The sequence below is a fragment of the Kitasatospora sp. NPDC058243 genome (assembly GCF_042882025.1).
GTDB lineage: Bacteria > Actinomycetota > Actinomycetes > Streptomycetales > Streptomycetaceae > Kitasatospora.
Genome location: NZ_JBHVWW010000009.1, coordinates 110,455 through 167,236, shown reverse-complemented (window position 1 = coordinate 167,236; position 56,782 = coordinate 110,455). Strand labels below are relative to the sequence as shown.

At 72.9% G+C, this 56,782-nt stretch carries 49 protein-coding genes; 20 read left to right on the top strand and 29 right to left on the bottom strand.

Annotation, left to right across the window (positions count from 1 at the left end):
• Positions 1-140: 140 nt before the first annotated feature.
• Entirely contained in the window at positions 141-1,673 is a 1,533-nt protein-coding gene (locus ACFVX9_RS09605; protein ID WP_387981136.1) for an AMP-binding protein, read from the top strand.
• Between the two features lie 23 nt (positions 1,674-1,696).
• Here ACFVX9_RS09605 and ACFVX9_RS09600 read toward each other — a convergent pair whose 3' ends face one another.
• Positions 1,697-2,440 carry an SDR family oxidoreductase gene (locus ACFVX9_RS09600; protein ID WP_380337596.1) on the bottom strand — a complete coding sequence of 248 codons (744 nt, stop codon included), beginning with the start codon at positions 2,438-2,440 and terminating at the stop codon, positions 1,697-1,699.
• Between the two features lie 426 nt (positions 2,441-2,866).
• Here ACFVX9_RS09600 and ACFVX9_RS09595 point away from each other — a divergent pair, with 426 nt between their 5' ends.
• The 3 genes from ACFVX9_RS09595 to ACFVX9_RS09585 all read left to right on the top strand — a co-directional run bounded on the left by ACFVX9_RS09595 (position 2,867) and on the right by ACFVX9_RS09585 (position 5,757).
• Entirely contained in the window at positions 2,867-3,934 is a 1,068-nt protein-coding gene (locus tag ACFVX9_RS09595; RefSeq protein ID WP_380380859.1) for an alpha/beta hydrolase, read from the top strand.
• Between the two features lie 394 nt (positions 3,935-4,328).
• Positions 4,329-5,120 carry a hemerythrin domain-containing protein gene (locus tag ACFVX9_RS09590; RefSeq protein WP_159398408.1) on the top strand — a complete coding sequence of 264 codons (792 nt, stop codon included), beginning with the start codon at positions 4,329-4,331 and terminating at the stop codon, positions 5,118-5,120.
• 229 nt (positions 5,121-5,349) lie between these two features.
• Positions 5,350-5,757: a hypothetical protein gene (locus ACFVX9_RS09585; RefSeq protein ID WP_063347334.1), complete on the top strand. Its 408-nt coding sequence runs from the start codon at positions 5,350-5,352 to the stop codon at positions 5,755-5,757.
• An 87-nt stretch (positions 5,758-5,844) separates the two neighbouring features.
• Here the strand turns inward: ACFVX9_RS09585 and ACFVX9_RS09580 are convergent, their stop codons facing one another.
• Both ACFVX9_RS09580 and ACFVX9_RS09575 read right to left on the bottom strand, forming a co-directional pair.
• Complete coding sequence (locus tag ACFVX9_RS09580) at positions 5,845-6,408, bottom strand: FHA domain-containing protein (RefSeq protein ID WP_387981135.1); 564 nt, start codon at positions 6,406-6,408, stop codon at positions 5,845-5,847.
• 166 nt (positions 6,409-6,574) lie between these two features.
• Complete coding sequence (locus ACFVX9_RS09575; protein ID WP_380374631.1) at positions 6,575-7,123, bottom strand: DUF1697 domain-containing protein; 549 nt, start codon at positions 7,121-7,123, stop codon at positions 6,575-6,577.
• 85 nt (positions 7,124-7,208) lie between these two features.
• Between ACFVX9_RS09575 and ACFVX9_RS09570 the strand changes: the two genes are divergently transcribed.
• Positions 7,209-7,679, top strand: a complete 471-nt coding sequence (locus tag ACFVX9_RS09570; RefSeq protein WP_380336642.1) for a pyridoxamine 5'-phosphate oxidase family protein — start codon at positions 7,209-7,211, stop codon at positions 7,677-7,679.
• Positions 7,680-7,736: 57 nt separating this feature from the next.
• Here ACFVX9_RS09570 and ACFVX9_RS09565 read toward each other — a convergent pair whose 3' ends face one another.
• Complete coding sequence (locus ACFVX9_RS09565; protein WP_363372145.1) at positions 7,737-8,093, bottom strand: arsenate reductase family protein; 357 nt, start codon at positions 8,091-8,093, stop codon at positions 7,737-7,739.
• A gap of 192 nt (positions 8,094-8,285) precedes the next feature.
• On the opposite strand from ACFVX9_RS09565, the gene ACFVX9_RS09560 reads away from it, so the two are divergent.
• Complete coding sequence (locus ACFVX9_RS09560) at positions 8,286-9,503, top strand: cytochrome P450 (RefSeq protein WP_387981134.1); 1,218 nt, start codon at positions 8,286-8,288, stop codon at positions 9,501-9,503.
• Between the two features lie 217 nt (positions 9,504-9,720).
• A complete protein-coding gene (locus tag ACFVX9_RS09555) occupies positions 9,721-10,818 on the top strand; it encodes a PP2C family protein-serine/threonine phosphatase (RefSeq protein ID WP_380374636.1) in 1,098 nt (365 codons plus the stop codon).
• Between the two features lie 156 nt (positions 10,819-10,974).
• On the opposite strand, the gene ACFVX9_RS09550 is transcribed toward ACFVX9_RS09555, so the two are convergent.
• The 3 genes from ACFVX9_RS09550 to ACFVX9_RS09540 form a co-directional block, all read right to left on the bottom strand.
• Entirely contained in the window at positions 10,975-14,268 is a 3,294-nt protein-coding gene (locus tag ACFVX9_RS09550) for an SdrD B-like domain-containing protein (RefSeq protein WP_387981133.1), read from the bottom strand.
• Positions 14,269-14,808: 540 nt separating this feature from the next.
• A complete protein-coding gene (locus ACFVX9_RS09545; protein ID WP_387981132.1) occupies positions 14,809-17,217 on the bottom strand; it encodes an ABC transporter permease in 2,409 nt (802 codons plus the stop codon).
• On the bottom strand, positions 17,214-17,927 hold the full coding sequence (locus ACFVX9_RS09540; protein WP_380336604.1) for an ABC transporter ATP-binding protein: 714 nt from the start codon (positions 17,925-17,927) through the stop codon (positions 17,214-17,216). Before ACFVX9_RS09540 ends, ACFVX9_RS09545 begins: the two co-directional genes overlap by 4 nt.
• A 157-nt stretch (positions 17,928-18,084) precedes the next feature.
• Here ACFVX9_RS09540 and ACFVX9_RS09535 point away from each other — a divergent pair, with 157 nt between their 5' ends.
• Both ACFVX9_RS09535 and ACFVX9_RS09530 read left to right on the top strand, forming a co-directional pair.
• Positions 18,085-19,284 carry a sensor histidine kinase gene (locus ACFVX9_RS09535; protein WP_380374657.1) on the top strand — a complete coding sequence of 400 codons (1,200 nt, stop codon included), beginning with the start codon at positions 18,085-18,087 and terminating at the stop codon, positions 19,282-19,284.
• Entirely contained in the window at positions 19,281-19,964 is a 684-nt protein-coding gene (locus ACFVX9_RS09530) for a response regulator (protein WP_380423223.1), read from the top strand. Before ACFVX9_RS09535 ends, ACFVX9_RS09530 begins: the two co-directional genes overlap by 4 nt.
• A 214-nt stretch (positions 19,965-20,178) precedes the next feature.
• Here ACFVX9_RS09530 and glnA read toward each other — a convergent pair whose 3' ends face one another.
• Positions 20,179-21,591, bottom strand: a complete 1,413-nt coding sequence (gene glnA / locus ACFVX9_RS09525) for a type I glutamate--ammonia ligase (protein ID WP_063347323.1) — start codon at positions 21,589-21,591, stop codon at positions 20,179-20,181.
• A gap of 263 nt (positions 21,592-21,854) precedes the next feature.
• On the opposite strand from glnA, the gene ACFVX9_RS09520 reads away from it, so the two are divergent.
• Positions 21,855-22,322 (top strand): RDD family protein, encoded by a 468-nt coding sequence (locus ACFVX9_RS09520; RefSeq protein ID WP_350885262.1) that lies wholly within the window; start codon positions 21,855-21,857, stop codon positions 22,320-22,322.
• A 137-nt stretch (positions 22,323-22,459) separates the two neighbouring features.
• On the opposite strand, the gene ACFVX9_RS09515 is transcribed toward ACFVX9_RS09520, so the two are convergent.
• The 7 genes from ACFVX9_RS09515 to ACFVX9_RS09485 all read right to left on the bottom strand — a co-directional run bounded on the left by ACFVX9_RS09515 (position 22,460) and on the right by ACFVX9_RS09485 (position 30,128).
• Positions 22,460-23,149, bottom strand: coding sequence for a DUF4191 domain-containing protein (locus ACFVX9_RS09515; protein ID WP_063347321.1), 690 nt, complete (start codon positions 23,147-23,149; stop codon positions 22,460-22,462).
• A gap of 210 nt (positions 23,150-23,359) precedes the next feature.
• On the bottom strand, positions 23,360-23,539 hold the full coding sequence (locus ACFVX9_RS09510; RefSeq protein WP_063351061.1) for a hypothetical protein: 180 nt from the start codon (positions 23,537-23,539) through the stop codon (positions 23,360-23,362).
• Between the two features lie 233 nt (positions 23,540-23,772).
• Positions 23,773-24,726 carry a lipoyl synthase gene (lipA, locus tag ACFVX9_RS09505; RefSeq protein ID WP_363372114.1) on the bottom strand — a complete coding sequence of 318 codons (954 nt, stop codon included), beginning with the start codon at positions 24,724-24,726 and terminating at the stop codon, positions 23,773-23,775.
• A gap of 174 nt (positions 24,727-24,900) precedes the next feature.
• Positions 24,901-25,671 carry a lipoyl(octanoyl) transferase LipB gene (gene lipB / locus ACFVX9_RS09500; protein WP_387981143.1) on the bottom strand — a complete coding sequence of 257 codons (771 nt, stop codon included), beginning with the start codon at positions 25,669-25,671 and terminating at the stop codon, positions 24,901-24,903.
• 175 nt (positions 25,672-25,846) lie between these two features.
• On the bottom strand, positions 25,847-27,754 hold the full coding sequence (locus tag ACFVX9_RS09495; RefSeq protein WP_387981131.1) for a helix-turn-helix domain-containing protein: 1,908 nt from the start codon (positions 27,752-27,754) through the stop codon (positions 25,847-25,849).
• A 59-nt stretch (positions 27,755-27,813) separates the two neighbouring features.
• A complete protein-coding gene (locus ACFVX9_RS09490) occupies positions 27,814-29,181 on the bottom strand; it encodes an MFS transporter (protein WP_380336589.1) in 1,368 nt (455 codons plus the stop codon).
• A 185-nt stretch (positions 29,182-29,366) separates the two neighbouring features.
• Positions 29,367-30,128 (bottom strand): 3-hydroxybutyrate dehydrogenase, encoded by a 762-nt coding sequence (locus ACFVX9_RS09485; RefSeq protein WP_063347316.1) that lies wholly within the window; start codon positions 30,126-30,128, stop codon positions 29,367-29,369.
• A 310-nt stretch (positions 30,129-30,438) separates the two neighbouring features.
• On the opposite strand from ACFVX9_RS09485, the gene ACFVX9_RS09480 reads away from it, so the two are divergent.
• The gene (locus ACFVX9_RS09480) at positions 30,439-32,331 is read left to right on the top strand and encodes a regulator (protein ID WP_387981130.1); all 1,893 of its coding nucleotides are present in this window, start codon (positions 30,439-30,441) and stop codon (positions 32,329-32,331) included.
• 202 nt (positions 32,332-32,533) lie between these two features.
• Here the strand turns inward: ACFVX9_RS09480 and ACFVX9_RS09475 are convergent, their stop codons facing one another.
• From ACFVX9_RS09475 to ACFVX9_RS09465, 3 genes are all read right to left on the bottom strand, one after another.
• A complete protein-coding gene (locus ACFVX9_RS09475) occupies positions 32,534-33,757 on the bottom strand; it encodes a cation:proton antiporter (RefSeq protein ID WP_063347315.1) in 1,224 nt (407 codons plus the stop codon).
• A gap of 183 nt (positions 33,758-33,940) precedes the next feature.
• Positions 33,941-35,272 carry an NAD(P)/FAD-dependent oxidoreductase gene (locus ACFVX9_RS09470; protein ID WP_387981129.1) on the bottom strand — a complete coding sequence of 444 codons (1,332 nt, stop codon included), beginning with the start codon at positions 35,270-35,272 and terminating at the stop codon, positions 33,941-33,943.
• Between the two features lie 449 nt (positions 35,273-35,721).
• On the bottom strand, positions 35,722-36,627 hold the full coding sequence (locus tag ACFVX9_RS09465) for a TIGR01777 family oxidoreductase (RefSeq protein WP_363372099.1): 906 nt from the start codon (positions 36,625-36,627) through the stop codon (positions 35,722-35,724).
• 55 nt (positions 36,628-36,682) lie between these two features.
• Here ACFVX9_RS09465 and ACFVX9_RS09460 point away from each other — a divergent pair, with 55 nt between their 5' ends.
• Together ACFVX9_RS09460 and ACFVX9_RS09455 are read left to right on the top strand one after the other, a co-directional pair.
• On the top strand, positions 36,683-37,189 hold the full coding sequence (locus ACFVX9_RS09460; protein WP_380374666.1) for a GNAT family N-acetyltransferase: 507 nt from the start codon (positions 36,683-36,685) through the stop codon (positions 37,187-37,189).
• A 118-nt stretch (positions 37,190-37,307) separates the two neighbouring features.
• Positions 37,308-38,381, top strand: a complete 1,074-nt coding sequence (locus ACFVX9_RS09455) for a DUF2510 domain-containing protein (RefSeq protein WP_387981128.1) — start codon at positions 37,308-37,310, stop codon at positions 38,379-38,381.
• A 42-nt stretch (positions 38,382-38,423) separates the two neighbouring features.
• Here the strand turns inward: ACFVX9_RS09455 and ACFVX9_RS09450 are convergent, their stop codons facing one another.
• From ACFVX9_RS09450 to cobU, 7 genes are all read right to left on the bottom strand, one after another.
• Positions 38,424-38,939, bottom strand: coding sequence for a DUF4240 domain-containing protein (locus ACFVX9_RS09450; protein WP_350885237.1), 516 nt, complete (start codon positions 38,937-38,939; stop codon positions 38,424-38,426).
• A gap of 217 nt (positions 38,940-39,156) precedes the next feature.
• The gene (gene sucB, locus ACFVX9_RS09445; RefSeq protein WP_387981127.1) at positions 39,157-40,920 is read right to left on the bottom strand and encodes a 2-oxoglutarate dehydrogenase, E2 component, dihydrolipoamide succinyltransferase; all 1,764 of its coding nucleotides are present in this window, start codon (positions 40,918-40,920) and stop codon (positions 39,157-39,159) included.
• Positions 40,921-40,976: 56 nt separating this feature from the next.
• Positions 40,977-42,365, bottom strand: coding sequence for a dihydrolipoyl dehydrogenase (gene lpdA, locus ACFVX9_RS09440; RefSeq protein WP_363372086.1), 1,389 nt, complete (start codon positions 42,363-42,365; stop codon positions 40,977-40,979).
• Positions 42,366-42,831: 466 nt separating this feature from the next.
• Complete coding sequence (locus tag ACFVX9_RS09435) at positions 42,832-44,337, bottom strand: leucyl aminopeptidase (RefSeq protein WP_380482035.1); 1,506 nt, start codon at positions 44,335-44,337, stop codon at positions 42,832-42,834.
• Between the two features lie 260 nt (positions 44,338-44,597).
• A complete protein-coding gene (locus tag ACFVX9_RS09430; RefSeq protein WP_380374673.1) occupies positions 44,598-45,377 on the bottom strand; it encodes an adenosylcobinamide-GDP ribazoletransferase in 780 nt (259 codons plus the stop codon).
• Positions 45,378-45,463: 86 nt separating this feature from the next.
• Positions 45,464-46,579: a nicotinate-nucleotide--dimethylbenzimidazole phosphoribosyltransferase gene (locus ACFVX9_RS09425; RefSeq protein WP_380374675.1), complete on the bottom strand. Its 1,116-nt coding sequence runs from the start codon at positions 46,577-46,579 to the stop codon at positions 45,464-45,466.
• A 28-nt stretch (positions 46,580-46,607) separates the two neighbouring features.
• A complete protein-coding gene (cobU, locus tag ACFVX9_RS09420) occupies positions 46,608-47,180 on the bottom strand; it encodes a bifunctional adenosylcobinamide kinase/adenosylcobinamide-phosphate guanylyltransferase (protein WP_380374677.1) in 573 nt (190 codons plus the stop codon).
• Between the two features lie 117 nt (positions 47,181-47,297).
• Between cobU and ACFVX9_RS09415 the strand changes: the two genes are divergently transcribed.
• Positions 47,298-47,498 carry a hypothetical protein gene (locus ACFVX9_RS09415; RefSeq protein WP_350886321.1) on the top strand — a complete coding sequence of 67 codons (201 nt, stop codon included), beginning with the start codon at positions 47,298-47,300 and terminating at the stop codon, positions 47,496-47,498.
• A gap of 17 nt (positions 47,499-47,515) precedes the next feature.
• Here ACFVX9_RS09415 and ACFVX9_RS09410 read toward each other — a convergent pair whose 3' ends face one another.
• Both ACFVX9_RS09410 and ACFVX9_RS09405 read right to left on the bottom strand, forming a co-directional pair.
• Positions 47,516-48,256, bottom strand: a complete 741-nt coding sequence (locus tag ACFVX9_RS09410) for a class I SAM-dependent methyltransferase (protein ID WP_107453016.1) — start codon at positions 48,254-48,256, stop codon at positions 47,516-47,518.
• A gap of 158 nt (positions 48,257-48,414) precedes the next feature.
• On the bottom strand, positions 48,415-49,005 hold the full coding sequence (locus ACFVX9_RS09405) for a DUF3043 domain-containing protein (protein WP_363372077.1): 591 nt from the start codon (positions 49,003-49,005) through the stop codon (positions 48,415-48,417).
• A gap of 299 nt (positions 49,006-49,304) precedes the next feature.
• Here ACFVX9_RS09405 and ACFVX9_RS09400 point away from each other — a divergent pair, with 299 nt between their 5' ends.
• The gene (locus ACFVX9_RS09400; protein WP_079135541.1) at positions 49,305-50,108 is read left to right on the top strand and encodes a PspA/IM30 family protein; all 804 of its coding nucleotides are present in this window, start codon (positions 49,305-49,307) and stop codon (positions 50,106-50,108) included.
• Between the two features lie 37 nt (positions 50,109-50,145).
• Positions 50,146-50,439 carry a hypothetical protein gene (locus tag ACFVX9_RS09395; RefSeq protein ID WP_380374679.1) on the top strand — a complete coding sequence of 98 codons (294 nt, stop codon included), beginning with the start codon at positions 50,146-50,148 and terminating at the stop codon, positions 50,437-50,439.
• A gap of 104 nt (positions 50,440-50,543) precedes the next feature.
• Here ACFVX9_RS09395 and nadA read toward each other — a convergent pair whose 3' ends face one another.
• Positions 50,544-51,716, bottom strand: a complete 1,173-nt coding sequence (gene nadA / locus ACFVX9_RS09390; RefSeq protein ID WP_063351058.1) for a quinolinate synthase NadA — start codon at positions 51,714-51,716, stop codon at positions 50,544-50,546.
• Positions 51,717-51,948: 232 nt separating this feature from the next.
• Between nadA and ACFVX9_RS09385 the strand changes: the two genes are divergently transcribed.
• From ACFVX9_RS09385 to ACFVX9_RS09375, 3 genes are all read left to right on the top strand, one after another.
• Positions 51,949-52,872, top strand: a complete 924-nt coding sequence (locus tag ACFVX9_RS09385) for an NADP-dependent oxidoreductase (protein WP_063347299.1) — start codon at positions 51,949-51,951, stop codon at positions 52,870-52,872.
• Between the two features lie 181 nt (positions 52,873-53,053).
• On the top strand, positions 53,054-53,518 hold the full coding sequence (locus ACFVX9_RS09380) for an Lrp/AsnC family transcriptional regulator (RefSeq protein WP_063347298.1): 465 nt from the start codon (positions 53,054-53,056) through the stop codon (positions 53,516-53,518).
• 203 nt (positions 53,519-53,721) lie between these two features.
• Complete coding sequence (locus ACFVX9_RS09375) at positions 53,722-55,089, top strand: pyridoxal-dependent decarboxylase (RefSeq protein ID WP_244293334.1); 1,368 nt, start codon at positions 53,722-53,724, stop codon at positions 55,087-55,089.
• A 78-nt stretch (positions 55,090-55,167) separates the two neighbouring features.
• Here ACFVX9_RS09375 and ACFVX9_RS09370 read toward each other — a convergent pair whose 3' ends face one another.
• The gene (locus ACFVX9_RS09370; protein ID WP_380482029.1) at positions 55,168-56,028 is read right to left on the bottom strand and encodes a GNAT family N-acetyltransferase; all 861 of its coding nucleotides are present in this window, start codon (positions 56,026-56,028) and stop codon (positions 55,168-55,170) included.
• Between the two features lie 246 nt (positions 56,029-56,274).
• On the opposite strand from ACFVX9_RS09370, the gene erpA reads away from it, so the two are divergent.
• Positions 56,275-56,628: an iron-sulfur cluster insertion protein ErpA gene (erpA, locus tag ACFVX9_RS09365; RefSeq protein ID WP_030391519.1), complete on the top strand. Its 354-nt coding sequence runs from the start codon at positions 56,275-56,277 to the stop codon at positions 56,626-56,628.
• The last annotated feature ends 154 nt before the right edge of the window (positions 56,629-56,782 follow it).

Genomic DNA, 56,782 nt, shown 5'->3' with positions numbered 1-56,782 from the left:
GGATGAGAACCACTCCCCTCGTCCTCTCCGCTACCGCCACTCGCACGACGAGTGATCACCACGGGATCTAACTCCCGTCCCTGGACGTGGGGTTGGGTTAGGGTGGGGACATGGTTGCGAACTGCAAGGAAGAAGTGGCCGTGAACGAACCGGAGTTCGTCAGCGCTCCCGCCCTGATTCTTCAGTCCCTCGCCGCCGACCCCGACCGGCGGGCCATCGCCACCGCCGACGGCATCGAACTCACCGCGGGTGACTTCGCCGCCGCCACCTACCGCCTCGCCCACGAGCTCATCGCCCGGGGCGTGGTGCGCGGCGACACCGTGACCCTGCTCGCGGGCAACACCGCCGAGGCGCTGAGCGGCCGTTACGCGGCAGGCCTCGCGGGTGCGCGGGTGGTGAACCTCTACGACGGCATGAGCGCCTCGACCCTGGCCGAGATCGCGACGAGCGTCGACACCGCAGTCCTGCTCGTCGACGCCGAACGGTACCCGGTGGCCGCCGAGTTGCTGCCCCTGATCGACGTGCCGACCGTCCTCCGTCTCGGCCCCGGACCGGCGGCCATCGGCGAGGACGTGATCGCTGCTGCGGCCCACCGGCCCGCCGAGCCGCCGGCCGTCCGGGTCGGCCCGGACGACGACTGGGGCATCCGGCACACCGGCGGGACCACCGGAATCCCGAAGGGCATCCGCAGCCTGCACGGCGCCTACCGGAAGGTCTTCGACACTCCCGGCCGCATGGAGAGCGACGCACCCCGTTTCCTCGCCGCCACCTCGCTCGCCCACCTCGCCGGGCTCTTCTCCGACCTGACGCTCCACCACGGCGGCACGGTGGTCCTCCAGCGGTCCTTCGACCCCGGCGCGGTGCTGGCCGCGATCGAGCGCGAGCGCATCACCGACCTGTGGGTGCTGCCGCCGCTGCTCTACCAGCTGCTCGACCACCCGGCGATCGGCCGCACCGACCTGTCCAGCCTGCGCCGGGTCTCGTACGGCGGCTGCGCGGCCTCGCCCACCCGGGTGCGCGAGGCGCTCAAGGTGTTCGGGCCGGTCCTGTGGAGCGGCTACGGGCAGTCGGAGGCGCAGAACATCTGCATGCTCGCCCCGCACGAGCACGACCGGGTCGGGCACGGCGGCCAGATCGCGGTCGGCCGCCCCCTCCCGGGCATCGAGGTGGCGATCCGGTCCGCCGACGGCACCGAGTTGTCGACGGGGGAGCAGGGCGAGATCCACGTCCGCTCGGACACCGTCATGGCCGGGTACTGGAAGCGGCCCGACCTGACCGCCGAGGTGCTGCGCGACGGCTGGCTGAACACCGGCGACATCGGCTACTTCGACGCGGACGGCTACCTCTACCTGGCCGACCGGCTCAAGGACAAGATCATCGTGGTCGGCGGGCACGTCTACCCGTCCGAGGTCGAGGACCTGCTGCTCACCCACCCGGCGATCGCGCAGTGCGCGGTCTTCGGGGTGCGCGACGCGCAGGAGGCGGAGCACGTCCACGTCGCCGTCGTTCCCGCTCCGGGGCAGCAGCCCGAGTTGGCGGACGTCCAGGCGTTCGTCACGGCCCGCAAGGGGCGGATCTACGCGCCGGAGGCCCTGCACGTCGTGGCCGCGATCCCGCTGACGGCGGTGGGCAAGCCGGACAAGAAGCGGCTGCGCGAGTCCGTGGCGGGCTAACGGCGGGGGCCCGACGGCAGGCTCTAACCTCGTCCGACGTACGGCATGGCGGTCGCCATCACGGTGGCGAACTGCACGTTGGCCTCCAGCGGCAGTTCGGCCATGTGCCGGACGGTGCGGGCCACGTCGGCCACGTCCATGGTCGGCTCGACCGCGAGCCGCCCGTCCGCCTGCCGCACCCCGGTGCTCATCGCGGCTGTCATGTCGGTCGCCGCGTTGCCGATGTCGATCTGCCCGCAGGCGATCCGGTACGGGCGGCCGTCCAGCGACAGCGACTTGGTCAGCCCGGTGACGGCGTGCTTGGTCGCGGTGTAGGCGATCGAGTGCGGGCGCGGGACGTGCGCCGAGATCGAGCCGTTGTTGACGATCCGGCCGCCCTGCGGGTCCTGCGCCTTCATCTGCCGGAACGCGGCCCGGGCGCAGAGGAACGCCCCGGTCAGGTTGAGGTCGACCACCGCCCGCCAGGCCTCGACCTCCAGGTCCTCCACCGGCACGGCCGCGCCGAAGGTGCCGGCGTTGTTGAACAGCAGGTCCACCCGGCCGAAGCGCTCGACGGCTGCGGCGAACAGCGCGTCCACCGCCGCCGGGTCGGTGACGTCGGTCGGCACCACCGCGGTCGGCGTGCCGCCCAGGCGGGCGGTCTCCCGCAGCGGCTCGGCCCGCCGGCCGGCCAGCACCAGCCGCCAGCCGGCCGCGGCCAGTTCGACCGCCACGGCCCGGCCCACTCCGCTCCCGGCTCCGGTGACGACGGCGATCTGCTGGGGCATGGCGTTCTCCTGGGTCTGCTCGGTTTCGGCTGGGCTCGGGTTCCCCGGGGTGGGGTCCGCTCGCTCCGGGCGTGAGCCGATCGTTGCGGATGCGGGGGCCGCCGTCACTGGTCGAAGGCCCCAAAATTCGCACCCCCGGACAGGCCGCGGACCGTGCTCCCCGCCGTCCGGCCCCCGCCGTTCGGGGGGAGTGGTGAAGGCCTTTACCTGATCGCGAACAAACATTGGATTTCCGGTGGCCACCGCGCAACCGGGCCACCCCGGTCCACGTCATAAGATCGCAGGAAGGCGCGCCACCGCGAGGGAGGACGCGCCGCCACCCCGGGGACCGCACCAGCGCCGCGCCCCCGGGTCTGTCCGGCCCCACCGGGGGGCCACAGCCCGGTCAGACGGACCGGGCGTGTCATCGGTCGGAGAGTCCTCACCGTGCTTAGGCAGTCGTCCCGTTCCCGCGCCGTCCTGACCGGCGCCGCCGTGCTCGCCCTGGCCGCCTCGCTCGCGGCCTGCGGGAGTTCCGGCGGCGGGAAGGGGGACGGCGGCAAGGCGGCCGGCACCCCGGGTGCGACCGGTACCGCTGCCACGGGCGGCTCGCCCGGCGCGGGTGGCGGCGGTACGCCCGCGCCCACCACCGCGGAGCCCGCGGCCGCCACCGGGAAGGTGCTGATGCCCACCGGTCCGGCCGCAAACCTGAGCAAGGCCCGGGACACGTCCGCCGGTCCGATCATGATGACCACGGTGACCGGCGCGAAGTCCGGCGTCTCCGGCAAGGTCTGGGTCTGGCTGCCGCCCGAGTACAACGACCCCAAGTTCGCCAAGACCGGCTTCCCGGTGCTCACCCTCTTCGCGGGCGGCCAGAGCAACGGCTACAACACCTGGACCGACAACCAGCTGCCGATCCAGGAGGAGAACGAGCAGCTGGTCAAGGCGGGCAAGTCCCACCCGTTCATCATGATCATGCCGGTGCAGAACTTCAACAGCGACGAGCACAACGCGCTGGACTGCTCCGACATCCCGGGCCAGCCCAAGATGGGCACCTGGATGTCCCAGGACCTCCCGGACTTCGTCCGCGCCAACTTCCGCACCGTGAAGGGCCGCGACGGCTGGGGCGTGATGGGCGCCTCCACCGGCGGCTTCTGCAGCGCCAAGCTCGCCCTCCAGCACCCGGACGTCTACAAGGCCGCCGTCCCGATCGACGGCTACTACGTTCCCGACTCGGGGCTGTGGAAGGGCCACGACGCCGAGCGGCAGGCCAACAACCCCGACGTGCTGGTCGCCCAGGGCAAGGCCGACGTGAAGATGCTGGTCACCGCGGGCGGCGCCAACCCGTACGAGACCAAGCTGGTCAAGGGCTGGGTCGCCAAGGCCGCCCCGCCGGTGTCGCTGGAGTACTACGAGCAGCCCGGCGGCAAGCACCTGACCTCGGACTTCAAGAAGATGATCCCGGACACGCTGCAGTGGCTCACCAAGAACCTGGCGGGCCCGGAGGCCGACTGATCCCAGCGGCGCGACAAGCCGTACGGCCGTCTGTACAGCCACCCGCACGACGACCCGCACGCCGTGGGGGAGGGGGAAGAAGAGGGGCCCCGGGCCCAGGGCGTCTGCCGACGGTCCAAGACGGAGGGGGGGGACGAAGGGGGGGCTCCTTCCAGCTCCTCTTTGCGCTCTCCACCCCCCGCACCCCCCCTCCCCCACGGCGTTCCGGCAGCGTCCGGAGGCCGGGCGGGCGAGCGCGGGGCGGCTCCCGCGCAGCGCCGTTTCCCCCGCGCGCATGCCTGTGACCTGCGCGTCAATCGGACATTGATTCACTTTTGATCGACTGTGAGCACCTTGGATGGGGCCGCTCCACCGGCTGGCCCCGCCCGCCCCACGACGTCGTGAAGAGAGTGCCATGCCGATCCATCTACTGCCTCAGCCGTCCCCCTCCGTGCCCGAGCAGGCGGGGTCCGGGGTCGACACCCGGGGCGCGGCCGTGCCCGTGCGGGCCGTCGGCGAGGAGCCGGTGACGGCCCGCTTCGCCGGACTGCGGCTGGTGCACGCCGCGCTGCGCCGGGACCTCGCCCGGCTGCCCAACGCCCTGCGGCTGCTCCAGCCCGGCGAGGACGACGCCGGCGAGGCGCTGCTGCGGCACTGGAGCTTCGTGACCGCGATGCTGACCTGCCACCACGAGCAGCAGGACAGCCGGATCTGGCCGATCGTGCGCCGCTTCGCCCCCGAGCTGCGGCTGCTGCTCAACTGGCTGGAGGCGGACCACCACAACCTCGACCACTCGTTCACCCGGGTCACCACGCTGGTGCGGATCGCCAGCCGGGACACCGGCAGCGCCTGGCCGGTGGCGTACGCGATGGAGGACCTGGCGGCCCGGCTGGAGACGCACCTGCGGATCGAGGAGCGCCAGTTGCTGCCCCGGATGGAGCGGGTGGTCCCGGAGGGCTCCCGGCTCGGCGGCCTGGGCGAGCTGATGGACCTGCTGCGCTCGGCGGACGGCCCGGGGACGGCGGACGCGCTGGCCTGGCTGCTGGAGGGCGTGGAACCGGCGCTGGTGGAGCGGCTGTTGGCCGAGTGCGACGACGACGTGGCCCGCAACTGGCCGCACTGGCAGGCCACCTACCAGCGCTGCATGGCGCCGCTGTGGGGCCCGGCCGGTGCGCTGGGCAGCGACCTGGGCGGTGTCGCCGACTGACCGCCGGTCCTTTTCGCGGCCCGTCGATCTACGCGCGTGGCATACCCCTGAGGCATATGCCGAGCCTCTCCGGAATCCGACACCCGCAGTTCCAACTCCCCTCGTCCCCTAGGGGATTCGACCCATCGCCCTCGGGGTCGCGGCTGTTCGGGCGCTCCGGGGCCGGCCAGGGGGTGCGTACCGCCGACGGCCGATGGCGGGGCGCGTCCGGGCGCCTACCGTCGACGCCATGACCACAGCGAGCACCCCGAACTCCCACCGAACCCCTGCCCGGCGCCGTTTCGGGCCCGCCGTCCACCGCCGGGCGCTCCTCGCCGCCGGCGCCGTCCTGGCCCTCGGCGCCGGACTGACCGCCTGCGACGGCGGTGTTGCGCTCTGCCTCGACGACGACAGCTGCGACGTCGTCGTCCGCACCGACGGCGCCGACGCCTTCAAGACCCTCCAGGTCTTCGGCGGCGACCGCACCGTGAAGATGACGGTCGGCCACATCACCGACAGCACGGTCGAGGTGGCGGTCGGCGACGAACGGAAGACCGTCGGCAAGGGCGCCGAGACCGCCGTCGGCACGGCGAAGGTCACCCTGCGCAAGGCGGACAAGGGTGACCGCTACGCCGAACTGCACGTCACCCACGGCTGACACTGCCCGCCCGCCCGCCTGCACGCCCGCCCGCCCGACGCCTCCCCGGCGCCCGCTCAGGCCGTACCGACCGGCCGGGGGTGCGGCTCAGTCGGAGGCGAGCCGGAACTCCAGGTTCCCGAACCGGACCTGGTCGCCCGGCCGGACCCGCACCCCGCCCGCGATCCGGCGCCCGTTCACGTGCGTGCCGTTGGTCGAGCCCAGGTCGTACAGCATCCAGCCGCCGCCCTCGCGCCGCAGCTCGGCGTGCCGTCGCGACACCGAGGCGTCGTGCAGCCGCAGCCCCGAGCCGGGGAACCGACCGATCGTCAACTGCCCTGCCCCGGTCTCCGGCAGGCTCAGCCCGGGCAGCCGTTCGGTGCGCCAGGCCCGGCGCAGCCGGTCCCCGAACGCGGAGACCCGGCCGACCGTCCGCAGCAGGAAGCGCTCGACCGGGCTCCCGGTCGGCAGCCCGGTCATCGCCTCGTCCAACTCGCCCCGGCTGGTGGCGTGCAGGACGATCTCCATCCGGCCGAGGAAGGTGTCGTGCGACAGCCGTCCGCTGCCCGCTCCGTCCTTGAGCACCCCGAGCGCCTGGTCCCGTTCGGCATCCGAGGGGCGGACCGCGCCGGAGGGCCGGACGGCGCCGGTGCGGAACTCAGGAGACGTCATGGCCCGATTGTCGGCTCGGCCGGCTCGGACTGTCCAGATCACGCCGGGTGCCGGCGCACGGTGAGTACGTCACTGCACTCCAGACGCCCGGTGCGCCACCGCGGTTCCGGGCGGCCGGGTGCCTGGGTGCCGGGGTGGGCAGAGCGAGGGGCAGGGGGTCAGGGGGTCAGCCCTTCCGGGCGGCCGCCAGGATCTTCTCGGTGGTGTGCAGGAACCGGGAGGTGACCGTACCCCGGTAGGCCTTGCCGAACAGTTCCCCGGTGACCCACTTGCCGTCCCGCAGGTGGACCACCACGTACGCGGCGCCCGGGTCGGCGCCGACCACCTCGTGGTCGCCCTTCGGCGAGAGGCGGGGGACGGCGAGGTCGGCGGGCAGCGGCTCGGAGAGGAAGGCCACGACCAGCCGGACGTCGGGCGTCACCTCGACGCCCTTGAACGGCTCGGCGGCCAGCAGCGCGGCCACCTCGTCGACCGTCCGCAGCAGCGCGGGCACCGGGTAGCCGAGGGACCGCTCCAGGTGCTCCTCGATGCGCCGGGTGAGGGCGGCGCGGTCCGGCTCGTCGGTGGTGAAGAAGACGTTGCCGCTCTGGATGTAGGAGCGCACGCCCCCGAGCCCCAACTCGGCGAAGAGCGCCCGCAGCCGCTCCATCCGCACCGTCCGGCCGCCGACGTTGATCGCCCGCAGGAACGCGATGTACGTGGTCGTGGTGGTCACCCCGCCAGTCTGGCACCGGCCCCTGACACCCGGAGGTCGCCCCTGGCGCCCGGCGGTTGTCGGTGCCCGGTGCCAGACTGGCGCCATGGTCACCTGGCAGGATTTCGAGCAGCAGGCACCCGAGCTGGCCCCCCTCGTGCGGGCCCGGTTCGAAGCCGAGAAGCACCACGTCCTGGCGACGCTGCGCAAGGACGGTTCGCCCCGGGTGAGCGGTACGGAGGTCGGCTTCGTCGGCGCCGACCTGATGCTCGGGTCGATGTACGGCTCGGCCAAGGCGCGCGACCTCCAGCGGGACGCCCGCTTCGCGCTGCACGCCCACCCGGGGGACGAGACGATGGCCGGCGGGGACTCCAAGGTCTCCGGCCGCGCGGTCGAGATCACCGACGAGGCCGAACTGTCCGCCTACGCGGCCGATCTGCCCGAGCCGCCGCCGACCGCCTTCCACGCCTTCCGGCTGGACCTGGAGCAGGTGGTGCACACCGCCGTGGGGGAGGGCCACCTGTGGATCCTCAACTGGCACCCGGGCCGGCCGGTGCAGCGGATCCAACTGCACTGACCGGCCCCGGACGCCTCGGACGCCTCGGACACGTCGGAGGCTCCGGACGCGGCGCTGCTACGGCAGGACGGACTTGACCGCCTCGGGGGTCCGGGCCACGACGGCGTGGCCGTCGTCCGCGGTGATGATCGGGCGCTGGATCAGGATCGGGTGCTCGGCCATCGCCGCGATCCAGCGATCCCGGTCCGCCGGCTCCCGGGTCCACTTCCGCATCCCCAGGTCCTTGGCGACCTGCTCGTCGATGCGGGTGATGTCCCACGGCTCCAGGCCCAGCCGCTCCAGCACCTGCTCCAGCTCTGCCGCGGTCGGCGGATCCTCCAGGTAGCGCCGCACGGTGTACTCGGCCCCGACGGCCTCCAGCGCGCCGAGCGCCGACCGACACTTGCCGCAGCGCGGGTTGATCCAGATCTCCATACCGGCAACCCTACCGAGCCGCCCGACGGCCGGGCGCCAACCCGCCCGGCCCGGCGCCCCCGCCGGACGCGCACCCGGGCCGACGCCGGGCGAGCCCCCGGCCCGGCCCGGTACCCCCGCCGGACGGGAACTCCGCTGCACCCTCCGGTGGTTCACGCAGCAGGAACGTGGCCTCTGGGAGGGGAGCACCGGATGGACGGCGCGGCGATCATCGAGGAACTGCTGACCAGCGAGGGCCGGGCCGACCCGTACCCGCTGTACGCGCGGGCACACACGCTGGGCGCGGCGGTGCCCGCCGGGCCGGACACCTTCCTGGTGGCCGGCCACACCGCGGCCGACAAGGTGCTGCGCACCCCCGCCTTCGCCGTCGCGACCGCCGACATGATGGCGGAGCTGACCCCGGAATTCGCCGAGCACCCGTCGATGGCGCTGTTCGGCCGCTCGATCCTGCAGCGCAACGCGCCCGACCACCCCCGGGTCCGCTCGCTGATCGCCTCGGTCTTCACCGCCCGCCGGGTGGCCGCGTTGCGCCCGGCGGTGGAGGCGGCGGTCGCCGGGCTGCTGGACGAGATGGCCGAGCAGGGCGCCGACGGCTCGCCGGTGGACTTCATGGACGCCTTCGCCTTCCGGCTGCCGGTCGGGGTGATCTGCGAACTGCTCGGCGTCCCCGAGCAGGACCGCTACCGCTTCCGCGACCTCGCCTCCGACCTCACCGTCGCCCTGGAGTTCATCGACGACCGCTCCGAGCTCACCAAGGCTGACCAGGCCGCCGACGAACTGGCCGGCTACTTCACCGAGCTGGCCGCCGAGCGCCTCGCCCGCCCGCAGGACGACCTGGTCACCGACCTGGCCCGGATCGCCGCCGACGACCCTGAGCGGCTGCCCGCCCGGGAGCTGCTGGCCAACCTGGTACTGCTGCTGGTGGCCGGCTTCGAGACCACCACCAACCTGCTCGGCAACGGCCTGGCCCTGCTGTTCCGCCACCCGGAGGCGGCCGCCGGGCTGCGCAGCGGCGCGATCACCCCGGCGGGCTTCACCGACGAGGTGCTGCGCTTCGACTCCCCGGTCCAGCTCACCTCCCGGGTGGCGCTGGCCGAGGGGCTGGCCGTCGACGGGCTGCCCGTGCCGGTCGGCAACGTGGCGCTCCTGCTGCTCGGCGCGGCCAACCACGACCCGGCCCGGTACGACCGTCCGGAGGTGTTCGACCCGACCCGGCGGGACAGCCAGCCGCTGAGCTTCGGCGGCGGCCCGCACTACTGCCTGGGCGCCCAGCTGGCCCGGCTGGAGGCCGAGGTCGCGGTGCCCGCCCTGCTCGACCGCTTCCCCCGGCTCGCCCCGGGCGGCGTGCCGGCCCGGCGGGACCGCCTGGTCCTGCGGGGCTTCGAGACCCTGCCGGTGATCGTCCGCTGACGACCCTCTCGCCGCTGACCGCCAGTCGGCCCGCCCGCCCCGCCCGCCGGCCGGGGCGGGTTCCGTCACCGTCCGTCGACCGGCCCTGACGCCCCGCTTCCGGGCCCGGTCGGCCCCGGAAACCGGGACGTTCGGCCATTCGTGGCCGGGTCCTCCGTAGGAGAGCATGGAGGGACGAACCGGTCATACCGGACCGGTCGGGCAGGAGGACTCCACCGTGCCCGTAGCACCCCGCCCGGAGCATCCGGCGGCCGTGGAACCCCGGGCACCGCGCTGGGTGCCCTGGCTGCCGGTGCTCCTGCTGCTGCTCGACCTGGCCGCCGAGGCGATCGTCCCGGACGCGGTCGCGGCCGGCTTCCTGCTGACCGCGCTGCCCGTGGTGGCGGCGTTCAGCTACGGCCCGGCGCTGACCGCCACCACCACGGTCGGCGCCCTGGCGCTGCAACTGGTGCTGGCCGTGCGGGCGGGCCACATCAACGAGCAGCACCACGTCTGGGTCTACATCGCCACGCTGCTCTCCGGGGTGATGGGCACCGCCCTGTCCTGGCAGCGGACCCGGCAGAACCGCACCCTGCTGCACGCCCGTACCGTCGCCGAGACCCTGCAGCGCACCGTGCTGCGCCCGGTGCCCGAGCGGGCGGGCGGCCTGCGGGTGGCCGGCCTCTACCGCCCGGCCCAGGCCGAGGTCCTGGTCGGCGGGGACCTGTACGAGGTGTGCGACACCCGCTTCGGCGTCCGGGTGCTGCTCGGCGACGTCCGCGGCAAGGGCCTCGGCGCCGTCCGTACGGTGGCCGACGTGCTCGGCGCCTTCCGGGCGACCGCCCACGACACCCCCGACCTGGTCGACCTCGCCGACCAGCTGGACCGTGCCGTCCTGCGCGACGCCGCCGACCGGGGCGACGACGAGCTGTTCGTCACCGCCGTCCTGCTGCAGTACCGGCCGGGCTCCGACTGCGTGGAGATCGTCAACCGGGGCCACACCACCCCGCTGCTGCTCACCGAGCACACCATCACCCCGGTGTCCTGCGCGGACGAGCTCCCGCTCGGCCTCGCCCACCTCGGGCCCCCCGACGAGCGCGGCAAGCCGACCGCCGTCGCCCTGCCCCCGGGCCACACCGTCCTGCTCTACACCGACGGCGTGAGCGAGGCCCGCGACGCCACCGGCGCCTTCTACCCGCTGGCCCCCCGGCTGGCCGCCCTCGGCACCACCTCGCCCGACCGGCTGGTCTCCTTCCTGGCCCAGGACGTCCACGAGTACGCCGGCCTGCTCGCCGACGACCTCGCCGTCCTGGCGCTCACCCCGGAGCGCCCGTAGGCCTTCCCCGGGTGAACTCCCGCAGCCCGAGCCCCCGGTTCCAGCCCTGCCTGCCTGCCTGCCTGCCCGCCTGCCCGCTTCCGACAACGCGCCAGTGGCGCCGCTGGGGGCGGCGCCACTGGTGTCGGTCGGGTGTTCAGTTGTCCGTCGTCGGTGTCAGCTGTGTCGTCCGGGTCGGCGGTAGACCATCGCGCACAGCGCCACACCGCCCAGGACGGCGAGAGCGCCGAGGGCTGCGATCAACGCGTCGGGCGCCGAGCTGCCGGTGTTGGGCAGCGTCCCGCCGCTCGCCGACGAACTCGCGCTGTGGGTCGGGCCGGCGGTCGGGGTCGTACTGCCGGACGGGGTCGCGGTCGGCGAGGGGGACGCCGACGGCGTCGGCGAGGGCGAGGACGTCGGCGACGGGGACGGGGACGGGGACGACGTCGGGGACGGCGAGGAGGACGGCGACGGGGAAGGGGAAGGGGACGGTGACCCGGTGGGGGTGGTCGGCAGGATCACGCCCATGTCGAGGTCGAGGTCGCGCTGCCCTCCGCTGAGCGTGACGGTCTGGGTGATGCCGGTGGCCGGGTCGGCGTCCGAGTCCTTGGCCGGATCGGTGCCGACGCCCCGCTTGGTGACGGTGGCGCCGGCGGGCAGGGTGGACAGGTCGAACTGCACCGCGTAACTGCCGTCGGGCAGGTGGTCGAAGAGGTAGTGGCCGTTCTGGTCGGTCACCGTGGTGACCGGCTTGCCGTTCTTGTCGCGGACGGGCTGGCCGTTGCCGTCGAGCAGCTTCACGGTGACGCCGGCGATGCCCGGGTCGCCGGGCTTCTGGATGCCGGAGCCGTCCACGTCCTGCCAGACGAAGTCGCCGAGCGCGTTGTCGGAGGGCTTGATCTGCTTGACGGCGACGCCGACCTTGGCCGGCTCGGCGGGCAGCAGCTGGCGGCCGCCGGCGTCGGTGGCGGTGAAGGCGAAGCTGTTCCAGGCGTACTCCCCGTCGGGGGCGTCCACCGAGGCGACCATGGGCCAGGTCAGGGTGAAGGCCTCGCCGGAGGCCAGGCTGCCGGGGCGGCGGACCCGGAACCAGGTGGCCGTTCCCGGGCCGGGGAAGGTGCTGCTCCAGGTAGCGCCGGCGTTGCAGCCGGTCCGGTTGACCAGGGCGGCGTCGACGCACGGGTTGGGGTCGGTGGTGTACTCGATCCCCACGGTCGGGTCGCTGGTGGTGATCGGCTGGCTCAGCGACGGGGTCCAGGCGCTGCCGCGCGGAGCGTCCTGGGTGAGGACGTAGTTGTCGCCCGGGGTGGGGAGCCTGTCGTAGGCGATGAAGTCGGTGACCGGGTCGGGGGAGTCGTTGCGGACGGTCATCCGGTAGGAGATCCGGCCGCCGGGGGTGGCGCTGCCGATGCTGACGTAGTCGGCGTCCAGGTCGCCCATGACCTCCTTGTACGAGCGCAGCACGCTCGGCACGTCCACCTGGATCCGGGAGGAGTCGTGGCACATGAGCTCGGAGGTGTCGCCGTTGCCGTTGAGGTCCAGCAGGTCCGGGACACCGCTGTCGGAGCCGGAGAACATGCAGGCGACCGGCGCGGTCGGGTGGTCGACGGTGACGTAGAGGTCGTTGGTCAGCTCGCCGGAGCGGATGCTGCTGGCGACCTGGACGTCGAAGAGCATCCGGTAGGCCAGCGCGTCGTGCAGGTACATCATGTCGGGCGCGCCGGGCGGCCATTCCATCCGGACGATCTGGCGGCCGTCCGGGCCGGGGGTGACGGTGATCGACTGGGGGGCCTTGGCGTCCGGGTAGGCCGGGTCGGGCCGGGCCGAGCCCTCGACGTAGACGACACCGGCCGGGAGCACGTCGTACAGCACGAGCGGGCGGGTCAGGTCGCGACCGCTGCGGTTGTACGGGATCACCTGGAAGGTCGCCATGCCGCCGGGCGCGGAGAGCTCGCCGGCGACGGTGGTCTTGGCCGCGCCGAGGTTGGTGGCGGCGGTGACGGTGGTCGAGGCGCAGGCGTTGGCGGCGGAGGTGCTGGTGCCGTCGCCGGCGGTGGTGTCCAGACAGTTGGTCAGCGGGCTGGGGGCCGGGCGCCCGTCGTGGCCGGGGGTGACGACCTGGGCGATCACCTGCACCGAGTTGCCCGGGCTCCAACCGGTCGGGATGGGGCCGTCCCAGGTGAACCTGAGGCCGTCGAGCCGGCGGCCGGCCGGGATGCCCAGCTCGTCGCGGGCCGGGTCGCCGGCGCCCTGGACGAAGGTGATCCGGCGGGTGCTGGAGCCGTCCAGCGGGCTGGACGGGCTGAAGGTCAGCCAGGTCGGGTCGCCGTCGAGGCGGTACTGCAGGGTGAGCCCGATGCTGGTCGGGTTCCACGGCTCCAGCTGGAGGGACTGCGGGAAGAGCCAGTTGTACAGGCCGTCGGTGGTGCCGGCGCCGGGGTCGGTCATGGTCAGGCTGGTGGCCGGGCCGGAGGTGTTGGTGGCCGACAGGCTGAAGGAGTTGATGTCACCGGAGGTGACGCCGTCGCGCCACACCTTGCTGGCGGTCACCGTCACACCGGTGGCCGGGGGCCGGAACTGGCCGGTGGTGGTGCCGGCGGTGTCGAGCTTGCGTTCGGCGTCCGGCCCGATCGGGTCGCCGTACAGGTCCACGGTGTTGTCGGAGGTCGTCCCGTCCGGGAAGTCGGCCTCCGGGTAGTTGACGACCAGCACGCCCGGCAGCCGGCAGCCGCCGCGGCCGTTGCCGGAGCGGAACTCCCCGATGTCGTAGCCCCAGGTGTTGGGGCCGGGCGCGACCTGGCTCCAGCCGGGCGAGCGGCCGGTGTCCACCACGGCGCCGGGCGGCAGGGTGTCCAGCAGCCGGCTGGTGTCCAGGTCGACGTTGGGCACCAGGTCGGTGGCGCAGGCGCTGAACTGGTAGGTGACGGTGCGCCCGTCGCCGCTGGAGGTCTGGATGCCCTTGGTCACCGTGTACTGCGGCTGCACCTGGGCCTTGGTGTCGGCGGAGGCGGTCTGGCTGGGCTCACCGGTGGCCGTCATGGTGGCCGAGTTGGTGGAGGCCGCCCCGTCGGGGGTGGTGAAGTTCGGGTACTTCATCGTCACCGTGATGGTGGCGGTGGTGCCCGGACTGAGGTCCTTGAGCCTGATGTCCATGGCGCCGCCCATCGCCCCCGCGGCGGGCACGGTGGAGGCGGCCTGGTCCACCGACGAGGGGTCGGGCGTCCAGCCGACGAACTGCATGTTCGACGGCAGGGTGTCGGCGATCCGCCCGTTGGTGCACTCGGTGATGGAGCAGGTGTACCGGAGGGTGTAGGTGACGTTCTCCCCCGGGGAGGCGGTCGCCTTGTCGACGGTTTTGGTGAAAGAGATCGCGGCCTGGGCCGGCGGCGCCAGCACGCTGCTGCCGAGCAGCGAACCGGCCAGCAGGGCCAGCACCGAGGCGATCCGCCCGGTCCGGAAGTGAATGCGCATCTGGGAAGTTCATCCGACCGCCCGACCGTCCTTCCCCCGACGCAACGCACACCCCCCCACTTCCACCCGATCGGCCGCACCCGCCGACAGGGCCCCGTCGCGCCCGAAAAGAGCGCGCCGGGGCCCTGAACAGGCTCCATGCCCGCACCGGCAACCGCGATTTAGAGGTCGTAGTGCAGCTCGAAAATGCCTCTGAGCTGCGCAAATGATGGTCGCATGGAAGATCATTTCACAACCAGTGCACACGCGGGGGCTTCAGCGGATGAGATGAGTCGAGAAATGCGGAGCAGTGACGAGGGATCGCGTTGGCTGGTCGCTGCAGGGCGCTACGCAGTGCTACCGAACTTCGAACCGGCTCGTATGCGCCGTCCACATTGCTCGCGTCATCCAGTGCCTCTGTGTTGAGGCGAAACGCCGGAATGCCGACCTCTCGAGGGTGTCAACCGGGGGAGGTCGGCATTGGCGTTCTTGCCGCGCCGTGCAGTGCCCAGCACTGCTTTTGCCGCGGCGACCAGCGGCTCTGCTCGGTCCTACTCGGTCCTACTCGGTCCGCAGCGCGGTGGCGGTCCGTGACCGGGCCGCCCAGCCGGCCGGCAGCAGTGCCCCGAGCAGGGCGATCACGATCCCGCCGGCCAGCAGGGGGATGAGCAGCCCGGCGGTGTAGGTGTGGGTCACGCTCGGCGGCAGGTGCCGGCCGATCGCGTTCCCCATCGGGTTCAGCGTCGCCTTCTCCACCGCGACCCCGAGCGGGACCCCGATCAGCCCGGCGATCAGGCCGGTGAGTGTCACCGAGGTCAGGACCATCGCGATGGTCTGCTTGGGTGTCATCCCGAGGGCCTTGAGGATCCCCAGATCATGGACCCGCTCCCGGGTGTCCTGCACCACCATGCTCAGCACCCCGAGCGCGGCGACCGCGATCATCATCAGCGTGAGCGTGGCCACCAGGGCGCCCATGGTGAGCACCACGATGTTCTTGCCCGAGCTCGAGTTCGACTGGACCGAGGCGTTCAGCGGGGTCAGCGCGGCGGCGGCCGAGGTGGACCAGTCCGATCCGTTGACGTTGTCGGTCAGCTCGACGTTGAACTGGTCGATGTGCGGGGGCAGACCGGCGGCGGTGAAGGTGGCCGCATCCGTCATGACGGTGTAGTCGCCCTGGTTGGTGTCGAAGTTGATGCCGACGACCTTCAGCGGCAGTTGCTTGTTCTGCTGCGTCACGGTGACGTCGTCACCGACGTGGATCCCCGCCGTCGTGGCCAGCTTGTCGCCGACCACGGCCTCGCCGGGCGCCGAGTACCAGCGGCCGGACACCAGCTCCAGGTGCGTCCAGGAGAAGTCGCCGGTGACCGTGAACACCTTCGGCGGTTCGCCGCCGGGCGGAGCGCCGACCATGGCCGCGCCGCTTTCGCCCCAGCCGAACGCGGCCTTCGTGCCCGGGATTCCGGCGAGCGCGGCGGCCACCTCGGCGGCGTCCAGGTGCGGGGTGCGCGGGTCGTTGGGGCCGTAGAGACCCCAGGGCACGCCCACGTCGGCTGTGGGTATCACGATCTCCGACGCGACGTTGAAGCCTGAGGTGCTGGCGTCCAGGTACTTGTTGAACCCGGTCCCCAGCCCCACCGCGAACGTGGCACTCACCACGCCGAACAGCACCGCCGTACCGACCAGGACGGCCCGGGCCGGCCGGGCGAACGGCTGGGCCAGCCCCAGCGACATGGCCCGGGGCAGCGGCAGCCGCGAGGCCAGACGCTGCGCCGCCTGACCGCCCCCGGCCTTGGGGGCGCGGCCGACCACCAGGGCCCGCACCGTCGACATCCGGCCGGCTCGCAGTGCCGGGATCAAAGCTGTGACGCCGACGATCAGCAGGGTGCCCAGCGACACCACGGCGCTGACCCACGACGGAATCGTGGTACGGGCCGCGCCGAGCTGCTTGGTGGCCCCGTCCAGGATCGGCACAGCCAGGAGGTTGCCGAAAACCGTGCCGAGCACCACGCCGAGTGTCGCCGGGATCATGGCCTGCGCGGTGTAGGCGCGGGCCACCTGCGAAGGGGTGAAGCCCAACGACTTCAGAATCCCGATGCGCCGGATTCCCGAGGCCACAGCCCCGCTGACCACGATCGAGATGATCAGCACCGACATGAACAGCCCGAGGATCCCGAAGCCGATCAGGAACGGCACGTAGGCCTTGGCGTTGCCGGTCGCCTGCTGCTCCGTGGTCAGGTACGACTGTCCGCCCTCGACCGCGCCGGCCGGCGCGGCGGCGGCCACCGCCTGCTTGTCGGTGGCGATGTCGGTGGCGGTCCCGGCCTCGGCGAACCGGTAGAGCATCTGCTCGTCGGACTTGGCACCGGCGGCGGTGAGCCGCGCGAAACCGTCGGCGGTGGCGAAGGCGGTCGCGCTGTCGGTCACCGAGCCGCCGAAGCCGACGACCTTGAACGACGGCTTGCCCGGCAGGGAGGAGAACACCACTGAACTGCCGAAGCAGTCGGTGGCATAGTGCTGCCACGGCAGGGCGATCTCGTCCGGGCTCGTCGGCCAGCGCCCCTGGGTCAGCGCCAGTTGGTCCATCCCGGAGGTGCTGCCCAGGTCGGGCCGGGTGGTGACGGTGATCGGATGGTTGTCAGTACCGGCGAAATCGTTCTTGGGGCAGTCCGTGCCGATGGTTGTGTCCAGGGCGGCGGCGACCGGGTACGGCCCGGCCGCCTCGGTGACGCCGGCGGCGTGCGCGGTGGCGGTGGCCTGCGCGGCCGTGACCTTCGAACTGTCGAACTGGACCGCCAGGTGCGCCCCGTTCCGGGCACTGAAAGCGTGCTCGAACGGGGCCTGCACGACAGTCAGCAGACCGAGGGAGAGTACTGAGGACGTCACCGCGGCGAACGTGGTCAGGGCCATGACGATGGACTGGACCCGACGGCGGCCCACGCCGGAACGTACGACCTTGCCCAGGGCGCTCACCGGACCGCTCCCGCCGAGCTGTTGACGGTGGCGCCGCCGGCGGTGTTGACCACGTCCCGCTCGACCGCGCCGTCCACCAACTCGATCGTGCGGCGCGCGGTGCTCGCGGCCAACTGCACGTCGTGGGTGACCAGCAGGATGGTCTGGCCATCGCTGTTCAGCTCCAGCAGCAGCTGGCGCACGTCCTCGGCCGAGCTCGAGTCCAGGGCGCCGGTCGGCTCATCGGCCAGCAGCAGCGCCGGCTCGTTCATCAGGGCCCTGGCCACCGCCACCCGCTGCCGTTGCCCGCCGGACAGCCGCTGCGGATAGGCATTGACATGCCGGTCGATGTCCAGCGAGCCGAGCAGCTCGACGGCCCGCCGCTGCGCTTCGCGCTTGCCCATCCCGGCCAGCTGCGCCGGAACCATGACGTTGTCCAATACGGTCAGGTCGTCCAGCAGGTTGAAGAACTGGAAGATCATGCCGATGGAGGCCCGGCGGTACTTCGCCGAACCGGCCTCGCCGAGCTGGTCGACGCGGGTGCCGTCGACGGTCACGGTGCCACTGGAAGGCTTGTCCAGACCCGCGATCAGGTTCAGCAGCGTGGACTTGCCACTGCCGGAATGGCCGAGGATCGCCACGCACTCACCAGCCGCCACGGACAAGGTGACGCCGGCCAGTGCGGGCGGGCCGTCGTCGTACTTCTTCGTCGCGTCGCGGAGGTCGATCATCGGTGCATTCGTCATGGCCATGAACCTAGGAACGGACCACGATCCACCGCGTCGGCCGGCGGATGTCACCTCTTCCCAGGTCATCGGCCCGGGGGCGTATCCGGCGTACATCCCCGGGGCGACGCGCAGAGCCGATGCCACTGAATACGATCTCCGTATGGAACAGCTTCTCCAGCGTCTCTCGACATCGAAGCGCGTGACCTGGCTGACGTCACAGGCCGTGGTACTGGCCACTGCCTGCTTGTACGCGCTGATGCTCCCCTTGACGATGCCGACCCCTGAGAACGGCCTGTTCCGGTTCCCCGACCTCGAGCCCGCCCAGATGATCGGTCTGTACATCGTGCTCGCCCTGCCGGTTCTGCTGGTGCGCCGCCTGCCGGCGGCGGTCTTCGCGGCGGTCCTGGGCGAAACAGTCCTCGGCGACGCCTTCGGCGCGCGGCCCTCGATCGTGTTCGTCCTGCTCGTCGGCTTGGGCGGGTACCTCGCCGTCCGGCGGCCGAAGGCTGCCGCCGTCGGCTCCGTCGCGGGCGTCGCGGCCGCGCTCGTCAACGACATCCACACCCGCGAGCAGTCCGTCAGCGACGCGGTCCAGTGGGCCGGGGGGTTCGCGTTGTGGTTCGCGGTCGCGTGGGTCTTCGGGGGCGTGTATCGCAAACGCCGTGAATACCTCGAAGCCCTGCAGGAGCAGACCGCGGCCCGCGTCGTCTTGGCCGAGCGGCTGCGGATCGCCCGCGAGCTGCACGACAGCGTCGCGCACAGCATCGGGATCATCACGGTGCTGTCGGGAGCGGCGGCGCGGGTCGTGGAGACCAAGCCCGAGCAGACGCGGCAGGCGCTGACCGGCATCGAGACCACCAGCCGGGAGACGCTGCTGGAGCTGCAGCGCATGCTCGGGGCGCTCCGCCGCGCCGAGCCGGATGACGCCATGCCGCAGGCCGCTCCGCTGGCGCCGGCCAGCAGCCTGGCCGACGTCCCGCAGCTCGCCGAACGCACGGCCGGCGCCGGGGTGCGGGTCCACGTGACCTGGCGGGGCGAGCGGCGTCCACTGCCGCCGGAGATCGAACTGTCGGCGTTCCGGATCGTCCAGGAGTCGGTGACGAACGTGGTGCGGCATTCCGGTGCGCGGACGTGCCGGGTCGCGGTCGGTTACGAGCCGGAAGGGGTGACGATCGAGGTGGTGGACGACGGGGACGACGGTCTCGGCGGCCCGGGCCGTCCGAGGTTCACGGCGGGGGCCGGCGGCAGCGGCTTCGGCCTGCTCGGCATGCGCGAGCGGGTGACGTTGCTGTCCGGCCAGTTCAGCGCGGGCCGGCGTTCGGAGGGCGGATTCCGGGTGGCTGCGAGGCTCCCGGCATGAGCGTGCGGGTGCTGCTGGTCGACGACCAGCCGCTGATGCTGGTCGGGCTCGGGATCCTGATCGGCGACACCGACGACCTGGAGGTGGTCGGCCAGGCCGGCGACGGCCGCGAGGCGGTGCGCCTGGTGCGTGAACTGCGGCCGGACGTCGTGGTGATGGACATCCGGATGCCGGATATGGACGGGATCGAGGCGACCCGGCAGGCGACCGCCGAACCGGACCCGCCCAAGGTCTTGGTGCTGACGACCTTCGACGACGACGAGTACGTCTACGGCGCACTGCGCGCCGGGGCCAGCGGATTCCTGCTCAAGAGCATGGCCCTGGACGCGATCCTGGGAGCGATCCGTGTGGTGGCCGCGGGCGACGCGCTGATCGCACCGAGCGTGACCCGACGGCTGATCGCGGACTTCGCCGGGACGTCCCGTCCCGCGGCCCCCGAACCGGACGCCGAGCCCGCTGCGGACCCACGTCTCCTCGCGGGGATCACCGACCGGGAGCGCGAGGTGCTGGCACTGGTCGGACAGGGACTGTCGAACACTGAGATAGCCGAGCGGCTGGTGATCAGCGCGGCGACCGCGAAGACGCATGTCGCGCGCCTGTTCGCCAAGCTCGAAGCCCGGGACCGCGTCCACCTGGCGATCGTCGCCTTCGAAGCCGGACTCATGCCGCGTAGACGGTAGGGACAGGATCAGAAGAACGAGGCGGCGCTGCCCGAGCCGCCGGCACTACACAGAACTCCTGCGGAGATCGAACCCAGTGCACTCTCATTCCACATCGCGAGCCCCAGGGGTGTCGCAGCCGACCCCTCTCCAGGCGTTTCCGCAGGTCAGAACCTCGTCTGACCTGCGGAAACGATGAGAGGTCGAACTGCGTTTCCGCAGGTCGGAGGCGCCCCTACAGGTCGTAGTACAGCTCGAACTCGTGGGGGTGGGGGCGGAGGGCGATGGGGGCGATCTCGTTGGTGCGCTTGAAGTCGATCCAGGTCTCGATCAGGTCCGGGGTGAAGACGTTGCCGGCGAGCAGGTACTCGTGGTCGGCTTCCAGGGCGTCGAGGACGGCCGGGAGGGAGGCGGGCACCTGCGGGACGTTGGCGTGCTCCTCGGGGGCGAGCTCGTAGAGGTCCTTGTCGACCGGCTCCAGCGGCTCGATCTTGTTGCGGATGCCGTCGAGGCCGGCCATCAGCATGGCGGCGAAGGCCAGGTACGGGTTGGAGGAGGGGTCGGGCGCGCGGAACTCGATGCGCTTGGCCTTGGCGTTGGAGCCGGTGATCGGGATGCGGATCGCGGCGGAGCGGTTGCGCTGGGAGTAGACGAGGTTGACCGGCGCCTCGAAGCCCGGGACCAGGCGGTGGTAGGAGTTCACCGACGGGTTGGTGAAGGCCAGCAGCGAGGGGGCGTGCCGGAGCAGGCCGCCGATGTAGTAGCGGGCGGTGTCGGAGAGCCCGGCGTAGCCCTGCTCGTCGTAGAAGAGCGGCGAGCCCTCGGTCCACAGCGACTGGTGGACGTGCATGCCCGAGCCGTTGTCGCCGAAGATCGGCTTGGGCATGAAGGTGGCCGTCTTGCCGTTGCGCCAGGCGACGTTCTTGATGATGTACTTGAACAGCATCAGGTCGTCGGCGGCGTGCAGCAGGGTGTTGAACTTGTAGTTGATCTCGGCCTGGCCGGCCGTGCCGACCTCGTGGTGCTGGCGCTCGACTTCGAGGCCGGACTTGGCCAGTTCGAGCGACATCTCGGCCCGCAGGTCGGCGAAGTGGTCCACCGGCGGGGTGGGGAAGTAGCCGCCCTTGTACTTGACCTTGTAGCCGCGGACGTCGCCCTCGGCGGCGCCGGAGTTCCAGGCGCCGGCCTCCGAGTCGATGTGGTAGAAGGACGCGTTGGCGCTGGTCTCGAAGCGGACCGAGTCGAAGACGTAGAACTCGGCCTCGGGCCCGAAGAATGCGGTGTCGGCGATGCCGGAGGAGGCGAGGTAGGCCTCGGCCTTCTTGGCGACGTTGCGCGGGTCGCGGCTGTAGGCCTCGCCGGTGACCGGGTCCTGGATGAAGAAGTTGATGTTGAGGTGCTTCTCGACCCGGAAGGGGTCGAGCCGAGCCGTGGCGAGGTCCGGGACCAGGGCCATGTCGGACTCGTGGATGGCCTGGAAGCCGCGGATCGACGAGCCGTCGAACATCAGGATCTCGGACGGGTCGAAGGTCGCCGCAGGTACGGAGAAGTGCTGCATGACGCCAGGCAGATCGCAGAAGCGGACATCGACGAACTTCACGTCGTTGTCCTGAATGAACTGCTTCACTTCGGCGGCGTTGTTGAACATCCATCCTCCTCGGCGTGCGAATGGGGCTCACCCTAGGAACGGGCCGTTTCCGGCCGGTGACCCGGTCGTTTCATAAATGTTAACCACGCCCGCCGATCGGGTGGCAAAGATGTACGGGACGGGGCAAAACGCACCGCCGTCAGGCTCGGCTCTCCACAAGTGGTCTGGACCACTTGGAAAGCTCCGGCGGCACGATTCACCCGCCCGTGGCGTTCGGGGGAGCCGGTGGCGGCGCGGACGGGTCGCCCGGTTAGTGTGGATTCGTGGACACCAGAGAAGCGTTGGGATCGTGGATCGACGGCCCGAAGGCGGCCGCCGAGAAGATGGGAGCCGACTTCGGCTTCCGCGGCGAGCGCCTCGGCCTGCCCAAGGAGGGCCCCGGCTCGATCGCGGGCCCGGGCCGCCGGATCGGCGCCCTGTTCGTGGACGGCTGGCTGGTCGCCCTGATCGCCTACGGGCTGATCGGCAAGGGCAGCCCGGCCGAGGCGAACCTGTGGACCAGCCCGCTCTACTTCCTGGTCGCGGCGGTGCTGCTCGCCACCACCGGGACGACCGTCGGCAAGCGGCTGTTCGGCCTCCGGGTGATCCGTCTGGACGGCGGCCGCGCGACCATCCCGCAGGTGCTGCTGCGCACCCTGCTGCTCTGCCTGGTGGTGCCGCCGCTGGTCTGGGACCGCGACACCCGCGGTCTGCATGACAAGGCGGTCGGCACCGTCGAGGTCCGGATCTAGTCCGGATCTGTCGAGGTCCGGATCCAGTCCGGAACCCAGCCTGGATCCAGGGCCGGACGGCCTTGCCGCACAACACTGAACGGCCCCGCTGCGGGATCTCCGCGGCGGGGCCGTTCAGTGTTGTGGTCGGGGGAGCGTCAGCGGGCCTGGCCGCCCTTGGGCATCCGGGCACCCTTGGGCATCGGGCCCTTGGGGATCGGCGCCTTGGAGAGCAGGTCGCCCAGGGCGCGCAGACGGTCGTTGGTCTCGGTGACCTGGGACGCGGTGATGGCGCGGGGCAGTCGCATCAGGTGGATCTGCAGCTTCTTGAGCGGGATCTCGCCCTCGCCGGTACCCACCACGATGTCGTGCACCGGCACGTCGCCGACGACCCGGGCCATCTTCTTCTTCTCGGAGGCCAGCAGCTGGCGCACCCGGTTCGGGTTGCCTTCGCCGATCAGCGCGATTCCGGCCCGGCCCACCGCGCGGTAGACCGCGTCCTGGTTGCGGGTGACCGCGACCGGGGTGGAGTTGGAGCTCCAGCCGCGTCGGATGTTGTTCAGCACCGCCGCAACGGCGCCCGGCTGCCCCTCCATCTGTCCGAACGCCGCGCGCTCGGCCCGGCGCCCGAAGACGATCGCCATGGCCAGGAAGGCCACGATGAAGCCCAGGATGCCCAGGTAGATCGGGTGGTCGATTGCGAAGCCGATGGCGAGGAACACGCCGAAGGTCAGCAGGCCGACGCCGGCGATGATCAGGCCGATCTTGGTGTCGACCTTCTTGGTCATGGTGTAAGCCAGGCGGATCTGCTTCAGTCGCCCGGGGTTCTCGGATGTTTCCCTCGCCATAACGCTCATGGTACGTGGCACGGGTACGGGATATCCAAGCCCGGGTACCCGTTCGCCTCGATCCGTGACTCGTGTGCCCTGTGCCGTCGCACACAGCGACCGTCGGTCGCGGCGAACGGCCCCCGGCGCGGCCGCGTCGAGAACGTCACCGTCGAGAACCGCTGAGAACCATCGAGAACCGCTGAGAACCGCTGAGAACCGTCGAGGACGTCACCGTCGTGGCGGTGACGTCGTCGCCGCCCGCGCGTCGTGTCGGCGGTCCGCCGCGTACCGGCGGTTCTCGCAGACCGCCGCCCAGGCGTTGCGCCGGGCCTGCTGCTGGCCACCCGCCAGCAGGACGCTCTCGGCGAGCCGCAGCGCGACCCCCACCGACCGGATGCGCATCCGCATGCCGAACAGCTCCCCTCGTGGCTGAGAAGAATCGAACGATCGCAACGAGTCCATCGTCACCATCCCGTGTTACCAGGCGGTGACCAGGCAGTCAAAGTGCGGTGAAACCGAAAGGGCGGAGCCGAGGCTCCGCCCTTCGCTCGCGCACCGGATGGCTCAAAAGCACCGGATCAGCAGGATCATCAGAATCTGCCGGCTCATTCAGCCCAGCCGACCCAGCCGACCCGGCCGGATCAGACCGCGGCCTGCGCGCGCCGCTCCAGCGCCTGCCGGTACAGTCGCCCGGCCCGGTAGGAGGAGCGCACCAGCGGGCCCGACATGACCCCGGCGAAGCCCAGCTCCTCGGCCTCCTGCTGGAGCTCGACGAACTCGTGCGGCTTGACCCAGCGCTCCACCGGGTGGTGGCGCAGCGAGGGGCGCAGGTACTGGGTGATGGTGATCAGCTCGCAGCCGGCGCCGACGAGGTCGGCCAGCGCCTGGCTGACCTCCTCGCGGGTCTCGCCCATGCCGAGGATCAGGTTTGACTTGGTCACCAGCCCGGCCGCGCGGGCCTGGGTGATGACGTCGAGCGAGCGCTCGTAGCGGAAGGCCGGGCGGATCCGCTTGAAGATCCGCGGCACCGTCTCGACGTTGTGCGCGAGCACCTCGGGGCGGGAGGAGAAGACCTCGGCCAGCTGCTCGGGCACCGCGTTGAAGTCGGGGATCAGCAGCTCGACGCCGGTGCGGCCGCTCTCGCGGTCGGCGGTCAGCGCGTGCACCTGGCGCACGGTCTCGGCGTACAGCCAGGCGCCGCCGTCCGGCAGGTCGTCGCGGGCGACGCCGGTGATGGTGGCGTAGTTGAGGTCCATCGTGACGATGGACTCGGCGACCCGGCGCGGCTCGTCCCGGTCGAAATCGGCGGGCTTGCCGGTGTCGATCTGGCAGAAGTCGCAGCGGCGGGTGCACTGGTCGCCGCCGATGAGGAAGGTCGCCTCGCGGTCCTCCCAGCACTCGAAGATGTTGGGGCAGCCGGCTTCCTGGCAGACGGTGTGCAGCCCCTCCTTCTTCACCAGCGACTGGAGGGCGTTGTACTCCGGCCCCATCTTCGCGCGGGTCTTGATCCACTCGGGCTTCCGCTCGATGGGGGTCTCGCTGTTGCGGACCTCCAGGCGGAGCAGCTTCCTGCCGTCGGGCGCGACAGCGGACACGTGCGACTCCTAGAACTAGACGGGGTACCCCCAGGGTACGCCTGTGGTTGTAAGGCCTTCGCGCGGCCTGTTGCCCCGCAATCGCAGGGCAACAGCGCTACTGGCCGGTAGATTCCCGGGGGGCAATCCGGAGTGGGGCCCGGGGAAGAGCCCGGGCGAGGACCCGGGCCCGGGTCAGCGGGTGAGCGCGGGTTCGGGCAGCTCGGCGAACACGTCCGCCAGGTGCTGCTCGACCACCGGCAGCGCCTCGCCGACGGTGAAGTCGCGCCCCAGCTCGCCGGCGAGCGAGGCGACGCCGGCGTCCCGGATGCCGCACGGCACGATCCGGTCGAACCAGGTCATGTCGGGGTCGCAGTTGAGCGCGAAGCCGTGCATGGTGACCCCGCGGGCGACCCGGACGCCGATCGCGGCGAGCTTGCGGTCGTCGCCGCGCTGGCCGGCGTTGGACGGCGCGTACTCGGGGCCGGCCAGCCGCGGGTCGATGCCCAGCGGCAGGCCCATCCGCAGGGTCAGCTTGCCGATGTCCACCACCTGCGCCGGGTCCACCACGGCGTCCGGGATGGAGTCGCCCAGCACCCAGACGCCGCTGCGGCCCTCGACCCGGGTGGTGCCGACGCCGAACCCGGCGCAGGCGCGGATCAGCGCCTCCTCCAGCCGGCGGACGTAGGCGACCACGTCGATCGGGTCGGGCAGCTTGACGATGGGGTAGCCGACCAGCTGGCCGGGGCCGTGCCAGGTGATCTCCCCGCCGCGGTTGACCTCGACCACCGGGGTGCCGTCGAGCGGCAGGTCGGCGGGGTTGGTGCGCTTGCCCATCGTGTAGACGGGCTGGTGCTCCAGCAGCAGCACGGTGTCGGGGATCTCGTCCGCGACCCGCAGCGCGTGCAGGCGCTGCTGCTCCTCCCAGGCCTCCTGGTAGGCGATGGCGCCCTCGCCTGTCCCCATTCGAACGAAACGCACGTTCTCGCTCACCGCTGCCGCTCCTTGCCAGGCGTTCGAGACCAACCTCGCCACTGTACGCCCACGCCCGTGCGGGCGGTTCAGCCGCCCGTACGGCCCGTACGCACGGCTGAACCGCCCGCACGGGCGGCCCGTAGGGACCGCGCCCGCAAGGACCCGTTCAGCCCCCCGCCAGCAGTTGCAGCCGCAGCGCCAGCTGGAGTTCGAGTGAGCGCTCGGGGTGGTTCCAGTCCGGGCCGAGCAGCGCCTCGACCCGGTCCAGCCGCTGGACGACGGTGTTCACGTGGACGTGCAGTTCGTCCTTGGCGCGGGTGAGGCTGCCGCCGCAGTCGAAGTAGGCGCGCAGGGTGCGGACCAGTTCGGTGCCGCGGCGGGCGTCGTAGGCGAGCAGCGGGCCGAGCGCCGAGCCGACGAAGCCGTCCACGTCGTGCCCGTCGCCGAGCAGCACCCCGAGGAAGCCCAGCGCGCGGGCCGAGGCGCCCTCCCCGGCGCGGCCGAGCACCCGCAGCGCCCGGACGCAGCGCAGGCCCTCGGCGTACGAGGCGGCCAGCGCGGGCGGGCCGGCGGCCGGGCGGCCGGCGCCCACGGTGACGGGGAACCCGGCCAGCCGGGCCAGCCGCTCGGCGGCCTGCCGTGCGGCCTCCTCCGGGTCGCCGGCCTCCGGCACCAGCAGCACCACCGCCTCGCCGTGCTCGGCGCTGACGCCCCGGGAGCCGAACAGGTACCGCCGGGCGGCGCCGGCCAGCCGGCCGCGGTCGGGGACGGGGGGCCCGGCGGGTTCGGCCGGTTCGGCGACCAGGACCAGGTGCGGGCGGGCGAGGTCGACGCCGAGCCGGCGGCCGCGCGCGGTGAGCCCGGCCGGATCGCGGTCGGGGGCGGTGAGCAGGTCGGTGAGCAGTTCGCCGCGGACCCTGTTCTCGGTCTCGGCCACCGAGCGGCGCAGCAGCAGGAGCAGCGCGGTCACCACGCTGGCCCGCTCGAACAGCCGCCGGTCGGCGTCGTCGAGGCCGGGGCGTCCGCGCAGGACCAGGGTGCCGAGCGCGTCGTGCCCGGCCAGCACCGCGCACACCCACAGCTCGCCGTGCCGGACGGACCGCCCCTCGGCCCGGGACGCGGCGACCGCCTCCGCCAGTTCGCCGGCGGGTGCGGACCGCCCGGCCAGCGGCTCGCCCTCGGCGTCGAGGACGGCTATCTCGCCGCCCAGCAGGGCCGCGACGGCGGCGGCGACGTCCGGCACCTCGGCGCCGCGCAGCACCAGGTCGGTGAGCCGGTCGTGCGCCTGCTCGGCGCGCTGGACGGCGGCCGAGTGGGCGCGGACCAGTTTGTTGGCGCTGTTCAGTTCGGCGAGCGCGGCCCGGGTGTCGGCCAGCGACTTGGCGGTGTCCAGGGCGATTGCGGCGTGCGCGGCCAGCGTGCACAGCAGCGCCACCTCGTCGGGGGAGAAGGCGCGGGGCGAGCGGTCGGCGGCGAACAGCACCCCGATGACCTCGCCGCCGAGCAGCAGCGGCACCCCGATGATCGCCACCAGGCCCTCGTCGAGCACGCCCGCGTCGATCGTGCCGGTGTGGTGGAACCGTTCGTCGGTGCGGTAGTCGGGGGTGGCGTACGGGCGGGCGGTCTGCGCGACCAGGCCGCCCAGGCCGTGGCCGAGGCTGAGCCGCAGGGTCTGGAACAGGACGGAGACCGAGCCGTCGGTGACCCGCATGTAGGTGTCGCCCGCGGCCTCGTCCGGCAGGGTCAGGTACGCGGTGTCGGTGCCGAGCAGCATCCGGGCGCGGCGGACGATCGCCTGGAGCACGGTGTCCAGCTCCCGGGAGGCGGCGAGGTCCCCGGCGGTGTCGAACAGGGCGGTCAACTCGGCTTCCCGGCGCCGGTGTTGACGCAGCGTGCGGTGCACCCGCAGGGCCTGCCAGGTGGCGTCGTCGATCTCGGCGAGGACGGCGGCCGGCGCCCCGCGGCGGCGGGCGTCGGCCAGCACGTCGGCGAAGTCCTCGGTGGCGGCGCCGGAGGCGAGCAGGTCGAGCAGCCGCCGCAGCGCGGGCGCGGCGCTTTCGTGAGGGTGGTTCATGGTGCGTGCCGCCAATCGGCGTCGGGTCCGGCGGAAGCGCGATCGTAGCGGCTCGGCCGTCAGGCGGTGGCGGGCTTGGCCGCCACGGCGGCGCCCTCCGCCTCCACCGCCGCCTCGACGTCCGCCAGGTCGCTGCCCCTGGTCTCCCGCCCGCACAGCACCGCCAGCACGGTGATCGCCGCCGCGATCGCCACGTACACCGAGATCGGGGTGGCGTTGCCGTAGTCCTTGAGCAGTGCGGTCGCGATCAGCGGCGCGGGCGCGCCGGCGGCCACCGAGGCGAACTGGGCCCCGATCGAGGCGCCCGAGTACCGCATCCGGGTGGCGAACAGCTCGGAGAAGAACGCCGCCTGCGGTGCGTACATCGCGCTGTGGAAGACCAGTCCGACCGTCACCGCGACCACCAGCTGTCCGAACGACCTGGTGTCCACCAGCCCGAAGAAGACGAACGCCCAGACGCCCACCCCGACCGCGCCCACCAGGTACACCGGTTTGCGTCCGACCCGGTCGGACAGCGCTCCGAACAGCGGGATCAGCGCGAACTGGATCGCCGAGCCGATCAGTACGGCGTTCAGCGCGGTCTGCTTGGAGAAGTGCGCGTGGGTGACGGCGTACGTCAGCACAAACGTGGTCATCACGTAGTACGAGATGTTCTCCGCCATCCGTGCGCCCATCGCCACCAGCACCTCCCGCCAGTGGTTGCGCAACACCGCCACCAGCGGCGGCTGTTCGACGGTCTTCCGCTGCTGCTGGGCCGCCAGCGCCTGCTTGAACAGCGGCGACTCGTCCACCGCGAGCCGGATCCACAGCCCGACCCCGACCAGCACCGCCGACAGCAGGAACGGCACCCGCCACCCCCACGACAGGAACGCGTCCTCCGACAGCACCGCCGTCAGCAGCGACAGCACCCCCGCCGCCAGCAGGTTCCCGGCCGGCGCCCCGCCCTGCGGCCACGACGCCCAGAACCCGCGCCGCCGCTGGTCCCCGTGCTCCGACACCAGCAGCACCGCCCCGCCCCACTCCCCGCCGAGCGCGAAGCCCTGCACCAGGCGCAGCACCGTCAACAGCACCGGCGCCGCCGCCCCGATGGAGCTGTAGGTGGGCAGCACCCCGATCAGCGTGGTCGACCCGCCCATCAGCAGCAGGCTGACGACGAGCAGCTTCTTCCGCCCGACCCGGTCCCCGAAGTGCCCGAACACCAGCGCCCCGACCGGCCGCGCGGCGAACCCGATCGCGTAGGTGAGGAAGGACAGCAGCGTCCCCGTCAGCGGATCGGTGTTCGGGAAGAACAGCTTGTTGAACACCAGCGCGGCCGCTGTTCCGTACAAGAAGTAGTCGTACCACTCGATGGTGGTCCCGATGAGACTGGCGGCCACGACCCGAGGGAGTGAGCGGGTGGCTGCCGTGGCTGGTGCGGAGGCGTTCATGGTCACCACTTCCGGGCCGGGGGGAGGGCGTCGCCCCGAGAGGCGTCGCCCCGAGGAATGTCGCCACAAGGGGCGCCGCCCCAAGGGACGTCGCCACAAGGTAGGGAGGCGCGTTCCCCGGGACTATGTGGGCCACCCACATAGTCCCGGGGGTCGGCCTGGGGAGGGCGGCCAGGTGCCGCCGCTCAGTGCGCCGTCCAGCCGCCGTCGACGGGGAGGCTGGCGCCGGTGATGTAGGAGGCGGGCGGGGAGCAGAGCCAGAGGGCGAGTTGGGCGATCTCCTCGGGTTCGATGAGACGCTTGACGGCCGTGCGTTCGAGCATGATCTGCTCGACGACCTCGTCCTCGCGGATGCCGTGGGCGAGCGCCTGGCTCGCGATCTGCTTCTCCACCAGGGGAGTTCGGACGTAGCCCGGGTTGATGCAGTTGCTGGTGACGCCGTAGGGGGCACCCTCCAGGGCGACGGTCTTGCTGAGGCCCTCCAGCGCGTGCTTGGCGGTGACGTAGGCGGACTTGAAGGCGCTGGCCCGCAGGCCGTGGACGGAGGAGATGTTGACCACCCGGCCCCACTCCCGCTCGTACATGTGCGGGAGAGTGCGGCGCAGGATGCGGAACGGCGCCTCGACCATGACGCGTTGGATGAGGGTGAAGCGGTCGGGCGGGAACTCGTGGACGGGCGCGACGTGTTGGAGGCCGGCGTTGTTGACCACGATGTCGGCGTCGGCCGGCAGGGCCTCCACGGCCTCGGGGTCGGCGAGGTCCGCGACGACGGCGCGGCCGCCGATCCGCTCGGCGAGCTCCCGGGCCGGACCGGCCGCGAGATCGACGACGTAGACCCGGGCGCCGGCCCCGGCGAAGGCCTCGGCACAGGCCCGGCCGATGCCCGAGGCGGCCCCGGTGACCAGGGCCGTCCGGCCGTCGAGCGGGCGGGCTGTAGTGGTGTCCATGGCCGAGAACGCTAGGAAACCCGGGGGCCCGGCTCCCATGTGGTGGTCCACCACAGCATCCCGGTGGGCTGTGGTGTTCACCGCCACGATGGTCGGTCGACGGTTCGACCGCGAAAGGCCAAACCCGCGCCGCCCGCGCTTCCCCACAATGGGCGCGATTGCTTCACCCGTTCGGAGGATTGCTCGGTCAGATCCACCCATAGCGCCCGAATGCTCGCTACATTCACGCCGATTCCCGACAGGGGGCGCCGCCCCAGGCAGCCGAAGTGCTGGTAGAGCCCGGTGCGACGTCCGAGAGGTGTTGACTGACATGCCCCAACGGCCTGCAACCGACAGCCCGGCGTACGGACCGCTCGACCCGCTCGGCCACCACCGAGGCCCGGTCGGCCGGACCCTGCCGGACGCCCCCGACGCCCTGACCGCCGACGCCCCGACCGCCGACGAACTGCGGCTGCCCGCGCAGGCCACAACCGACCGGCACGAACCCGCCGTCCCCGCGCCCGGGCCGGTCGGCGGCCACTCCGGGCACTCCGGCCCGTCCCCGCAGAACGGCCAACTCGCCGCGCTCATCGAGGAAGCCGGCTTCTCGCACGCGGGCCTGGCCCGCCGGGTCGACCAGCTCGGCCTGGAACACGGCCTCGACCTGCGCTACGACAAGACCTCGGTCACCCGCTGGCTGCGCGGCCAGCAGCCCCGCGGCGCCACCCCCGCGCTGATCGCCGAGGTCTTCACCCGCCGCCTCGGCCGCCGCCTCACCGCCCAGGACCTCGGCCTGGACGCCTGCGCCCCGGTGTACGCGGGCCTGGAGTTCGCCGAGACCCCGCAGGAGGCGGTGGACATCGTGGCGAGCATGTGGCGCAAGGACAACGGCCCGCAGTCCGAACTGCGCCGGATCGCCTTCACCCCGGCGGGCCTGGTCGTCCCCAGCCGGGACTGGCTGATCGGCCGTACCGACGAGCGCGTCGCCCGGGACGGCTCGACGATGGTCCGCCCCGACGCCGCCACCGGTCCGTCCGCCGCCGCTGCCGGTACCGCCGGCACCGCAGCATCCGCCGTGACGGCGGCATCCGGAGCACCCTCCGCACCCGCCCAGAGCGTGCCCCCCGCGCCCGGCGCTCCCCCTCCGAGCCCGGCGCGCGGCCAGGCCCACCACGGGGCCCCCGGCATCCGCCCCGGGCCCGGCGCGGCCGGCCCCGCCGGGCCCACCATCGGCCGGGTGCCCACCCAGAGCCGGCGCCCGCCGACCGCCGTCGAGCCGCCGTACACCGAACCGGCCCGCGAGTCGCGCCCCGCCCTGCGGGTCGGCCGCGGCGACATCGCCGCCATCCGCGCCGTCGGCGACCTCTTCCGGGCGCTCGATCACGCCTACGGCGGCGGGCACGCCCGGCAGGCGCTGGTCCGCTACCTGGAGAGCGAGGCCGAGCCGATGCTGCGCGGCCGCTACGGCGAGCAGATCGGCCGGGCGCTGTTCGGCGCCGTCGCCGACCTGACCAGGCTGGCAGGCTGGACGTCCTTCGACATCGCCGCGCACGGCCTCGCCCAGCGCTACTTCGTCCAGGCGCTGCGCCTGTCCCAGGCCGCCGGGGACCGCGCGCTCGGCGGGTACGTCCTGGTGACGATGAGCCAGCAGGCCGTCCACCTGGGCCACGGCCGGGAGGCCGTCCAACTGGCCCGGGTCGCCCAGCAGGGCGTGGGCACCGCCGTGCCGCCGGTGGTCCAGTCGCTGATGCACACCGCCGAGGCACGCGGGCACGGCCTGCTGGGCGACGTCCGGGCCTGCACCACCGCCCTGGTGCGCTCCGAGCGGGCACTGGCCGCGGCCCGGGTCGGCGACGAACTTCCCTCCTGGGCACGGTACTTCGACGAGGCCCAGCTCTCCGACGAGTTCGCCCACTGCTACCGCGACCTCCAGCAGTGGCGCACCTCCGCGCAGCACGCCGAGAAGTCGCTGCGGCTGCGCTCACCCGCCTACGCGCGCAGCCGGATCTTCTGCCGGCTGGTGCTGGCCACCGCCCGGCTCGGCATGGGGGACCTCGACGAGGCCTGCACCATGGCCACCGACGCGCTGCGGGCGGCGGGGGAGATGCGCTCGGCCCGCTCGCTGGAGTACGTCCGGGACTTCCACCGCCGCCTCACCCCCTACCGGGGCAGCCCGGTGGCCCGTGCCTTCGAGGAGACGGCCCGCCAGGCCGGCGTGATCTGAGGACCTGTCGCAGAGGGGCCGGTCGGGCGAGCCCCGGCGGCCCTGGAAACCCGTCCGGCCCGGGTCCGCCCCGGGCCGAAGGGCCCATCCGTCCGGCGACGGCTCCGAGCGCCCCGGCGACGGCTCCGGGCGCCCCGGTGACGGGCTGGAGCATCCCGGCGACGGCTCCGAGCACCTCGGCGACGGGCGGGAGCGAAGCGGGTCACCAGCTCTCGGCCCGGACGCGCGGCTGCCCGGCCTCCGGCGAGGGCGGCCGGACACCGCCGCGCACCCGCTGCGCCACCAGCGGGAACACCAGCACCGAGAGCATGCCGGCGCCGACCAGCGCGGCCGCCGTCGAGGACGGCAGGTGGCCGTCGTCCACCTCGATGGTGGTGATCACCACGACCAGCGGCAGCGCCGTCGCGCCGTAGAGCCCGAGCGCCGTGCGGTCCCGCCGGCCGAGTCCGGCCGGGGCGAGCAGCCCGGCGGGCAGTCCGCGCACGGCCAGGAGCAGCAGCAGGAACACCGGGACGAGCAGTATCGTGCCGGGGTCGTCCAGCAGGGCGGACAGGTCGAAGTTCATCCCGCTGACCACGAAGAACACCGGCACCAGGAAACCGAAGCCGATGCTCTCCAGCTTGGCCTCGATCACCTCCTCCTCGGCCCGGCGGATGTCGGAGAGCAGCAGCCGGGAGACGATCCCGGCGGTGAAGGCGCCGAGCAGCATGTCCAGGTCGAGCCAGATCGCGGCGGCCACCATGACGGCGAGCACCAGGATCACCGCCCGGACGGCGAACTGCCCGGAGGTGCGCAGGGTGCGCTCGATGAGCCGGGTGGCCCAGGCGGGCCGGGGGCGGCGTGCGCCGAGGACCGCGACGGCGGTGATCACCGCGAAGGCGCCGAGGATGACGGCCGTCCGGACCGGGGAGTTGCCGCTGAGCAGGATGGCGATCGCGATGATCGGCCCGAACTCGCCGACCGCCCCGGTGGCCATCACCAACGAGCCGAAGGGGGTGGGCAGTTCGCCGGAGTCGCGGAGGATCGGCAGGATGGTCCCGAGGGCGGTGGTGGTGAGCGCGAGCCCGGCGAAGGCGCCGTTCAGCGGGTCCCGGTTGACCAGCGCGCCCACGCCGAGCGCCACCACGAGCGAGACCAGCCACGCGGTGCCCGCCCGTTTCAGCGGGCCGCCGCGCAGCTTGGCGAAGTCGATCTCGTACCCGGCCAGGAACATCAGCATGGCCAGGCCGAACTGGGAGAGCGCGTTGACCAGGTCGTCGACGCGCGCCCAGTTCAGGACGTCGGGGCCGATCAGGACGCCGAGCAGGATCTCGAACACGACGGTCGGGACGGCGATCCACCGCAGCAGGCGGTCGGCGAGCAGCGGCGCGGCGACGGCCGCGGCGGGGATCAGGATCAGGGCCACCGGCTGGACGGCGGCGCTCACCGCGCAACCGGCCGGACGGTGTAAATCATCCGATGAGCGGTCATGTCGGCATCCTGGCATGCCGCCGGTCCGTCACCCACCGGCGGGCCGCCAGCGTGTCCCGGGAGCCAGGCCGGGAGCCCGCCGGGCCGGGAGCCGGGCCGGGAACCAGGCCGGGAGCCCGCCGGGCCGACCCCGACGGGCTCAGGCCGCCGCCTCGGCCTCCCGGGCGTTGGCCGGGACGCCGAGGTCGCGCAGCACCGCCTGCGCGGCCCGCCGCCCGGAGACCAGCGCGCCCTGCACGGTGCTGGTGTCCCGGTGGTCCCCGGCGACGTACAGCCCGGCCAGCACCCGCACCGGGCGCCGGGGGTTGTGCGGCGGCGGCATCGCGGGCAGCGCGTCCGGGACGTGCCGCACGTTCAGGAACTGCCAGCCGGTGGTCGAGGCGCCGTACAGCTCGGCGAGCCGGGCCCGGACCGCCGGTTCCAGTCCGGCCGGGCCGCCCGCGTCGAAGGAGCGCCGCCCGAGCACGGTGGTGGCGATCAGCGCCTGTCCGGCGGGGGCGTAGGCGGGGTGCAGTTCGCTGAGCACCAGCGAGTGCGAGACCAGCGGCGGCTGCCCGCCGGGCCGGTCGCCGTCGAGCAGCAGGACGGCCTCGCCCAGCGGGGTGCGGTCGGCCGCGTGGTAGAAGGTCGTGACGGGGTGGAAGTCCGGCAGCCGTAGCCCGGGCAGCAGTTCGGCGGCGGAGCGGGCGTCGGTGGCGAGGACGACGGCCTGGGCGCCGATCCGCCCGTGGGCGGCGGTCTCCACGCCGTCGGCGGTGATCGAGGTGACCTGCACCCCGGTGCGTACGGTGCCGGCGGGCAGGGTGGCGGCCAGCTGGGCCGGCACGGCCGCGATCCCGCCGGCGGGCAGACAGAGCCGTCCGCGCGCGTAGGAGCGCAGGACCAGGTCGGCGATCCGGCTGCTGGTGCCGAGGGCGGGATCGCTGAGCAGCGCGCTGAGCAGTGGCCGCAGGAAGCCGTCGAGGGTGCGAGGGGCGAGCCCGTGGCCGGCCAGCGCGCGGGCGGTGGTGGTCTCCGGGCGGGCCTTGAGCCGGCTGGCGGGGGTGGTGGCGAGCCGGCCGAGCCAGCTGCCGAGCCGGGCCTTGTCGAGCGGGCTGCCGAGTGGGGCGCGGGTGGCGGCCTGCCGGGCGGTGGTGAGCTGCGGGTCCCCGGTGCGGTAGCGGCGGCCGCCGCTGTGTACGAGGACTCCGGGGGCGAGCGGGCGCAGGTCGAGGCGGTCGAGGTCGAGGACGCGGCGGAGTTCGGGGAAGGCGGTGTTCAGCAGGTGGCTGCCGTCGTCGAGCCGGAATCCGTCCAGTTCGCGGGTGGCCATCCGGCCGCCGATCCGGTCCGTGGCCTCAAGGATCTGCACGGTGAGGCCGCGGCCGGTGAGCGTGCGTGCGGCGGCCAGGCCGGCGAGTCCGGCGCCGATGACGATGACGTCAGGGTCGGACGGGCGGCGGGCGCGGCGGGTGAAGTCGTATGTGGGCACTGGCGTGCTCCCTCCCTGGTCCCGGGGCTCCGGCCGACGCAGGCAGCGGGGTGCCGGGACACGGTCCGACGGTGTGATGCCCAGTCAGTGTGAGCATCAGACAAGCGCATCGGGCCCGATCCAAGGGTCGAGAGGGGGCGTGCGGCACCGGGCGGGAGCGCGGTCACGGACAGTGCGCCGTTGGGGCCGGGTTCCGGGGTTGGCGGGCGCGCACGGTCACCGGGGGCGTGCGACGCGCCCGGTGTGTGCTCCCATGCGCCCCCTCCCGGAGCCCCGTCCGACCCCCACCCGATCTCCGCCCGGCATATGCCCCTGGCCAGCGCGAATGCCGTAGCCGCCGTACGCAGCGGGACGTACCGGAGCCCCGCCGTGCAGCCCGTGCCGGAAACCCGCGGCGGACGGCAGGGTTCCGCGCCACCGGTCGCCCCCACCGCCACGCACGGCGCCACTTACAGCGCCGCGCGTACCGCCGCGTCCACGTCCGGGTGCGCGAAGCGGAAGCCCGCGTCCAGCAGCCGCCGCGGCACCACCCGGTGGCTGCCGACCACCTCGACCGCCAGCTCGCCGAGCACCACCTTGAGCACCGCCTCCGGCACCGGGAACGGGGTCGGCCGCCGGAGCACCCGCCCGAGCGCCGCCGTCAGCTCGGCGTTGGTGACGGGATCGGGCGCGGTGAGGTTGACGGCGCCGGAGAGGTCGTCCCGGTCGATCAGGAACCGCAGCGCGGCGACCTGGTCGGCCAGCGAGATGAAGCTCCAGTACTGCCGCCCGTCGCCGAGCCGCCCGCCCAGCCCCAGCTTGAACAGCGGGAACAGCCGCGCGCCGGCCCCGCCGGCCGCGGACAGCACCATCCCGGTGCGCGGGTGGACGACCCGGATGCCGGCCAGCTCGGCCGGCCGCGCGGCCGCCTCCCACTCCACGCAGACCTCGGCCAGGAAGTCGTCGCCGGCGGGGGAGTCCTCGTCGATCACCCGGTCGCCGGTCTGCCCGTACCAGCCGACGGCGGAGGCGCTGACCAGCACCCGGGGCGGCTCCTTGAGCGCGGCCAGTGCGACGGCCAGCGTCTCGGTGCCGAGTGCCCGGCTCTCCCGGATCTCCCGTTTGTAGGCGTCCGTCCAGCGGTGGTCGCCGACCCCGGCGCCGGCCAGGTGCACGACCGCCTCGACCCCGGCCAGCCCGTCCTGCTCGACCTGGCCGAGCAGCGGGTTCCAGCCGATGGCCGTGCTGCCGTCGGGCTGCGGGCCCGTCCTGGAGCGGCGCCGGACCAGCCGGACCACCTCGTGGCCGTCCGCCAGCAGGGAGCGGACGAGAGCCGAGCCGATCAATCCCGTGGAGCCTGTGACAGCGATGCGCATGCGTCCATCCTCCCAGTTCCCAAAGCCCTGTCATGTCGGCATGCGCCTCACTAGCATGACGCGCATGCACGAGGACGATCTGATCATCCGCCCAGCTCAGCCCGAGGACGAGGTCGAACTCGCCGTTCTCAACCGTGCCGCCTGGTCCCCGCTGGCCGACGTCTCCCCGCAGCCGCCCGAGGGGGACGGCGTCTTCGACGAACGGCACACCCCGGAGCAGTACCTGCTCGCCCTCCTGGACGGCCGGGTGGTCGGCTACGTCCGCCAGGTCCCGCCGACCCCGCTGGCCAGCAACCGGCACGTCCGGCAGATCCAGGGCCTGGTCGTCGACGGCACGGCCCGCGGCCGGGGTGTCGGCCGGCGCCTGGTCGAGGCGGCCTGCGAGGCCGCCCGGGCCGCGGGCGCGCGCAGGATGACCCTGCGGGTGCTCGGCTGGAACGCCCCGGCCCGCCGCCTCTACGAGGGCTGCGGCTTCGTCGTCGAGGGCTCGCTCGCGGAGGAGTTCCTGATCGACGGGTCGTACGTGGACGACGTCCTGATGGCCCGCAGCCTGGCGCACTGACAAGCCCGACCGGCCTTTCCGTCCGCCGAAACTGACGATCAGTCAGGTCGGCGGGCGGTGCAGAGTCGTGACCGATCCGCTCTGTCTGGACCAGCACCCCGCCGGGTACCGTACGGCCGTGAGCAACTCGACGCCCCCCGGGTGGTACCCGGTCCCCGGTGCGGACGGCACCCCCGGTCACGAGCGCTGGTGGGACGGCAACGCCTGGACCAGCGAGGTGCGCCCGCTCCAAGGCGGCGCCGGCCAACTCGCCGACGCCCCCACCCAGGGCTGGCAGCCCCCCGGCCGGCAGCCCGGGTACGGCTACGGCGGCCCGCAGGACGCCCCCGGCCACGGCTACCCGGGCAGCGCCCCCGCCCCGGGCTACGGCTACCCGGGCCAGGACGGCTACTACCCGGCCCAGGACGGCTACCCCGCCCAGGGCGCGGGCTACGGCTACCCGGCGCCGGGCTACCCGCCGCAGCAGCCGGCGCCCGGCCGGATGAGGCCCGGCCTGGTCGTCGGCATCGCGGTCGCCGTCCTGGCCGTGGGCGGGATCGTCGCCGGGATCGTGCTCAGCGGCGGCGGCTCCCCGCAGGCCGACCCGGCCCCGAACCCGACGGTCACCATCACCCGGGGCGCCGGCCCCGCCCCGAGCCCCACGGCGGGCACGCCCGCCCCGACGCCCGCGCCCAAACCGGCGCCGACCGTCAGGAGCACCGTCCCGGACGCCCAGCACGCGATCACCGTCCCGGTGCTCGACGGCTGGGACGTGGCGCCCAACTCCCCGCACTCCACGGTCTACCTGGGCACCGGCCGCTACACCTGCCCGGACGGCAACTCCTGCATCCGCGGCCAGTTCTCGGTCGAGACCGACACCGTCCAGGGCGTCACCGCCAAGACGGCCGCCGAGGCCACCATGCCGGCGTACGCCGGCCAGATCTTCACCGGGATCAGCTCGCACACCGACTCCGGCTCCGGCTACACGACCGTCGCGGGCGTGTCCGGCTACGCCGTGCGCTGGCACATCCGCACCGCGGACGGTACCCAGGGCTACGTCCTGCTGGCCGCCGTCCCGGCCAAGGGCGGCGGCTTCGTGGTGTTCGAGGGCGGGGTGGACGACACCCCGAGCGCGCCGGACGCGTCCGTGCTGGACCAGATCCTCAAGGGCGTCAAGCAGGACGGCACGTCCGGCGGCGGCAGCACCGCCTGACGCGTCCGGCGCCGCTCACGCCGTGGGCGTGTCTGACGCGCCCTAATCCCCGTAGCGCTCCCAGAGCTTGGGAAACCGTTTCGCCATGACGTCCGGGTCGTCGAAGTCCAGCGCGGCCCCGGCCGGTCGGCCGGACTGTCGCCCGCCCACCTCGGGCAGCGGCAGCCCGGTCAGCTGCTCGTACGCCTCGTCGGCGGCGTAGCCGAGGTCCTCGGCCTCGCCGTCCTCCTCCTCGTCGAACTCGGGCAGCAGGTCCGCCAGGTCGTCCGGCTCGAACAGAGCGCCCTCGAAGACGTCCCGGCCCTGGCCGATCAGCCAGCAGCGGAAGTAGTCGAAGGTGTCGTCGGAGGCGCCGTCCAGCAGCAGGTAGGCGGCGCCCCAGAGGTCGTGGCGGTAGGCCCGCTGGAACCGGGCCTCGAACAGCCGGGCGAAGTCGATGACGTCGTCCGGGGTCAGCTGGACCAGCCGTTCCACCAGCCGGTCGGCCTGCTCGTCCGGATCGCCGTCGGCGTCCTCCCGGGTCTCGTCGATCATCTGCCAGAAGTCGGTCTCGTCCATCACCGCTCCAGCATCCCCGTTCGCCAGCCCCCGCGCATGCCATGGCCCGGCGAAACGCTGGTGATGTTCGACGCAGCCGGGCGCGGGTCGGAGGCGGCCAGGCGCGGCCAGGAGCAGGCGGACGGCAGGCGGACACACCGGCAACGGCGGAGCCCCGCGCCGTCCAGGGACGACGCGGGGCTCCGTGCAGCCGAAACCGCGGACCGGCAGTGGTGCCTTACAGGCCGAGCTCGACCTCGAACTCGCCGGCCTCCAGGATCTCCTTGACCGCGACCAGGTAGCGGGCGGCGTCGGCGCCGTCCACCAGGCGGTGGTCGTAGGAGAGCGACAGGTAGGTCATGTCGCGGATGCCGATGGCGGTGCCGCCGTCGGCCTCGATGACCACCGGGCGCTTGACGGTGGCGCCGATGCCCAGGATGGCGACCTGGTTCGGCGGCACGATCACGGTGTCGAACAGCGCACCGCGCGAGCCGGTGTTGCTGATGGTGAAGGTGGCGCCGGACAGCTCGTCCGGGGTGATCTTGCTGTCGCGGACCTTGGTGGCCAGCTCGGCGGTCTTCTTCGAGATGCCGGCGATGTTGAGGTCGCCCGCACCCTTGATGACCGGGGTCATCAGACCCTTCTCGGAGTCCACCGCGATACCGATGTTCTCGGTGTCGAAGTAGGTGATGGTGCCCTCGGCCTCGTTGATCCGGGCGTTGACGACCGCGTGGGTCTTCAGCGCCTGGGCGGCGGCCTTGACGAAGAACGGCATCGGGGACAGCTTGACGCCCTCGCGGGCGAGGAAGCCCTCCTTGGCCTTGCCGCGCAGCGACATGATCTTGGTGACGTCCACCTCGACCACGCTGGTCAGCTGGGCCTGCTCGTGCAGGGCCTTCAGCATGTTGTCGCCGATGACCTTGCGCATGCGGGTCATCTTGACCGTCTGGCCGCGCAGGGCGGACGGCGCGGCGGCGGCCTTCGGCGCAGCGGCCGGAGCGGCGGCGGCGACCGGGGCCGGGGCGGCCTTGGCGGCCTCCGCGGCGGCGACGACGTCCTGCTTGCGGATGCGGCCGCCGACGCCGGTACCGGCGACGGAGGACAGCTCGACACCGTGCTCGGCGGCGAGCTTGCGCACCAGCGGGGTGACGTAGGCGTCACCGGCGTCGGCCACCGGGGCAGCCGGCGCGGCCGGGGCGACGGGAGCCGGGGCGGCGACCGGAGCGGGCGCGGCCGGGGCCACCGGGGCCGGGGCGGCGGCGACCGGAGCCGGGGCAACCGGAGCCGGAGCAGCCGGAGCGACCGGGGCTGCCGGAGCGACGGGGGCCGGGGCAACCGGGGCCGGAGCGGCGACCGGAGCCGGAGCGGCCACCGGGGCCGGAGCGGCGGCGACGGCACCCGCGGCACCGATCAGCGCGAGCTGGGCGCCGACCTCGGCGGTCTCGTCCTCGCCGACCAGGATCTTCACCACGACACCGGCGATCGGCGACGGGATCTCGGTGTCGACCTTGTCGGTGGAGACCTCGAGCAGCGGCTCGTCGACCTCGACCGTCTCACCCTCGGCCTTCAGCCAGCGGGTGACGGTGCCCTCGGTGACCGACTCGCCCAGCGCGGGCAGCAGGACCGGGGTGGCGTCGGCAGCCGGAGCCGCCGGGGCGGCAGCGGCGACCGGGGCGGGGGCGGCGGGCGCCTCCACGACCGGGGCCGGGGCGGCGACGGGCGCGGCCTCGGCGACCGGGGCCGCAGCGGCGACCGGGGCACCGGAGCCGTCGTCGATGATCGCCAGCTCGGCGCCGACGTCGACGGTCTCGTCCTCGCCGACCTTGATCGAGGCCAGGATGCCGGAGGCCGGCGACGGGATCTCGGTGTCGACCTTGTCGGTCGACACCTCGAGCAGCGGCTCGTCGACCTCGACACGCTCACCCTCGGCCTTCAGCCAACGGGTGACGGTGCCCTCGGAAACGCTCTCGCCCAGCGCGGGCAGTGTTACTGAGACCGCCATGGTTTCAGCGACTCCTATCAAGTCTTGCGTACTGGAAATGGGGGGTGGTGGCGTGATCAGTCGTGCGCGTGCAGCGGCTTGCCGGCCAGCGCCAGGTGCGCCTCGCCCAGGGCCTCGGACTGGGTCGGGTGCGCGTGGATGAGCTGCGCGACCTCGGCCGGCAGGGCCTCCCAGTTGTAGATCAGCTGAGCTTCGCCGACCTGCTCGCCCATGCGGGCGCCGACCATGTGGACGCCGACCACGGCGCCGTCCTTGACCTGGACGAGCTTGATCTCGCCGGCGGTCTTCAGGATCTTGCTCTTGCCGTTGCCGGCCAGGTTGTACTTGAGGGTGACGACCTTCTCCTTGCCGTACAGCTCGACGGCCTTGGCCTCGGAGATGCCGACGGAGGCCACCTCGGGGTTGGAGTAGGTCACGCGCGGGACGCCGTCGTAGTCGATCGGCACCGGCTTGAGGCCGGCCAGGCGCTCGGCGACCAGGATGCCCTCGGCGAAGCCGACGTGGGCCAGCTGCAGGGTCGGGGCGAGGTCGCCGACGGCCGAGATGGTGGGCACGTTGGTGCGCATGTACTCGTCGACCAGGACGTAGCCGCGGTCCATCGCGACGCCGTTCTCCTCGTAGCCGAGGCCGGACGAGACCGGGCCGCGGCCGATGGCGACGAGCAGCAGGTCGGCGTCGATCTGCTTGCCGTTCTCGGTGGAGACGCGGACACCGGCCTCGGTGTACTCGACGCCCGAGAAGCGGGCCTTCAGCTCGAACTTGATGCCGCGCTTGCGGAACGCGCGCTCCAGCAGCTTGGAGGAGTTCTCGTCCTCCAGCGGGACGAGGTGCGGCAGCGCCTCGACGATGGTGACCTCGACGCCGAAGGACTTCCAGACGGAGGCGAACTCGACGCCGATCACGCCGCCGCCGAGGATGACGGCCGACTTCGGGATGCGGTCGAGCTTGAGCGCGTGGTCCGAGGAGATCACGCGGTTGCCGTCGATCTCCAGGCCCGGGATCGAGCGCGGCACGGAGCCGGTGGCCAGGACGATGTGGCGGCCCTCGATGCGCTGGCCGTTGACGTCCACCGAGGTCTGCGAGGAGAGCTTCCCCGCGCCCTGGATGAAGGTGACCTTGCGGGAGGCGACCAGGCCCTGGAGGCCCTTGTACAGGCCGGCGACGACGTCGTCCTTGTACTTGTGGACGCCGTTGATGTCGATGCCCTGGAAGGTGGCCAGAACGCCGAACTCGGCGGCCTCCTTCGTCTCGTCCGCGATCTCGGCGGCGTGCAGCAGGGCCTTGGTCGGGATGCAGCCGCGGTGCAGGCAGGTGCCACCCAGCTCCCCCTTCTCGACCAGGGCGACGCTCAGGCCCAGCTGAGCGGCGCGGAGCGCCGCGGCGTAACCGCCGCTTCCGCCTCCGAGAATGACTACGTCGAAAACGGTGCTGGCGTCGTTCGCCACGTCACGTCCTCCATGCAATGGGGTGGGTCGCCGGGCCGGTCGCGGTCCGGTGGGTCGGAAGCCTTTGTGAGGCGCCCAGTCGTGCCGGAAATACATCTTCGCACTTGTTCGCGGTGGCTGATGTCCGGGTCCACCCCAGGGGTGTCCCACAGAGCGGTCACCGGGGCGGGAATACCCCCGACGGAAGGGCATCATTGCAGCTCAACGCGGGGTTGACAGCCGCCGGACGGGCGTCGGGGCGGCCCTGCGGCGCCGCGTCTTCCGCAGGGTGGAACAAAGTTTCGCCCGCAGCGAACAGAGGTGCGGGTCGGGGTCCCGGCCTACTCGCGGGTAACCGGCGCCGGAACGTGACGGACCCGCGACGGACCCGCGACGGACCCACGGCGGACCCGCGGCGGACCCGCGCGCGAACGCCGACGGGGGCCCGGCGCACGCGCGCCGGACCCCCGTCGACTCGGGTGCCTGATCAGGCCTTGCCGCCCGCCGCGGTCTGCTCGGCGAACCGGACCAGGGTGCGCACCGCGCTCGCGGTGCCGCCCTTCGGGGTGTAGCCGAACGGAGCGCTCTCGTGGAATGCCGGGCCGGCGATGTCCAGGTGCGCCCAGTCGATGCCCTCGGCCACGAACTCCTTCAGGAACAGGCCGGCCACCAGGCCGCCGCCCATCCGCTCGCCCATGTTCGCCAGGTCGGCGATGGTCGACTCGGTCATGCCCTTGCGCAGCTCGGCCGGCAGCGGCATCGGCCAGGACTGCTCGCCGACCTCGCCCGAGACGGTGTGCAGGGTCGCGCGCAGCTCGTCGTTGTTGGACATCACGCCGAAGGTGCGGTTGCCCAGGGCCAGCACCATGGCGCCGGTCAGGGTCGCCACGTCGACGATGACGTCCGGGTTCTCCTCGCCGGCGCGCACGATCGCGTCGGCCAGCACCAGACGGCCCTCGGCGTCCGTGTTCAGCACCTCGACGGTCTTGCCGCCGTACATGCGCAGCACGTCGCCGGGGCGGGTGGCGGAGCCGGACGGCATGTTCTCGGCCAGCGCCAGCCAGCCGGTCACGTTGACGGCCAGGCCCAGGCGCTTGGCGGCCACCACGGCGGCGAACACGGCGGCGGCGCCGGCCATGTCGCACTTCATGGTCTCGTTGTGGCCGGCCGGCTTCAGCGAGATGCCGCCCGAGTCGTAGGTGATGCCCTTGCCGATGAAGGCCAGCGTGGCCTTCGCCTTCGGGTGGGTGTAGGCCACCTTCACCAGCCGCGGCGGGTTGGCCGAGCCGTTGCCGACGCCCAGCAGGCCGCCGAAGCCGCCCTTGAGCAGCGCCTTCTCGTCGAGCACCTCGACCTTGAGGCCGTGCTCCTTGCCGGCCGCCTGGGCGATCGCGGCGAAGCTCTTCGGGTTCAGGTCGTTCGGCGCGGTGTTGACCAGGTCACGGGCCCGGTTCATCTCCTCGCCGACCGCGGCGGCGCGCTCCACGGCCGCCTTGGCGTCCTTGCTGCCCTTGCGGGGGGCCAGCACGACCAGCTCGCCGACCGGCTCCTTGCCGCTGCCGTCGGCCTTGTAGGTGCCGAAGGCGTACGAGCCGAGCAGGCCGCCCAGCGCGACGGCCTCGACCTCGTCCGCGGACTCGGCCGGCAGGGCCAGCGCGGCCTTCTTGGCGCCGGCCAGGGTGCGGGCGGCGACACCAGCGGCGCGGCGCAGCGCCTCCAGCTGGTAGCCGGTCTCGGCGGCCTCGCCGAGGCCGACCGCGAGCACGAGCGCGGCCTTCAGGCCGGCGGGGGAGGGCACCTTGACGGCCTCGCCCTCGGCGCCGGTCGCGCCCAGGGTGCTGAGGACCTCGGTCAGCTTGCCCTCGAACGCCTCGTTCACGGCCTCGGAGCCGGGGGCCAGCACGATGCCCTTGGGGCCCTTGGCGACACCGACCACCAGGGCGTCCGCGCGCAGCGAGGCGGCGGAGGAGGTGCTCACAGACAATGCAGTCACGTAATGCGTCCTGTTCTTTCGCGGTCCACGGCCGGTTGCGGCGAGGCTGCCGCACCGGCGCAACCCGCCGTCGCAGGCCGGACCGCCCGGCACGCCCCGGGTCCGGGCCCCCTGGCGCGCGCACCCGCGCAGGTCGCGGCCACGCACACCAGAGGCCCCGGCTCCTCGGGTCAGGCCGGGCGGGCAGGACCTGCGACGGTGCAGGGCTGCGGTGCTCCCCGCATGGTAGTCCGCATGGTGGGATCACGCGCCGCCCGGTGTCAGCCGAGCAACGCCAGGGCGAACAGCGAAGCGGTCGCGGCGGTTTCCGCCATCGCGCCGAGCACGTCCCCGGTGATTCCGCCGAACCGCCGTACGCAGCGCCGGAGCAGCAGCTGGGCGCAGCCCACGCCGAGCACAACGGCCGTGGGGAGACGAAGGGTTGACGATCCGTCAAACAGTCCGAGGGCGGCCAGGGCGAGCGCCGCGGCGGCCGTCCCCGCGACCGCTCCGGCGGGTGCCACGGTGCCCGCCACCATCGCGCCCAGGCCGCCCGGCCGGGCGGCCGGCACCGACCGCAGGCAGCCCCAGGCGAGCGCGCACCGCGCGGTCACCGCCGACGCCAGCACCGCGAGCGCGCCGCGTGCGGTCGACTCGGCGAACTGTCCGGCCAGCGCCGCGATCTGGGCCAGCAGCACGAGAAGGAGGGTCAGGACGCCGAACGGGCCGATGTCGGACTGCTTCATGATGCGCAGCGCGTCCTCGGCCGGCTTCCCGCTGCCCAGGCCGTCGGCCACGTCCGCCAGGCCGTCCAGGTGCAGCCCCCGGGTGAGCGCGGCCAGCACCCCCACCGCCGCCACCGCCCCGAGCAGCCCGCCGGCCCGCCAGGCCACCAGTGACCCCGCCCCGGCGGCCACCGCGCCGAGCACCAGCCCCACCACCGGGGCCGCCGTCATCGCCCGCGCCGCCGCGGCCCGGTCCCACCGCTCCACCCGCACCCGCAGCACGGACAGCGTCCCGAACCCGAACCGGAGCCCCTCGGCCCAACTGGCGCCCTGCACGACGTGTTTCCCTCCGAACGGAAGCGCCCCGTCCGATGTGCCGGACGGGGCGCCATGATCCTGGTGCCACAGGTTGCCGCGGGTTGCTACATCCGCCGCAGCAGGTCCGCCGCCGAGGGCAGCTTCGGCTGCTCCTTCGGCGCCGACGGCACGAACGGCCGCGGGGCCTCGTCCGCGAGCGCGTCGCCCGCGGCCTGGAGCAGCGGCAGGGCCAGCAGCGCGCCGAGGCCCTCGCCCATGGTGATCCCCTGGTCCTGCAGCGGCGTCAGGGTGAGCCGGTCGTAGGCCTTGGCCTGGGCGGGCTCGCCGCTGGACTGCCCGGCCCGCCACCACTCCGGCGCCCGGAAGGCGATCCGCTGCGCGACCAGCGCGCAGGCCGCCGAGACGACGCCGTCCAGCACCACCGGGAGCCGTCGCACCGCGGCCTGGAGCAGGAAGCCGGTGATCGCCGCGAAGTCGGCCCCGCCGGTGGCGCCGAGCAGCGCCAGCTGGTCGCCCAGGACGGGCCGGGCCCGCCGCAGGGAGTCGCGGATGGTGGCGCACTTGACCATCCAGACCCGGTCGTCGACGCCCGAGCCGCGCCCGGTGACGGCGGCCGCGTCCGTTCCGCACAGCGCGCCGACCAGGACGGCGGCGACGGTGGTGGCGCCGACGCCGAGGTCGCCGAGCAGCACCAGGTCGGTGCCGGCGTCGGCCTCCTCGTCGGCGACGGCCATGCCGGCCCGGAAGGCCCGCGCGGTCTCCGCGGGGGTGAGCGCGTCCTCGACGTCGATCCGGCCGGAGCCGCGCCGGATCCGGTGGGTGACCACGTCGTCCGGGAAGTCGGCGGGGTCGGCGTCCACCGCGACGTCGACGACCCGCACCTCGGCGCCGTAGCGCCGGGCCAGCCGGGTGACCGGCGCGGTGCCGTCCAGGACGGCGCGCACCCGCGCGGCGGTGCCGCCCTTGGCGGGCAGCCGGGACACCCCGAGCGCGGCCACGCCGTGGTCGGCGGCGAACAGCAGCACCTTGGGGGCCGACACCGGCCGCACGGGGGATCGCCCCTGTACGGACGACAGCCAGCTACCCAGCTCCTCCAGCTTGCCGAGCCCGCCGCGCGGCCGGCCGGCCTCCTGCCAGCGTTCCTCGGCGGCCCGTCGGGCGCTCTCGTCGGGGCGCTCGACGAGCGAGGAGAACGTATCGAGATCCACGGTCGTGTCCATCGTCCGGAAGGCTACACGCCGCAGATGTTCAGGCGGCGGCTGGCTTGACGGTCAGAACCTGCCCGGCCACGACCAGCAGCACACGCTCGGAGGCGTCCGCCACGGCCATGTTCAGCCGGCCCAGGGTGTCGCGGAAGCGCCGGCCTGCGGCGGTCGCCGGGACGACGCCCATCCCGACCTCGTTGCTGACCGCGACGGCCGTGCGCCCGGTGGCCGCCCAGGCCCGCGCCAGGGCCTCGCAGCGCCGCTGGACGGCGGCCTCCCCACCCGCCGCCCAGACCGCGTCGTCCCAGGCGCCGCACTCGTCCATCACGGCGGTCAGCCACAGCGCCAGGCAGTCGACCAGCACCGGCGCCGGGTCGGTCCGGTCGGCCAGCACGGCCTCCAGGTCGCAGGTCTCGGCGGTGCGCCAGCTCGCCGGCCGCCGCTCGCGGTGCAGCGCGACCCGCTGGGCCCACTCGGCGTCGCCGTCCCGGGTGCCGCCGGTGGCCACGTACAGGACGTCCGGGTGGTCGGCGAGCAGCTGCTCGGCCCGGGTGGACTTGCCGGAGCGGGCGCCGCCGAGCAGCAGTGTGCGGGGGAGCGGGTGGTGGATCGCCATGCCGCCCATCCTGCCCGACCGGGCATCCGGAGCGTCCGGCCAGGCATACGGAAGATCGGGCCGGGCAGGCTAAGGTGCGCAGCACGCAGGCAGCGTCGTCGGTGGGAGGAGCCGGGCATGGTCTGGACGTGGCGGTACGAGAAGGCGGACGGCACCGCGGTGGTGCCGGAGGGCGCGCAGGAGGAGTTCGCGGGCCAGGGGGACGCCGAGACCTGGATCGGGGAGTCCTGGAAGCAGCTCGCCGAGGACGGCATCGACACGGCGGTCCTGCTGGACGACGACCGGGTGATCTACTCGATGAGCCTGCACGAGGCGTAACCGCCGTCGCGGGGCCGCTACTTGGCCCCGACCACGTGCAGCAGCGCGGCGACCTGCCGGTACGGGTCGGTGCGGCCGGCCCGGTCCTCGGCCTCCAGCAGCTGGGCTAGCTGCCGCCCGTCCACCGGCGGGGCCGCGTCGTCGGGCGCGTTGTCGGTGAAGACCCGTACGCCGTACCAGTGCTTCAGCGGCACCGACACCTCGGAGAGGGTGACGGTGAGGTCGGCGAGGCGGTCGGCGCGGGCGGCCAGCCCGAGCCGGTTGTAGTACCGGTCGCTCTCGAAGGCGTGCAGGGCGGCCCGCCAGTCCCCGGCGGCGGCGGGCCGCAGGGCGAGCGCGTCGCGGTTGCGGACCAGCAGCGAGAGCAGCCCGCCCGGGGCCAGCAGCCGGGCCAGCGAGGCGATCATCGGGTCGGGGGCGGGCAGGTACATCAGGACGCCGTGGCAGAGCACCACGTCGAAGCTGCGCGGGCCGAACCAGCGCCCGCACTGGTGGGCGTCGCCGCTGAGCAGTTGCAGCCGGCCGGCGACCTCCGGCGGTTCCTCGGCGAGCGCCCCCTGGGCGACGCCGAGCGCGACCGGGTCGGAGTCGATGCCGGTGACGTAGTGGCCGGCCCGGGCCAGGCGCAGCGCCTGGGTGCCCTGGCCGCAGCCGATGTCGAGGACGCGCTGCGCGGTGCGGCCGGCCAGTTGCTCGGCGAGCTGCCGGGAGACCAGCTCCTGGCGGACGAAGTTGCGCAGTCCGCCGAGCCGGTCCAGCCAGGCGCCGGTACCGCCGGCGAAGGAGCCGCTGCGCGAGGGCAGCCGGCGCTCCTGGCCGATCCGGTCGTGGCCGCCGTCCCCCTGCCCCGGCAACGCGTACAGGCCGGGCCCCTCCCAGGAAGGCGGGGCCCAGCCGGAGTCCACCGGTTCGGCGGTCAGGGCTTCTCCCCGCGCCGCACCTGCGGCTTGGGCAGTCGCAGCCGGCGCATCTGCAGGATGCGCATCAGGCCGTAGGCGACCGCGCCGCGGGTGTTCTGGCCGGCGAAGCGCTCGGCGAACTGCTTGCGCAGACCGAAGCCGAGGCGGACGAAGTCCAGGATCACCAGCACGAAGAACAGCAGGAACAGCAGCGTGGACAGCAGCTGGATGGCGGGCACCTTGATGATGCTCAGCACCAGGATGACCACGGCGGCGGGCAGGAAGAACTCGGCGAGCGACCAGCGGGCGTCCACGTAGTCGCGGGCGAACTTGCGCACCGGGCCCTTGTCACGGGCCGGCAGGTGGCGCTCGTCGCCCTCCATCAGCGCGGTGCGCTGCTTCTCGCGCTCGGAGCGCATCCGCTCGCGGGCCTGGCGGGCGGCCTCCTTGCGGTCCTTGGGCACCGTCACCCGGGTACGCCGGTGGGCCTCGGCCTCACTGCGCTTGGGCGTTGGCCGGCCCTTCTTGGCCTGGGGGTGGCGGGTCTCGTCCGGCTTCTCCAGCACGGTGGCGGAGGCGGCTGCATCATCTGAACGGCGTCGGAACACACCACCAGCGTACGGGGTGCCGGGCGGCTTCTCGGGGTCCCCTCGGACCCAAACGCGTATCGATCCGCGAGGTCGGCCGCCCGCCGGGGTTTCCCGGCCCCTTCCCGTAGGGGATCAATCGGATGGACTATGGAGGGGATGAGAGGCGGATCCACCCGGGGGAGGAGGAACTCCGCTGGTCGCTGTAGCAGTCTTGTAGCAGGCAGGTGCACTGCGGCGACGGGCTCGCTGCACATACACTCGTCGTGTCTGGTATCGAGATAGAGACCGCAGGCCGGAGAAGGGGGCACCCGAGGCCCATGAGCGACGGAATCATGAAGCGTATGGGGTTGATCTTCCGCTCCAAGGCGAACAAGGCCTTGGATCGGGCGGAGGATCCCCGAGAGACGCTCGACTACTCCTACCAGAAGCAGCTCGAACTGCTGCAGAAGGTACGGCGTGGCGTCGCGGACGTCGCGACCTCGCGCAAGCGCCTGGAACTCCAGCTGACCCAGCTCCAGCAGCAGTCGGCGAAGTACGAGGACCAGGGCCGCAAGGCGCTGTCCCTGGGCCGTGAGGACCTCGCGCGCGAGGCGCTGACCCGCCGGGCCAACATGCAGTCCCAGATCACCGACCTGGAGACGCAGTACCAGGCCCTCCAGGGCGAGGAGGAGAAGCTCACGCTCGCCTCCCAGCGGCTGCAGGCCAAGGTGGACGCCTTCCGCACCAAGAAGGAGACCATCAAGGCCACGTACACCGCCGCTCAGGCGCAGACCCGCATCGCCGAGTCCTTCTCCGGGATCTCGGAGGAGATGGGCGACGTCGGCCTGGCCATTCAGCGGGCCGAGGACAAGACGGCCCAGATGCAGGCCCGGGCCGGTGCGATCGACGAGCTGCTGGCGTCCGGTGCGCTCGATGACGCGAGCGGTCTCGGCCGCAAGGACGACATCGAGGCCGAGCTGGAGCGAGTGGCCGGCGGCACCGACGTCGAGCTGGAGCTGGCCCGGATGAAGGCCGAGCTGGGGGGCCCGTCCTCCGGTCCGGCCGCGATCGAGCAGGGCAAGCCGCAGCAGCCGCAGGCCCACCCCCAGCAGGACACCCCGCGCATCAACTACAACAAGTGATCTGAGCTCCATCCCACGAACCAGGGAGACGCACGGCATGATCATGAGGGTCATGGGTGAGGGGCAGTACGAGGTGGGCGAGGCCCATCTGAACCTGCTCAACGAGCTCGACTCCGAGCTCGTCACCGCAGTGGAGTCGGGGGACGAGGAGCACTTCCGTCGCGCCTACGGCAAGCTGCTGGACGCGGTGAAGCAGTTCGGCACTCCGGTGCCGCTGGATTCACTGGCGCCGTCCGAGCTGATCCTGCCGAGCGCCGAGGCGACGATCGACGAGGTCCGCGAGATGTTGATGGCCGACGGCGAGGGTGTGATCCCGGGCTACCCCGAGTAGCCGCCGCGGCCGGTGCCAGACGAAAGGGCGGGTCCCCTCCGGTGGGAGGGGACCCGCCCTTCGTCGTGTCGCCGTGTTCCGGCGGCCGGGTCGGGCCGGGCCGGCTACGGCAGGGCCAGCATCCGGTCCAGCGCCGCCTTGGCGTACTTCTCGGTCTCCGGGTCGACGGTGATCACGTTCGGCACCCGGCCCTCGACCAGCGACTCCAGCGCCCAGACGAGGTGCGGCAGGTCGATCCGGTTCATGGTGGAGCAGAAGCAGACCGTCCGGTCCAGGAAGACGATCTCCTTGTCCGGGTGGGCCTTGGCCAGGCGGCGGACCAGGTTCAGCTCGGTGCCGATGGCCCACTTGGAGCCGGGCTCGGCGGCGTCCAGCGCCTTGATGATGTACTCGGTCGAGCCCACCATGTCGGCGGCCGAGACGACCTCGTGCTTGCACTCGGGGTGCACCAGCACGGTGACGCCGGGGATCCGCGCGCGCACGTCGTTCACCGAGTCCACGCTGAACCGGCCGTGCACCGAGCAGTGGCCGCGCCACAGGATCATCTTGGCGTCCCGCAGCTGCTCGGCGGTCAGGCCGCCGTTCGGCTTGTGCGGGTTGTACAGGACGCAGTCGTCCAGCGAGAGGCCCAGATCGCGCACCGCGGTGTTGCGGCCGAGGTGCTGGTCGGGCAGGAACAGCACCTTCTGGCCCTGCTCGAAGGCCCACTCCAGGGCGCGCTCGGCGTTGGAGGAGGTGCAGATGGTGCCGCCGTGCTTGCCGGTGAAGGCCTTGATGTCGGCGGAGGAGTTCATGTACGAGACCGGGACGGTGACGTCGGCTATGCCGGCGTCGGTCAGCACGTCCCAGCACTCGGCGACCTGCTCGGCGGTGGCCATGTCGGCCATCGAACAGCCGGCCGCGAGGTCCGGGAGGACGACCTGCTGGGCGTCGCCGGTCAGGATGTCGGCGGACTCGGCCATGAAGTGCACGCCGCAGAAGACGATGTACTCGGCCTCCGGGCGGGCCGCCGCGTCGCGCGCGAGCTTGAAGGAGTCGCCGGTGACGTCGGCGAACTCGATCACCTCGTCGCGCTGGTAGTGGTGTCCGAGGATGAAGACCCGGTCACCGAGCGCGGCCTTGGCGGCGCGGGCGCGCTCGACGAGGTTCGGGTCGGAGGCCGGGGGGAGGTCGCCGGGGCACTCGACGCCGCGCTCGCTGTTCGGGTCGGCCTCGCGGCCGAGCAGCAGCAGAGCGAGCGGCGTCGGAGTGGGGTCGACGCCGTGGGTCTCGGTGATGGTGGTGGTCACGGGCGGGTGCCCTTCTGTGCGGCCGATCAAGCCTGAAGCCTTTTCGTCTATCTGACGCTATCTATGATAACCGGTTAGCGTCAGAGTGACGATGGCCATCCTGTCGATGTGACGAGAACCGCTCGCCGAATCGGACCCCCGGCGGAGCCGGATGACCGTTTTGGGGTGGTCCTCGCGTGGCCGAATCGATATCCGGCCGGGCCCGGGTATGGCTGAGGCCATGAAGGCAATCGCGATCAACCGCTACGGCGGCCCCGAAGTCGTCGAGTACACCGACCTGCCCGACCCCAAGGTCGGCCCGGACTCGGTCCTGGTGCAGATGCGGGCGGCCGGGGTGAACCCGGTGGACTGGAAGATCCGGGACGGCGCCCTGGACGGCCTGCTGGACGTGCACTTCCCGCTCGTCATGGGCTGGGACCTGGCCGGCGTGGTCCGCGCCGTCGGCGGCGGCGTCACCGAGTTCGCGCCCGGCGACGAGGTCTACGGCTACGTCCGCAAGGACACCGTCGAGCACGGCACCTACGCCGAACTCGTCTCCGCCCCGGTCCGCACCCTCGCCCGCAAGCCGGCCGCACTGGACTGGGCCCAGGCCGGCGGCCTGCCGCTGGCCGGGCTCACCGCGCTGCAGAGCCTCAAGGCGCTGCGGCTGCGGGCGGGGGAGACCCTGCTGGTGCACGCCGCGGCCGGTGGGGTCGGGCACCTGGCCGTCCAGATCGCCCGGGCCCTCGGCGCCCGGGTGATCGGCACCGCGGGCGAGCGCAACCACGACTACCTGCGCGGCCTCGGCGCCGAGCCGGTGCTCTACGGCGAGGGCCTGGCCGACCGGGTCCGGGCGCTCGCCCCGGGCGGGGTCGACGCGGCCCTCGACCTGGTCGGCCACGGCGCCGTCCCGCTCTCGGCGAGCCTGGTGGCGGACCAGAGCCGGATCGCCTCGATCACCGACTTCGGGGTGAAGGCCCTCGGCGGCCACTACGTCTGGGTCCGCCCGGACGCCGCGGACCTCGCCGAACTGGCCGCGCTGGCCGACGACGGCCGGCTGACCGTCACCGTCGCCTCCACCTTCCCGCTCGCCCAGGCGGCCTCCGCCCAGGCGCTCAGCGCCGAGGGCCGCACCCGGGGCAAGATCGTCCTGCTGGCCGACTGACGGCGGACCGGCTGCCGACCGGCGGCGGACCACCGGCCGTCATCTGCGAGCGGTGAACTCGCTCCTGACATCCGCCAGAATGGTTGGCGAACCGTTTCGGCAGCCGCCCCTACCGCCCTCCGTCCGAGGGCCGCCGCCCGAGGCCGCAACCGACCCGTACGACCCGTGGAGCCCCGCACCGATGACCAGCAGCCGAGCGCACGAGGTGGTCGGGGCCGACCTGGACGAGACCGACCGGCTCCTGCTCGCCCGGCTCGGCCGCGACGGCCGCGCCTCGTACGCCGAGATCGGCCTCCAGGTCAACCTCTCCGCCACCGCCGTGCGCCGCCGGATCGACCGGCTGCGGGCGCGCGGCGTGGTGCGGGGCTTCACCGTGGTGCTCGACCCGTCGGTGCTCGGCTGGCAGACCGAGGCCTTCGTCGAGGTCTACTGCCGCGAGCGGACCGCCCCCGAGGAGATCCTCGCCAGCCTGCGCCAGTTCCCCGAGGTGATCGCCGCCTGGACGGTCACCGGAGACCCGGACGCCCTGGTCCACCTGCGCGCCGCCGACATGCGCCACCTGGAGGCCGTCATCGAGCGCATCCGCCGCGAGCCCGGCGTCCAGCGCAGCCGCTCCTCGGTCGTCCTCTCCCAGCTCATCGGTTGAGGCGCGCCCGTCCGGCCCCCTCCGGCCGGTGCGCAGGAATCCTGCGCGGACCGGCCCGAAGACGCCCGAAAGCTGCCTGACCAGCCGGGTTCCGACGCGCGGCGAACCCCTCCCGCTGCCTACGCTGATCACGTCCGGTCCACGCGGTGAACCGCCCCGCCGACCGGGCATCCCCCGACATCCCACAGCCGAGAGGGACAGCCGTGTCCGCAGCCCCCGACCGCATGCACCGGCCCGACAACGAACTGGTCGACCTGGTTTTCGACTACATGCGGGACCGGCTGCAGTACGACCCCGTCCCGCTCGACCACCCCGGTGACGGCGAGCACCTGCGCGCCCAGTTGGCCGGTCTGCTGAACGCGGACGGCAACGCCCCCGCCGACGTGCTCAAGCTCTACGACCACGAGCTGTCCCGCGCGGTGATCTCCGCCGACAGCCCGCGCTACCTGTCGTTCATCCCGTGCGCCCCGACCAAGGCCGCGCTGCTCTTCGACATGGTGGTCTCCTGCGCGTCCCTGCAAGGCATCTCCTGGCTGGAGGCGGCCGGCGCGATCGCCGCCGAGAACCAGGTGCTGCGCCTGATCGCCGACCGCGCCGGCCTGCCCGCCTCGGCCGGCGGCACCTTCGTCTCCGGCGGCTCCGCGGGCAACCTCTCCGCCCTCGTCGTCGCCCGCGACACCGCCCGCCGCAAGCTGGGCGTCGGGCCGGAGGCGCGGCTGCGGATCGCCGTCGCCGACCAGGTCCACTCCTCGGTCAAGAACACCTTCAACATCATCGGCGTCGAGGCCTTCAAGGTCCCCACCGTGAACCGCCGGTTCACCGGCGAGGCGCTGCGCGCCGCGCTGGCCGCCGACCCGAACCCGGAGACCGTTATCGCGGTCGTGGGCACGGCCGGGACGACCAACGAGGGCATCGTCGACGACCTCAAGGGCCTGGCCGAGGTCGCCCGCGAGCGGGACCTGTGGTTCCACGTCGACGGCGCCTACGGCGGCGCGGGCCTGTTCGCCCCCTCGGTGCGCGAGCGCTACAACGGCATCGAGCACGCCGACTCCTTCGTCGTCGACCCGCACAAGTGGCTGTTCGCCCCCTTCGACTGCGCCGCGCTGATCTACCGCAACCCGCAGCTCGCCCGGGCCGTGCACACCCAGGACGCCTCCTACCTCGACGTCCTGCACACCGAGGGCGACGAGTGGAACCCCACCGACTACGCCTACCACCTCACCCGGCGCGCCCGCGGCCTGCCGCTGTGGTTCTCCCTCGCCGTCCACGGCACCCAGGCCTACACCGACGCCATCGAGGCCGGCCTCACGCTCGCCAGGGACACCGCCCAGCTCATCCGCGACACCGACCACCTGGAGCTGCTGTTCGACCCGCAGCTCTCGGCCGTCTGCTTCAAGCGCAAGGGCTGGACCAACGAGGACTACTACCGCTGGTCGCAGCAGCTGCTCGCGGACCAGATCGGCTTCGTCACCCCCACCGGTTGGGACGGCGAGACGGTCGCCCGCTTCGCCTTCCTGCACCCGGGCACGACGATGGACATGGTCCGGGAGATCCTCGACACCATGGCCTGATCGGCCCCGGTGACCCGTGGCCCCCGCCGGAGCAGGCAGCCGGCGGGGGCCACGTCGTCCGTCCCGTCGTCCCGTCGTTCACAGGAAGGCGCCGCTCGGCAGGTACGGCGCCGGCGGCCGCATCCCGCGCAGCCCGACGAAGCCCCGGCTCTGCGGGGTCAGCCCCACCTCCAGGCCGACGTCCAGCGCCCACTCCTGCTCGGCGGTCAGGAACTCCACCCGCGCCTCGACCCCGTCCGGCACCCGGGCCAGCGCCTCGCGCAGCAGCCGGGCGGCGATCCGCTTGGTGGTGGCCGCCAGCAGCTTCACCTCGCCGCCGTCCCGGTAGCAGTAGCCGCTGCCGGCCAGCGCGTCGGCGATCAGCAGTTCCTCGAAGTGGCCCAGCATCAGCTCGTGGTCCGGGCCGTGCGCGGACCCGCGCAGCCGCCGGTCCACCGAGTCCAGCAGGTACCGGTGGACGGCGCCGCCCCGGTGCACCGGGATGTCCCCCGGGTCGAGCAGCCCGGCCCGGTCCACCCGCCCGGTCAGCCGCATCGCCGGGTGCAGGGTGAACCCGGCCAGCCGGTAGCGGCGGACCGCCGCCGGGGACGCCGACGCGCAGACCATCCCGCGCAGGCAGCCCCGCGAGTGCGCCGCCGCCCGTTCCAGCAGCAGCCGCCCGACGCCCTTGCCCTGCGCCTGCGGCCGGACCGCGAACAGGGACGGCGCCCACAGGCCCTCCCGGCGCATCGACAGCACCGCGCCGACCGGCTCCCCGCCGCTCTCCGCCAGCCAGCAGCCCTCCGGGTCGGTGCGCGCCAGATGTCTCGTCCGGGCCAGCTGCAGCGGGGTCGGCACGGCCGCCGGACCGGGCAGGGCCGGATCGGCGAACGCGGCGAGGGAGAGCTCCTGGACGGCCTCCGCGTCGGCGGCGGTGTCCCTGACCTGGCGCAGGATCATGGCCACCATCCTGGCGTCCGCCGGCCCGGCCCGGGGCCGGTTCCCCGGATTCCGCGGCTCGGGCGGTGACCCGCCCTCCCGGGTTGTGCGAGCATGGGGAGCGTAGGGGACACGGGTGGCACACCCGGCCCACGGAAATTCCGCCACCAGCAAGCCGACGAAGACAATCGCCGTTCGGGAAATGAATCCGGACGGCCGTTGGTTGGCACTGGGGGCAAACCGTCGTCAAAGACCGGGAGAAAGCAGATGACCGTCCAGGACGAGACCACCGTCGAGAGTGGCATCCTCCTTACCGATGCCGCCGCGGCCAAGGTCAAGGGCCTGCTGGAGCAGGAGGGCCGCGACGACCTCGCACTTCGCGTCGCCGTCCAGCCCGGTGGCTGCTCCGGCCTGCGTTACCAGCTGTTCTTCGACGAGCGCTCGCTCGACGGCGACGTGCTCAAGGACTTCGACGGTGTCAAGGTCGTCACCGACCGGATGAGCGCCCCGTACCTGGGCGGCGCCACCGTCGACTTCGTCGACACCATCGAGAAGCAGGGCTTCACGATCGACAACCCGAACGCCACCGGCTCCTGCGCCTGCGGCGACTCGTTCAGCTAGGCCTGAGCAGCACCGCTCGACGCTCGTTCGAGCCGCGGTACGGAGGCGGGGGGGGGGGGGGGGGGGGGGGGGGGGCCCCGCGTCCCCACACATGTCCTGGCTTCCTTGGTTTTTTGTGTCCTCTGCCGTTACACCTTTGCGTACCCGCCTATGC

Coding starts and splice junctions, on each gene's coding strand:
- ACFVX9_RS09600 (WP_380337596.1), bottom strand. CDS start 2,440: ATGCCCCAGCAGATCGCCGTCGTCACCGGAGCCGGGAGCGGAGTGGGC.
- ACFVX9_RS09590 (WP_159398408.1), top strand. CDS start 4,329: ATGCCGATCCATCTACTGCCTCAGCCGTCCCCCTCCGTGCCCGAGCAG.
- ACFVX9_RS09585 (WP_063347334.1), top strand. CDS start 5,350: ATGACCACAGCGAGCACCCCGAACTCCCACCGAACCCCTGCCCGGCGC.
- ACFVX9_RS09580 (WP_387981135.1), bottom strand. CDS start 6,408: ATGACGTCTCCTGAGTTCCGCACCGGCGCCGTCCGGCCCTCCGGCGCG.
- ACFVX9_RS09570 (WP_380336642.1), top strand. CDS start 7,209: ATGGTCACCTGGCAGGATTTCGAGCAGCAGGCACCCGAGCTGGCCCCC.
- ACFVX9_RS09565 (WP_363372145.1), bottom strand. CDS start 8,093: ATGGAGATCTGGATCAACCCGCGCTGCGGCAAGTGTCGGTCGGCGCTC.
- ACFVX9_RS09560 (WP_387981134.1), top strand. CDS start 8,286: ATGGACGGCGCGGCGATCATCGAGGAACTGCTGACCAGCGAGGGCCGG.
- ACFVX9_RS09550 (WP_387981133.1), bottom strand. CDS start 14,268: ATGCGCATTCACTTCCGGACCGGGCGGATCGCCTCGGTGCTGGCCCTG.
- ACFVX9_RS09540 (WP_380336604.1), bottom strand. CDS start 17,927: ATGATCGACCTCCGCGACGCGACGAAGAAGTACGACGACGGCCCGCCC.
- ACFVX9_RS09535 (WP_380374657.1), top strand. CDS start 18,085: ATGGAACAGCTTCTCCAGCGTCTCTCGACATCGAAGCGCGTGACCTGG.
- ACFVX9_RS09530 (WP_380423223.1), top strand. CDS start 19,281: ATGAGCGTGCGGGTGCTGCTGGTCGACGACCAGCCGCTGATGCTGGTC.
- glnA (WP_063347323.1), bottom strand. CDS start 21,591: ATGTTCAACAACGCCGCCGAAGTGAAGCAGTTCATTCAGGACAACGAC.
- ACFVX9_RS09515 (WP_063347321.1), bottom strand. CDS start 23,149: ATGGCGAGGGAAACATCCGAGAACCCCGGGCGACTGAAGCAGATCCGC.
- ACFVX9_RS09510 (WP_063351061.1), bottom strand. CDS start 23,539: ATGCGGATGCGCATCCGGTCGGTGGGGGTCGCGCTGCGGCTCGCCGAG.
- lipB (WP_387981143.1), bottom strand. CDS start 25,671: ATGGGGACAGGCGAGGGCGCCATCGCCTACCAGGAGGCCTGGGAGGAG.
- ACFVX9_RS09495 (WP_387981131.1), bottom strand. CDS start 27,754: ATGAACCACCCTCACGAAAGCGCCGCGCCCGCGCTGCGGCGGCTGCTC.
- ACFVX9_RS09490 (WP_380336589.1), bottom strand. CDS start 29,181: ATGAACGCCTCCGCACCAGCCACGGCAGCCACCCGCTCACTCCCTCGG.
- ACFVX9_RS09485 (WP_063347316.1), bottom strand. CDS start 30,128: ATGGACACCACTACAGCCCGCCCGCTCGACGGCCGGACGGCCCTGGTC.
- ACFVX9_RS09480 (WP_387981130.1), top strand. CDS start 30,439: ATGCCCCAACGGCCTGCAACCGACAGCCCGGCGTACGGACCGCTCGAC.
- ACFVX9_RS09465 (WP_363372099.1), bottom strand. CDS start 36,627: ATGCGCATCGCTGTCACAGGCTCCACGGGATTGATCGGCTCGGCTCTC.
- ACFVX9_RS09460 (WP_380374666.1), top strand. CDS start 36,683: ATGACGCGCATGCACGAGGACGATCTGATCATCCGCCCAGCTCAGCCC.
- ACFVX9_RS09450 (WP_350885237.1), bottom strand. CDS start 38,939: ATGGACGAGACCGACTTCTGGCAGATGATCGACGAGACCCGGGAGGAC.
- sucB (WP_387981127.1), bottom strand. CDS start 40,920: ATGGCGGTCTCAGTAACACTGCCCGCGCTGGGCGAGAGCGTTTCCGAG.
- ACFVX9_RS09425 (WP_380374675.1), bottom strand. CDS start 46,579: ATGGACACGACCGTGGATCTCGATACGTTCTCCTCGCTCGTCGAGCGC.
- cobU (WP_380374677.1), bottom strand. CDS start 47,180: ATGGCGATCCACCACCCGCTCCCCCGCACACTGCTGCTCGGCGGCGCC.
- ACFVX9_RS09415 (WP_350886321.1), top strand. CDS start 47,298: ATGGTCTGGACGTGGCGGTACGAGAAGGCGGACGGCACCGCGGTGGTG.
- ACFVX9_RS09400 (WP_079135541.1), top strand. CDS start 49,305: ATGAGCGACGGAATCATGAAGCGTATGGGGTTGATCTTCCGCTCCAAG.
- ACFVX9_RS09395 (WP_380374679.1), top strand. CDS start 50,146: ATGATCATGAGGGTCATGGGTGAGGGGCAGTACGAGGTGGGCGAGGCC.
- ACFVX9_RS09385 (WP_063347299.1), top strand. CDS start 51,949: ATGAAGGCAATCGCGATCAACCGCTACGGCGGCCCCGAAGTCGTCGAG.
- ACFVX9_RS09380 (WP_063347298.1), top strand. CDS start 53,054: ATGACCAGCAGCCGAGCGCACGAGGTGGTCGGGGCCGACCTGGACGAG.
- ACFVX9_RS09370 (WP_380482029.1), bottom strand. CDS start 56,028: ATGATCCTGCGCCAGGTCAGGGACACCGCCGCCGACGCGGAGGCCGTC.
- erpA (WP_030391519.1), top strand. CDS start 56,275: ATGACCGTCCAGGACGAGACCACCGTCGAGAGTGGCATCCTCCTTACC.